Source organism: bacterium (assembly GCA_030649025.1).
Classification (GTDB): Bacteria; Patescibacteriota; Minisyncoccia; order JAUYLV01; family JAUYLV01; genus JAUSGO01.
The window spans coordinates 1-57,671 of record JAUSGO010000028.1 but is presented as its reverse complement, the minus strand read 5'-3'; the positions used below and the strand labels follow the sequence as shown (position 1 = coordinate 57,671).

51 protein-coding genes and 4 tRNA genes are annotated in these 57,671 nt (G+C 49.9%); 19 read left to right on the top strand and 36 right to left on the bottom strand.

Annotated elements, in window-relative coordinates; genetic code table 11:
• Nucleotides 1-280 precede the first annotated feature (280 nt).
• From Q7S09_04105 to Q7S09_04080, 6 genes are all read right to left on the bottom strand, one after another.
• On the bottom strand, nucleotides 281-1,786 hold the full coding sequence (locus tag Q7S09_04105) for a SpoVR family protein (protein MDO8558339.1): 1,506 nt from the start codon (nucleotides 1,784-1,786) through the stop codon (nucleotides 281-283).
• A complete protein-coding gene (locus tag Q7S09_04100) occupies nucleotides 1,783-2,991 on the bottom strand; it encodes a DUF444 family protein (GenBank protein ID MDO8558338.1) in 1,209 nt (402 codons plus the stop codon). The genes Q7S09_04105 and Q7S09_04100 overlap by 4 nt, the downstream gene beginning before the upstream one ends.
• Nucleotides 2,992-3,211: 220 nt before the next feature.
• Complete coding sequence (locus Q7S09_04095; protein MDO8558337.1) at nucleotides 3,212-5,290, bottom strand: serine protein kinase; 2,079 nt, start codon at nucleotides 5,288-5,290, stop codon at nucleotides 3,212-3,214.
• A gap of 32 nt (nucleotides 5,291-5,322) precedes the next feature.
• Nucleotides 5,323-5,478, bottom strand: a complete 156-nt coding sequence (locus Q7S09_04090; GenBank protein ID MDO8558336.1) for a hypothetical protein — start codon at nucleotides 5,476-5,478, stop codon at nucleotides 5,323-5,325.
• Nucleotides 5,479-5,516: 38 nt separating this feature from the next.
• Nucleotides 5,517-6,482, bottom strand: coding sequence for a proline dehydrogenase family protein (locus Q7S09_04085; GenBank protein ID MDO8558335.1), 966 nt, complete (start codon nucleotides 6,480-6,482; stop codon nucleotides 5,517-5,519).
• A 63-nt stretch (nucleotides 6,483-6,545) separates the two neighbouring features.
• Nucleotides 6,546-6,968 carry a hypothetical protein gene (locus Q7S09_04080; GenBank protein MDO8558334.1) on the bottom strand — a complete coding sequence of 141 codons (423 nt, stop codon included), beginning with the start codon at nucleotides 6,966-6,968 and terminating at the stop codon, nucleotides 6,546-6,548.
• A gap of 148 nt (nucleotides 6,969-7,116) precedes the next feature.
• Between Q7S09_04080 and Q7S09_04075 the strand changes: the two genes are divergently transcribed.
• Both Q7S09_04075 and Q7S09_04070 read left to right on the top strand, forming a co-directional pair.
• Nucleotides 7,117-9,195 (top strand): bifunctional (p)ppGpp synthetase/guanosine-3',5'-bis(diphosphate) 3'-pyrophosphohydrolase, encoded by a 2,079-nt coding sequence (locus Q7S09_04075; GenBank protein ID MDO8558333.1) that lies wholly within the window; start codon nucleotides 7,117-7,119, stop codon nucleotides 9,193-9,195.
• A 105-nt stretch (nucleotides 9,196-9,300) separates the two neighbouring features.
• On the top strand, nucleotides 9,301-9,468 hold the full coding sequence (locus Q7S09_04070; protein ID MDO8558332.1) for a hypothetical protein: 168 nt from the start codon (nucleotides 9,301-9,303) through the stop codon (nucleotides 9,466-9,468).
• 126 nt (nucleotides 9,469-9,594) lie between these two features.
• Here Q7S09_04070 and Q7S09_04065 read toward each other — a convergent pair whose 3' ends face one another.
• Complete coding sequence (locus Q7S09_04065) at nucleotides 9,595-10,620, bottom strand: ParB/RepB/Spo0J family partition protein (protein ID MDO8558331.1); 1,026 nt, start codon at nucleotides 10,618-10,620, stop codon at nucleotides 9,595-9,597.
• 9 nt (nucleotides 10,621-10,629) lie between these two features.
• Nucleotides 10,630-11,487 (bottom strand): AAA family ATPase, encoded by an 858-nt coding sequence (locus Q7S09_04060; GenBank protein MDO8558330.1) that lies wholly within the window; start codon nucleotides 11,485-11,487, stop codon nucleotides 10,630-10,632.
• A 79-nt stretch (nucleotides 11,488-11,566) separates the two neighbouring features.
• Here Q7S09_04060 and Q7S09_04055 point away from each other — a divergent pair.
• A tRNA-Leu gene (locus tag Q7S09_04055) sits at nucleotides 11,567-11,647 on the top strand.
• A 434-nt stretch (nucleotides 11,648-12,081) separates the two neighbouring features.
• On the opposite strand, the gene Q7S09_04050 is transcribed toward Q7S09_04055, so the two are convergent.
• A complete protein-coding gene (locus tag Q7S09_04050; GenBank protein MDO8558329.1) occupies nucleotides 12,082-12,459 on the bottom strand; it encodes a hypothetical protein in 378 nt (125 codons plus the stop codon).
• Between the two features lie 209 nt (nucleotides 12,460-12,668).
• Between Q7S09_04050 and Q7S09_04045 the strand changes: the two genes are divergently transcribed.
• The 3 genes from Q7S09_04045 to Q7S09_04035 all read left to right on the top strand — a co-directional run bounded on the left by Q7S09_04045 (nucleotide 12,669) and on the right by Q7S09_04035 (nucleotide 14,764).
• Nucleotides 12,669-13,154: a hypothetical protein gene (locus Q7S09_04045; GenBank protein ID MDO8558328.1), complete on the top strand. Its 486-nt coding sequence runs from the start codon at nucleotides 12,669-12,671 to the stop codon at nucleotides 13,152-13,154.
• A gap of 198 nt (nucleotides 13,155-13,352) precedes the next feature.
• Nucleotides 13,353-13,769, top strand: a complete 417-nt coding sequence (locus tag Q7S09_04040; protein ID MDO8558327.1) for an HIT domain-containing protein — start codon at nucleotides 13,353-13,355, stop codon at nucleotides 13,767-13,769.
• 425 nt (nucleotides 13,770-14,194) lie between these two features.
• The gene (locus tag Q7S09_04035; GenBank protein ID MDO8558326.1) at nucleotides 14,195-14,764 is read left to right on the top strand and encodes a hypothetical protein; all 570 of its coding nucleotides are present in this window, start codon (nucleotides 14,195-14,197) and stop codon (nucleotides 14,762-14,764) included.
• 62 nt (nucleotides 14,765-14,826) lie between these two features.
• On the opposite strand, the gene Q7S09_04030 is transcribed toward Q7S09_04035, so the two are convergent.
• From Q7S09_04030 to Q7S09_04010, 5 genes are all read right to left on the bottom strand, one after another.
• A complete protein-coding gene (locus tag Q7S09_04030) occupies nucleotides 14,827-16,182 on the bottom strand; it encodes an aminotransferase class III-fold pyridoxal phosphate-dependent enzyme (GenBank protein MDO8558325.1) in 1,356 nt (451 codons plus the stop codon).
• Nucleotides 16,183-16,307: 125 nt separating this feature from the next.
• Nucleotides 16,308-18,455: a type IV secretion system DNA-binding domain-containing protein gene (locus tag Q7S09_04025; GenBank protein ID MDO8558324.1), complete on the bottom strand. Its 2,148-nt coding sequence runs from the start codon at nucleotides 18,453-18,455 to the stop codon at nucleotides 16,308-16,310.
• Nucleotides 18,456-18,566: 111 nt separating this feature from the next.
• A tRNA-Gly gene (locus Q7S09_04020) sits at nucleotides 18,567-18,704 on the bottom strand.
• Nucleotides 18,705-18,707: 3 nt separating this feature from the next.
• Nucleotides 18,708-18,778, bottom strand: a tRNA-Gly gene (locus Q7S09_04015).
• Between the two features lie 4 nt (nucleotides 18,779-18,782).
• Nucleotides 18,783-19,175 (bottom strand): septum formation initiator family protein, encoded by a 393-nt coding sequence (locus tag Q7S09_04010; protein MDO8558323.1) that lies wholly within the window; start codon nucleotides 19,173-19,175, stop codon nucleotides 18,783-18,785.
• Nucleotides 19,176-19,455: 280 nt separating this feature from the next.
• Between Q7S09_04010 and recG the strand changes: the two genes are divergently transcribed.
• Entirely contained in the window at nucleotides 19,456-21,585 is a 2,130-nt protein-coding gene (gene recG, locus Q7S09_04005; protein MDO8558322.1) for an ATP-dependent DNA helicase RecG, read from the top strand.
• Nucleotides 21,586-21,597: 12 nt separating this feature from the next.
• Here the strand turns inward: recG and Q7S09_04000 are convergent, their stop codons facing one another.
• The 4 genes from Q7S09_04000 to Q7S09_03985 all read right to left on the bottom strand — a co-directional run bounded on the left by Q7S09_04000 (nucleotide 21,598) and on the right by Q7S09_03985 (nucleotide 27,656).
• Nucleotides 21,598-22,515, bottom strand: coding sequence for a ComEC/Rec2 family competence protein (locus tag Q7S09_04000; protein MDO8558321.1), 918 nt, complete (start codon nucleotides 22,513-22,515; stop codon nucleotides 21,598-21,600).
• 16 nt (nucleotides 22,516-22,531) lie between these two features.
• Nucleotides 22,532-24,058 carry a ComEC/Rec2 family competence protein gene (locus Q7S09_03995; GenBank protein MDO8558320.1) on the bottom strand — a complete coding sequence of 509 codons (1,527 nt, stop codon included), beginning with the start codon at nucleotides 24,056-24,058 and terminating at the stop codon, nucleotides 22,532-22,534.
• Nucleotides 24,059-24,249: 191 nt separating this feature from the next.
• Entirely contained in the window at nucleotides 24,250-26,202 is a 1,953-nt protein-coding gene (locus Q7S09_03990) for a hypothetical protein (protein MDO8558319.1), read from the bottom strand.
• A 311-nt stretch (nucleotides 26,203-26,513) separates the two neighbouring features.
• Nucleotides 26,514-27,656, bottom strand: a complete 1,143-nt coding sequence (locus tag Q7S09_03985) for a glycosyltransferase family 1 protein (GenBank protein MDO8558318.1) — start codon at nucleotides 27,654-27,656, stop codon at nucleotides 26,514-26,516.
• A gap of 419 nt (nucleotides 27,657-28,075) precedes the next feature.
• Between Q7S09_03985 and Q7S09_03980 the strand changes: the two genes are divergently transcribed.
• Both Q7S09_03980 and Q7S09_03975 read left to right on the top strand, forming a co-directional pair.
• Nucleotides 28,076-29,476, top strand: a complete 1,401-nt coding sequence (locus tag Q7S09_03980) for a hypothetical protein (GenBank protein ID MDO8558317.1) — start codon at nucleotides 28,076-28,078, stop codon at nucleotides 29,474-29,476.
• Between the two features lie 67 nt (nucleotides 29,477-29,543).
• Nucleotides 29,544-30,191, top strand: a complete 648-nt coding sequence (locus Q7S09_03975; protein ID MDO8558316.1) for a hypothetical protein — start codon at nucleotides 29,544-29,546, stop codon at nucleotides 30,189-30,191.
• A gap of 64 nt (nucleotides 30,192-30,255) precedes the next feature.
• Here Q7S09_03975 and Q7S09_03970 read toward each other — a convergent pair whose 3' ends face one another.
• From Q7S09_03970 to Q7S09_03960, 3 genes are all read right to left on the bottom strand, one after another.
• Nucleotides 30,256-32,343, bottom strand: coding sequence for a CarD family transcriptional regulator (locus tag Q7S09_03970; GenBank protein ID MDO8558315.1), 2,088 nt, complete (start codon nucleotides 32,341-32,343; stop codon nucleotides 30,256-30,258).
• A 114-nt stretch (nucleotides 32,344-32,457) separates the two neighbouring features.
• Nucleotides 32,458-33,042 (bottom strand): aminoacyl-tRNA hydrolase, encoded by a 585-nt coding sequence (gene pth / locus Q7S09_03965; protein MDO8558314.1) that lies wholly within the window; start codon nucleotides 33,040-33,042, stop codon nucleotides 32,458-32,460.
• A 3-nt stretch (nucleotides 33,043-33,045) separates the two neighbouring features.
• Nucleotides 33,046-34,116: an LCP family protein gene (locus Q7S09_03960; GenBank protein MDO8558313.1), complete on the bottom strand. Its 1,071-nt coding sequence runs from the start codon at nucleotides 34,114-34,116 to the stop codon at nucleotides 33,046-33,048.
• Between the two features lie 92 nt (nucleotides 34,117-34,208).
• Here Q7S09_03960 and Q7S09_03955 point away from each other — a divergent pair, with 92 nt between their 5' ends.
• From Q7S09_03955 to Q7S09_03935, 5 genes are all read left to right on the top strand, one after another.
• A complete protein-coding gene (locus Q7S09_03955) occupies nucleotides 34,209-34,790 on the top strand; it encodes a hypothetical protein (protein ID MDO8558312.1) in 582 nt (193 codons plus the stop codon).
• A 320-nt stretch (nucleotides 34,791-35,110) separates the two neighbouring features.
• Nucleotides 35,111-35,200: transfer RNA gene (locus Q7S09_03950), tRNA-Ser, on the top strand.
• Nucleotides 35,201-35,433: 233 nt separating this feature from the next.
• Nucleotides 35,434-36,774, top strand: a complete 1,341-nt coding sequence (locus Q7S09_03945) for a sodium:solute symporter family protein (protein ID MDO8558311.1) — start codon at nucleotides 35,434-35,436, stop codon at nucleotides 36,772-36,774.
• Between the two features lie 352 nt (nucleotides 36,775-37,126).
• Nucleotides 37,127-37,543, top strand: coding sequence for a hypothetical protein (locus tag Q7S09_03940; GenBank protein ID MDO8558310.1), 417 nt, complete (start codon nucleotides 37,127-37,129; stop codon nucleotides 37,541-37,543).
• A gap of 383 nt (nucleotides 37,544-37,926) precedes the next feature.
• On the top strand, nucleotides 37,927-38,622 hold the full coding sequence (locus Q7S09_03935; protein MDO8558309.1) for a VIT1/CCC1 transporter family protein: 696 nt from the start codon (nucleotides 37,927-37,929) through the stop codon (nucleotides 38,620-38,622).
• 121 nt (nucleotides 38,623-38,743) lie between these two features.
• On the opposite strand, the gene Q7S09_03930 is transcribed toward Q7S09_03935, so the two are convergent.
• From Q7S09_03930 to Q7S09_03875, 12 genes are all read right to left on the bottom strand, one after another.
• Complete coding sequence (locus Q7S09_03930) at nucleotides 38,744-39,088, bottom strand: hypothetical protein (protein MDO8558308.1); 345 nt, start codon at nucleotides 39,086-39,088, stop codon at nucleotides 38,744-38,746.
• A 125-nt stretch (nucleotides 39,089-39,213) separates the two neighbouring features.
• Nucleotides 39,214-39,600 (bottom strand): hypothetical protein, encoded by a 387-nt coding sequence (locus Q7S09_03925; protein MDO8558307.1) that lies wholly within the window; start codon nucleotides 39,598-39,600, stop codon nucleotides 39,214-39,216.
• An 8-nt stretch (nucleotides 39,601-39,608) separates the two neighbouring features.
• Nucleotides 39,609-40,145 (bottom strand): adenine phosphoribosyltransferase, encoded by a 537-nt coding sequence (locus tag Q7S09_03920; protein MDO8558306.1) that lies wholly within the window; start codon nucleotides 40,143-40,145, stop codon nucleotides 39,609-39,611.
• A gap of 25 nt (nucleotides 40,146-40,170) precedes the next feature.
• Nucleotides 40,171-41,310: a replication-associated recombination protein A gene (locus Q7S09_03915; protein MDO8558305.1), complete on the bottom strand. Its 1,140-nt coding sequence runs from the start codon at nucleotides 41,308-41,310 to the stop codon at nucleotides 40,171-40,173.
• A 10-nt stretch (nucleotides 41,311-41,320) separates the two neighbouring features.
• Nucleotides 41,321-42,274, bottom strand: a complete 954-nt coding sequence (locus Q7S09_03910) for a hypothetical protein (protein MDO8558304.1) — start codon at nucleotides 42,272-42,274, stop codon at nucleotides 41,321-41,323.
• Nucleotides 42,275-42,368: 94 nt separating this feature from the next.
• On the bottom strand, nucleotides 42,369-42,734 hold the full coding sequence (locus Q7S09_03905) for a YbaN family protein (GenBank protein MDO8558303.1): 366 nt from the start codon (nucleotides 42,732-42,734) through the stop codon (nucleotides 42,369-42,371).
• Nucleotides 42,735-43,026: 292 nt separating this feature from the next.
• Nucleotides 43,027-44,115 (bottom strand): hypothetical protein, encoded by a 1,089-nt coding sequence (locus Q7S09_03900; protein MDO8558302.1) that lies wholly within the window; start codon nucleotides 44,113-44,115, stop codon nucleotides 43,027-43,029.
• A 15-nt stretch (nucleotides 44,116-44,130) separates the two neighbouring features.
• Nucleotides 44,131-44,619 carry a hypothetical protein gene (locus Q7S09_03895; GenBank protein MDO8558301.1) on the bottom strand — a complete coding sequence of 163 codons (489 nt, stop codon included), beginning with the start codon at nucleotides 44,617-44,619 and terminating at the stop codon, nucleotides 44,131-44,133.
• On the bottom strand, nucleotides 44,616-45,140 hold the full coding sequence (locus Q7S09_03890; GenBank protein ID MDO8558300.1) for a type II secretion system protein: 525 nt from the start codon (nucleotides 45,138-45,140) through the stop codon (nucleotides 44,616-44,618). Before Q7S09_03890 ends, Q7S09_03895 begins: the two co-directional genes overlap by 4 nt.
• A gap of 41 nt (nucleotides 45,141-45,181) precedes the next feature.
• The gene (locus Q7S09_03885; GenBank protein ID MDO8558299.1) at nucleotides 45,182-45,643 is read right to left on the bottom strand and encodes a type II secretion system protein; all 462 of its coding nucleotides are present in this window, start codon (nucleotides 45,641-45,643) and stop codon (nucleotides 45,182-45,184) included.
• A gap of 10 nt (nucleotides 45,644-45,653) precedes the next feature.
• A complete protein-coding gene (locus tag Q7S09_03880) occupies nucleotides 45,654-46,865 on the bottom strand; it encodes a type II secretion system F family protein (GenBank protein MDO8558298.1) in 1,212 nt (403 codons plus the stop codon).
• Nucleotides 46,866-46,884: 19 nt separating this feature from the next.
• Nucleotides 46,885-48,441: a GspE/PulE family protein gene (locus Q7S09_03875; GenBank protein ID MDO8558297.1), complete on the bottom strand. Its 1,557-nt coding sequence runs from the start codon at nucleotides 48,439-48,441 to the stop codon at nucleotides 46,885-46,887.
• Nucleotides 48,442-48,665: 224 nt separating this feature from the next.
• Between Q7S09_03875 and Q7S09_03870 the strand changes: the two genes are divergently transcribed.
• The 5 genes from Q7S09_03870 to Q7S09_03850 all read left to right on the top strand — a co-directional run bounded on the left by Q7S09_03870 (nucleotide 48,666) and on the right by Q7S09_03850 (nucleotide 55,301).
• Nucleotides 48,666-49,544, top strand: a complete 879-nt coding sequence (locus Q7S09_03870; protein ID MDO8558296.1) for a class E sortase — start codon at nucleotides 48,666-48,668, stop codon at nucleotides 49,542-49,544.
• Between the two features lie 35 nt (nucleotides 49,545-49,579).
• Entirely contained in the window at nucleotides 49,580-51,355 is a 1,776-nt protein-coding gene (locus tag Q7S09_03865) for a hypothetical protein (GenBank protein MDO8558295.1), read from the top strand.
• Nucleotides 51,356-51,548: 193 nt separating this feature from the next.
• Nucleotides 51,549-53,405 carry a DUF11 domain-containing protein gene (locus tag Q7S09_03860; GenBank protein ID MDO8558294.1) on the top strand — a complete coding sequence of 619 codons (1,857 nt, stop codon included), beginning with the start codon at nucleotides 51,549-51,551 and terminating at the stop codon, nucleotides 53,403-53,405.
• 90 nt (nucleotides 53,406-53,495) lie between these two features.
• On the top strand, nucleotides 53,496-54,140 hold the full coding sequence (locus Q7S09_03855; GenBank protein MDO8558293.1) for a class D sortase: 645 nt from the start codon (nucleotides 53,496-53,498) through the stop codon (nucleotides 54,138-54,140).
• A gap of 66 nt (nucleotides 54,141-54,206) precedes the next feature.
• On the top strand, nucleotides 54,207-55,301 hold the full coding sequence (locus tag Q7S09_03850) for a CAP domain-containing protein (protein ID MDO8558292.1): 1,095 nt from the start codon (nucleotides 54,207-54,209) through the stop codon (nucleotides 55,299-55,301).
• Between the two features lie 92 nt (nucleotides 55,302-55,393).
• Here the strand turns inward: Q7S09_03850 and Q7S09_03845 are convergent, their stop codons facing one another.
• From Q7S09_03845 to Q7S09_03835, 3 genes are all read right to left on the bottom strand, one after another.
• Complete coding sequence (locus Q7S09_03845) at nucleotides 55,394-56,635, bottom strand: DUF5667 domain-containing protein (GenBank protein ID MDO8558291.1); 1,242 nt, start codon at nucleotides 56,633-56,635, stop codon at nucleotides 55,394-55,396.
• A gap of 145 nt (nucleotides 56,636-56,780) precedes the next feature.
• Nucleotides 56,781-57,293: an RNA polymerase sigma factor gene (locus tag Q7S09_03840; protein ID MDO8558290.1), complete on the bottom strand. Its 513-nt coding sequence runs from the start codon at nucleotides 57,291-57,293 to the stop codon at nucleotides 56,781-56,783.
• Nucleotides 57,294-57,391: 98 nt separating this feature from the next.
• Nucleotides 57,392-57,671: hypothetical protein (locus Q7S09_03835; protein MDO8558289.1), on the bottom strand; the 280-nt coding region annotated here is incomplete at its 5' end.

Sequence of the window (57,671 nt, the reverse complement as noted above, 5' to 3'; positions counted from 1 at the left end):
GGCGCCGAGACGCCCGTTTTTTCTTTACCAGGAAACCCCGGACGCAGCGAAGCGGAGTCCGGGGAGGATGTCATTTTGGAAAAGACCCCACGCCAAATTCCGACATATACGCGCGTAGCGGCTATAACCAGATTCCTCGGTATCGTCTGCTATTCTCTTCTTGTTGTGCAAAAGTCATTGCAAAGAATTGGTGCGGGGTTTATTGTTCGTTGCTCCGACGACACCGTCGGAGACGAAGCAATAAAAAAGCCCGGACGATTCCGGGCTCGAAGCAAGCGCACTACAATATCAAGTGCTCCTGCCCACGCTCTTTCAGCCATTTTCGCAATGGGCAATCGGGAGATTCGCAATGTTTATGCTGGGTTATCTTATCGGACGGATCCGTGGTGTAGAGCCAGCATGCTTTTTCCCGGAGATTCCAGGTTAAAAGATGTACCCGCCTGCGCCAAAGCGTCTGAAAGTGACGCAGCGTATGGGCGGCGTATTCGGGGTGGAGCTCGCGCCCGTCAAAGCAGTGCAGGGCAAGTAGCGTTTGGGCGTTTTTGAAGTTACTGTCGTATACCCGAATATCGGGAATGGAGTTTGATCCAGTGTTTTGCACGATCTGGCCGCGAAAATCTTGCCAGTTATGCTCATCCACCGTGTCGGTGATCATAATTTCTTCTTCATCTTCGGCGTACTCGACGAAAAAGAAGCGGCGTAGGAACTCCTCCGTCAGATACTGATGCAGAAAGGAAATATCGCGCTCGGCTGCGCGCACGGAAAATATTTTCGATTTTCCCTCGCCGCCGGACAGACCATATTTCTCCTTCTCTTCCGGCGTGGGATTCTCCCACCGCCGGTAAATATCCTTGAAAAGCTCAAATCCCAGACGATAGGGATTGATTGAGCCGATGTGCGGCGCGATAACCTGATTGTGCAGTTTAAGGAATTCCAGGTGCAATTCTGGAGGAAGTTTCAGGCTGTTCAGAATCTTATAGTGCCAGTAGGTTGCCCACCCTTCGTTCATGATCTTGGTTTCTATCTGCGGCCAGAAGTAATCGGATTCCTCGGCAACGATAGTAAGCAAGTCTTTTTCCCAAGATTCAAGGGACGGATTAAAGTCCCTGATAAAAAGCAGGATGTCCTCCTCCGGCTCAAGCGGGACACGTGATAGATCCGGGGTCTTATAGTCGGGCCGAGAGTGGATGTCGGTCCACTCGTCTTTTCGCGGCTGAGCAGATTCAAATAGTCGTTTGCGCTGTTCGGCTTGATTCAGGCGCGGCGCTTCAATGTTTCGCCTCCGATGCAGCGATAAGGCGTGCGCCGCGGTCAGCACCTGCTCTACGCGTCGGCGTCCGATGCTTGGGTCTTTGGTGTATTCGCGCACCCGGTCCGCATGTGTCTTGAAGCGCTGCATCGTATACTCGGGTCGGGTGTGCCTGAAGCATCGATTATTCTTGAAGAAATCATTATGACCACATCCCGCATGCGCTATGGTCACAATGTGCAATGCAAGAGAATTGGAGCGCATGAGGTAGGCAAGAGATGGGTCGGCGTTGATCACCATCTCGTAGGGCAGGCCCTGCACGCCGTAGCGGTACAGAGTCTCACTGCGCTCGAATGATTTCCCAAAAGACCAGTGCGGGTAGTGGGCGGGCATACCGTTGTAGGCCATATAGCCGATCATCTCCGCATGGTCGCATATCTCGTACTCCTGTTCAAAGCAGTTCAGCCCCTCTTCTTTGGCGATCTTGGAAATGGCCTCTTCATAACGTTCCAAGTCTTTTATGGTCCAGTCGGTCATGATGTTTTCCTCCGATCCAGCTGCTCCTTGGAGAGAAGTTCTTTGAATGCCTTCCAGAGATCTTTCCGATCTCGGATTTTTACTACGGCAAAGTTATCCGCGCGAATTTCTTTTTCAAGGATTGGCGTGATGCTTCCCCAGTCAAATCCCGTTTCCGGCTTGATCTCTCCATAGCCAACGAGATTGGCAATATCGGTCAGCTGGCGAAACGCTTTGATCGCTGCCGGGTTATCATGCTCGAAATTTTCGCCATCGGAGCAGTGGAAGTAGTGAATATTCCATACCGTGGGGTCAAAGCGCTCATCGACGATCTCAAGCGCCTTTATGGCGCCGCTGGAAATATGGGTGCCGCCGGATTCCACGTGGTGGAAGAATTCCTGTTCGGTGGCTTCCCGGGCCACGGTGTGGTGTACGATGAACACCACTTCTACTCGCGCGTATTTCGTTTTTAGGAATCGATAGAGCAGGAAGTAGAACATGCGCGCAAGATATTTTTTGGTAATATCCATGGAACCGGAAACATCCATGACGCAAAACACCACGGCGTTCGATTCACGGCGCTTCGTTTTCTTTACGTAGTGATACCGAAGGTCCTGATTGTGGAAGGGAAAATGTTCTTCCTGGCCGTCCAGGGGTGTGGCGGGAGACAAGGCTTGGTCTTCTGCCCGTTCCAGCGTTGCGCGTTCGGTTGCCTTCTTGCGCTTCAGCCGTTCTCTCGCTGTGCGCTTTTTTGATCGGCGCGGCGGGGGTCCGGCCTTTCGGTAGCCATAGCGTTTGGCATGCTGTTCTACTTCGATCTCCCGAAGCCTCTTTTTCGCTTCTTCCGGCAACATGAGGTCCTCGAAGGCAATATCAAGAAGCTCGTCGAGAAAGATCTCGGTCTCATATATTTCCTCGCCGGGATCGTCTCCGCCGGGTCCCGGCATACGGCCCTTCCCTCCTTGCTTAGAGAAGGTGTCACCGGGCTCCATGCCTTCTTTGCCCTCGCCAACGCCCCCACCGTTTTCTCCGTAAACGAAACGGTACTCCTTGATACCACGGATGGGAACTCTGATTTTCTTATTTCCGGATACGCCGATGATATCTTCTTCCCCGATGATATCCCCGATGTTTTCCTGAACCGATTCTCGTACGAGCTCTCGGTGCCTGGCGCGGTCTTCTGCGCCCCGGTCGCTTTCTCTGGAAGAATCTCGGAATATAGCCATATGGCCTCCTGTCAAACTTGTCTTAAATTGGCAATGAACAATATCCTATTAAGGGTAGGGGATTTCCTGCCCGCCGTCAACGGCGGACGGAAAAATAAAGGAAATTAAGCTCTCGGGCTCCTGCGCTCTCTAGACGTCAAAACGGAGATTATTATGCGCTGCCCGATCGCTTGGAAATAAAAAAGAGCCAAGCGGTCTTGGCTCCGAACTTCAGGAAAGATTAGTCTTTCCAGACGTTATTGTACGCATATCGGAGAATCACTTCCGAGCAGTGCGGATGGTATCCGATTGTTCGCATACGTTCGATCATGGCGTCGTACCGCTTACCCTGTTCATCGTCGCGCGCGGTTGCCCCGGTAATAATACGGGCTTCCTTGCGGAGAGATGCGGTAAGCACGCCCTCAATGGCTTCCTTAAGCGGCTCATAGCTCTTGTATGAAAGCTTTCCTCCTCCGCGAAGTACTTCCTGCGCGTAGGCAATGAAATCGTGCCGGAATCCTTCGGTAGCTCCTCCGGAAAGGCCAAGCTGCCCCTCGACTGCCGACATGCTGGCGATATCCGGATCGCGCTCTTCCTTGGTAGCGCGGTCCTTGACCTTTTTGTGAAGGCACCAGGCCGCTACGTTATCCCAGTAATTCTGGAAGAATGTTTCGGCACGATCCTCGTATGCATGCACGTAGGCGCGAGTGATTTCTTTTTCCAGGATCTTCAGATATTCCTTGTGTACGATCCCGCGCAGAATTTCTTCCACGTATCGCATACGCATATCATCGGCAAGGTGCTCTTTTTTGAGCATTTCCATGATAGCCTCGCGGATAGTAAGCGGATTGATGCAATCATGATCGCTCATGGAGATGGCATAATCGATGGCTTTGAAGATGGTGCGCGTGGAAATGCCAGACATGCCCTCGTTCGTTGCTTCCTCTTTCAATTCCGAAATATCAATGCGCTTGGCCTGTCCCTTCTCGATGACTGCGCGGCCGTCATACAGATACAACTTTGTCAAGAGATCGCACTTCTGCGACGGCTTCAAACGCGTCAGCACCGAAAACATCGCCGCGACCTCCAGAGTGTGTGGCGCGACGCTTCCTTTGAAATCGGTGCTTTTCAGATACTTCTCGTATATCGCGGTCTCCTCGGAAATTTCGATCGCATAAGGAACGCGGATGGGGTAGACGCGATTTTGGATGGCGACGTTGGAATTGTCGGAAATGAACTTGTTATAGTCGGGTTCGTTGGAGTGGGCGATGATAACGCCGTCAAAATAGATCATTGCGGTTTTGCCCGGCGAAGGAATGGCCTTCTCCTGCGTAGCGGTAATGACCGGATGTAAAAACTCCGGCGGGTTCTTAAAGATCTCGATGAATTCCACAATGCCACGGTTTCCGCGGTTACAGGCGCCGTTCAGACGCAATACCAGCGGATGATCTTCCGGATATCGGTCGATCTTGGAAATATCGATATCGCCGAAAATGACGCTGGTATCCTGATTATTCGGGTCGGTCGGCGGGACCGAAGCGATACCGCGCCGAGCACGGATGGAGAAGGAAACCATTTCCACGGGATACTTTTCCCAAAGCACATTCCCCGCCTCGTCACGATAATCGAACTCTTGATGATACATTTTCCAGAACGCCGGCCAGTCGACTCCTTTTTTCTTGTCGTTGTCGATGAGACACTTCTCGTTCGCGAAACAATCCTTGGTTAGCCGTTCGATCTTGTCGGTTTCGGTGAGGCGATAGCGGCAGACGGGACAAATATCTCCCTCAATTCTCACGCCGAGCAGCCCCTCCATCTTTTTTCTCAGGTGCTTGGGGATAAGAAGGAGCGGGGCGTCTTGCTGCGGACAATCCTTGACGGCATAGACGGGCGGCGCACTCTCCATACCCTTCTTTAATTCTTCAACCAAAGAAGTTTTTCCAGATCCGACGGGCCCCACGAAGTAGAGGATCTGTCGAGACTCCTCGCCACGATTTTTGGCTCCCTGGAAGTAGCGTCCGATAGCATCCACCGTATCGCGAATTCCGAAAAATTTATCTTTGAAAAAATTAAGTTCCCGCAAGGTTTCCGCGCTGTAAAGCCGACGCAGGCGCGGGTCCTTTTCAACGTCGACGGTGGTTACGCCGGCCGCCATGATAACGTGATCGTAGACGGTAGCGTGGGCAAGTCGCACGATCCCAGGATTAGCCCGCACAATATCCAGGTATTCGCGGCAAGTTCCGCGAAAGACCTTCTTTCCCTGTTCGCTTCGGTCATGTTCCAAAAGTCCGTTAATGTCGTTCGGGATTTCGTTTTTCATGGAGACCCTCCTTTACGATTTTTTCTGAGTATTCACTTGGAAAATAACATCTGCACTCTAGCATAATCCTGCATAACAAGTAAAGCCCAGGGATGTTCAAGCCCCGTTGGGGATTGTTCGTCAAGGGTGGGGCGGGCACCGATGCCCATAGTATCGGTTTTTTGCGGAATAAATAAAAATCGGCGCATGGGTACGCCGAGATGAGGGTTTATGGCCCGTCAGTTATTTAGAGATTGCGGAGAAGAAAGAAAAGATTCGCGGGGCGTTCGGCCAGCCGCCGCATGAAGTACGGAAACCACTCCGTTCCGTAGGGAACGTATGCGCGTACGCGATAGCCGTCGTGCACTAGTTTTTTTTGAATATCTCCTCGAATACCGTAGAGCATCTGGAACTCGAATGCATCTTTTTTGATTCCGCGTGTCTCAACAAAGTCTTTTGTCGCCTCGATCATGTTTTCATCGTGCGTGGCGATGCCATGATAGACGCCGCTTGCAAGAAGCGTTTTCATAAGTTTCAAAAAATTTGCATCCACATCTCGTTTTTTGGGAAACGCGATATTCGGCTTCTCCCGGTACGCGCCCTTACAAAGCCGTATCCGGCAGCCGCGCTTTAAAAGTTCTTCAATGTCGTGCTCGCTGCGGTACAGATACGCCTGGATGACGATACCGATTGATGGCATTCTCTGTAGAACATTTTTTACGACATTAATCGTTCGCTGGGTGTAAGCGGAACCCTCCATGTCGACGCGCACTATTTGGGAAGAATCACGCAGATGGACACAGAGCGAGGTGATAAGCTCTTCGCACAGATCGTCGTTCACCTCGAGTCCAAGCTGGGTGAGTTTTACGGAAATGTTCGCGTCAAGCCCCTCATTTGCGATGCGCTCAAGAATCCGGAGATAGGTAAGTCCAGCGCAATGGGCGGCCTCGCGACCTTGCGCGTGCTCCCCGAGGTAGTCGAGGCTCACGGCAAGTCCTTCGGAATTGAGACGTCTTGCCGTCCCAATAGCATCCTCGAGGGTCTCGCCCGCAACGAATCTGCGCGCCATACGGCAAGCCCATCCATTTTTCGTGACCCGGCGGGCTATCCATTTATTTCTCGAAAGTTCTATCAATAGGGCACGCATCATCTCGTCTCCCTTCTTTTGCCCCTGTTTGCCTGCAAAATTGTCAAACAACGGAAGAATTATCATGGCGCATTTTTAGGAAAAACGCAAGCGTAGTGACGAAATACAAAAAGCCCCCGGAAAAAGGAGCTATGAGCGGATAGAGGCGACGAAAAACATAAGGCCGGTGGTGATTGTTGCAATCCACGCATACCAAAAGTATTTTGCAAGAAACCGATGCGTGCGCGCGGGCAGGGGCCGGTCATGTTCTTCGCGTTTTGTACGGAACGTTGTGCGATAGGTTGCAATACCGGTTGCCGTAATGACGCCAAGTGCGATGAGCGTTGGAATGGCAAAAAACAAATGCAGCACAAGAAGCGGCAGATACTTGAAAAGTATCACAATGTTGTTCCACAGCGCGTATTCAATAGAGAAGAGCGCGGCGGTGGCAAGTAGGGTTATGGTAATTCCGCGTTTGGCGTGGAATGCGTCTCCGGGCTTTCTGTGATATTGCAGCCATAAAAACCGGGACGCCGCTCCAAGCGCGATTGCCGCAAAAATAATGTAGAGCATTGTCCCTCCGTTCCGATGACAAGACGATAATAAGATTTTCAAAAAACATCCGAGCGCTCATTATATGATAAACGCCATACTTGTCAACGTGTCCCCATCGGGGATACAGTAGAAGAGAAAGGCGTGTTCGGCACCAGAACTTTGCGCCATGCCCTGCGGCGTAGCACGGGGTTTCGTCGCTTCGCTTCTCATCATTGAAGCCCGGTGGGGGCATGCGTTCTTGCATTGGGCTCTAGTATTTGGTATGACCAAGGATCAACTCATTGTTGTTATAAAAAAAAATCCGCATCTTGACGCGGAAACGATTGAGCGCGCGTATGACGTTGCCGCAAGAGCCCACCAAAGCCAGAAGCGCGATAGCGGCGAGCCTTACATTACGCATCCGACGGCGGTTGCCTCATTGCTTGCCGATGTGGGCATGGATACCTCGACGGTTGTAGCGGGACTTTTGCATGATGTTGCGGAAGACACTCCCGTCACGATTGATGAGATCCGAGAAATCTTCGGAGAAGAAGTCGCTTTTTTTGTGGAAGGCGTCACCAAGCTCGAAAAAATTCCCACCGGGGGTAGTGCGGCGCGCACCGAAACTTTGCGGAAAATGTTTCTTGCAACTGCCCAGGACATCCGTGTAGCGCTCATCAAGCTTGCCGACAGGCTTCATAACATGCAAACGCTGCGCACGTGTACGACCGAAAAATGCCAAAGAGTCGCGCAGGAGACCATGGATATTTATGCGCCGCTCGCGAGTCGTCTGGGCATGGGTGAATGGAAGGGGCAACTGGAGGACCTCGCCTTCCCGCATCTGCATCCGAAGGAATATGAATGGCTCCTACAGAGGATAGATAAGGTTTATGCGGAGCGCGAGGCGTATGCAGAAAAAGTAGTTCCTATTATAAAAGAACATCTTGCCGCCGACGATCTTGTGCCCCTGGAACTGCACGCGCGCCCGAAGCATTACTGGTCTCTCTACCAAAAACTGCTTGCACACGATATGGACCTGGGAAAGGTTCACGATTTGGTGGCGCTTCGTATTATTGTAAAAAGCGTCGAAGAATGCTATCGGGCGCTGGGAGTATTGCATAAACATTTCACGCCGCTCCCGGGACGCATCAAGGATTACATTGCGCTTCCCAAAGGCAGCGGATACCAAAGTTTGCATACCACGGTATTCTGTGTGGACGGGCGCATTACCGAGTTTCAGATCCGTACGCCCGCAATGCACGAGGAGGCCGAATACGGCATTGCCGCCCATTGGCATTATAAAAAACGCCAGGGAGAAAAAAGGACATCCAAAAAAGTTCTCAACGCAGGACTCGGAAGCAAACTTAAATGGATCGATCAGCTTCAAGAATGGCAGAAAGCCGCCAAGGGGTCTAAAGAATTCGTGGATGCGCTGAAGCTTGAGTTCCTTAAAAGGCGGATTTTCGTATTCACCCCGAGAGGCGATATCATTGACCTGCCGGTCGGCGCGACCGCTGTTGATTTTGCATATGCTATACATTCGGAGATCGGACACCGCTGCGCAGGAGCCAAAGCGGATGGGCGCATCATTCCCCTTTCTCAGGCGCTGGAGAGCGGCATGCTTGTGGAAATTATGACGCGCAAAGACCCCCAGCCAAGCCGCGACTGGCTGTTTTTCATAAAAACATCCGAAGCAAGAAAGAAAATTACCGCGTGGATCAAGAGACGCGATGTAATAGATCAAGAAGAGGAACGTGCTGAAAAGATTGAATTGATGCCCGAAGAGATGGCGGCGCAGTCAAAGGAGAAAAAGCCGACTTCTTCTCCAGATGGCATAGGAGTTGTTGTAAAAGGAATGCATGGGGTTCTGACGCGTCTTGCCAAATGCTGTTCTCCATTGCCCGGCGAAGCGATCGAAGGATACACGACGGTGCAGGGCGGCATCACCATTCACAAGGCGGCCTGCGCGAATCTAAAAAAAGCGAAAGCCCCACGGCATATACCCGTCTCCTGGCAGAAAGATGCGCTTGCTCTGCATCCGGCGACCATCAAGGTGCGTGGACAAACCCGCGTTGGCCTGTTAAGAGACGTAAGCGAAACTATTTCGAAATCCGGCTTCAATATTTTGTCTCTTACCGCCTACGATACGCCTGACGGCGAGGGGGTGCAGATTGTGACGGTGGAGGTGCGGAGCATGGATGAGTTGACGGAACTTATCGGCGATATTAGGTCGGTCAAGAACGTGTTTTCCGTTGAGCGCGTTTAATATATTGTTGAGACGCATCAGAAAATGTGCCAGACTTTAGAATGAAATTCGGAAAGGAGGTCGAAATTGGAGCTCATATTAAAAGGGAAGTGGAGAGATAAGCTTGTGAGGATGCCGGAATCCGGCATGGGGTATCAGATCGTTGACATCAGCCTGCAGGATGGCCGTGCGATGAGGCGCGTTACGATATTTGATGGCGAGATCGTCGAATTACCTGCGGGGTACGAGAATGTTTCCGAAAATGACATAACGGACGTTGTATTGTCCGGATGACCGCAAATGCCTTCTTTGTAAGAAGGCATTTTCTTTTTCTGAAGTTTTATTGCGCGCGAAGCGTACGGTGCCAATAATGCGCTATAGCGTATTATTGGCACCGACAGCTATGAGGTAGAAAAAAGCTTATTTTTCTCCGGCTATCTTCCCGATGATATTTTGCAGTTCCTCGCGGCTATAGAATTCCACCACAATCTTTCCGCGGCTCACTTTCCCTTTCACGTGTACTCGCGTGCCTAAGGCATCGGCAAGCTTTGTTTGGAATTCGCGCACTTCCGGGTCTGGTACGCGCGGTTCTTTTGCTTTTCGAGTCCCGACTTTTACCGCCTCCTCGCGCACCACGTCCTCAACCTCTCGCACGCTCAAGTTCTTCTCCACAACATCTTTATATAATGATAGTTGATGCATTACATCTTTCAGCCCCAATAATGCCCGTGCGTGCCCTTCGGTTATTTTTCCTTCCGAAAGACCTTTCTGCATCTCTTGAGGAAGGTCCAAAAGCCGCATTGCGTTGGCAACGGAGGGTCGCGATTTACCCACGCGCAGCGACACCTCCTGTTGCGTGAGACCGAACGTGTCCATAAGTTTTCGAAAGGCGCGTGCTTCTTCCAGCGCTCCCAGGTCGTGCCGTTGCAGATTCTCCACAAGGGCTACCTCGAGCTTTTGCTGTTCCTCGGTAACCCCGCGAATGATGACCGGTACATGTCTGAGGCCGGAGAGTTTGGACGCGCGAAGCCTTCGTTCTCCTGCGACAAGTTCATAAAATACTTCCTGCCCTCGCGGCGTCTGGTGTTCGTGTTTGGTAACTATGAGCGGCTGTATGATGCCGTGTCTTCGGATGGATTCGGCAAGGTCCTTAAGCGATTCTTCGTCAAAATCGCGCCTGGGTTGTTGGGAGTTCGGGTGTATTTTCTCCACTTCTATATAAAATACGCTTTCATCGGCTGTTTTTATTTTTGAATCTATTGTACCGGAGCGTCCAAAGGACGCCGAAAGAGCTTTTTCCGCAATTCGTCCGTCGGCTTTTGGAACGCCCGGAGCCTCATTTTTTGGTTGTTCCGTTTTCTCGTTTTCCTTGTTTGGAGAAGCGGCACCCGTATTTTTTTGTGGAATGAGGGACGAAAGCCCCCTTCCAAGAATTGATTTATTCATCGATGTGCATTAAATCATTAGATGAGTAGCCGGAGGTTGTATTTCGCGCCCAGCTTCAACGGGGATTTCGGAGACTTTCACCGTTTCGGGCGAAGGGGATGGCGCAACATCAATTCTCAAAAATTCCTCCGCCAGCTGGCGATACGAGCGCGCGCCGCGGCTTGCGGGCTCATACTGCAAGATGGTTTTACCGAAACTCGGCGCCTCCGCCAGCTCCACGTTGCGCGGAATGACCGTATCGAAAACATACCCCGGGAAATTGCGCCGAACCTCTTTTTCTACGAGACGCGCAAGGCGATTTCTGCGATCATACATGGTGAGCAGAACACCCATGACTTTAATATCTTTTTCAAGGTGTTCGCGCACAAGCTCAACGGTTTTAAGCAGTTGTCCAAGTCCTTCCAGGGCATAGTATTCGCATTGTACCGGAATGATGATCTCGTCTGCGGCGACAAGGCCGTTTACCGTAAGAAGACCGAGCGAGGGGGGGGAATCAATGAGAATGTAATCATAGGGGGTAACGATATTTTTGAGGGCTTCATGTAACTTGAATTCGCGATTGGGCATCGAAACCAACTCGATGGCCGCTCCGGCAAGATCCGGAGCCGATGGCAGGAGGTCGCAAGAAAAAAGCGACGTGTGCCGTATGACGCCTTCCGGATGCGCTTCGCCGATGAGTACGTGGTACATATGCGCTTCAAGCGATTCGTGGCGTATGCCGATGCCGCTTGAAGCGTTCGCCTGCGGATCAATATCAACAATAAGAACTCGCTTGCCAAGCGCCGCAAGGTATGCCGAAAGATTCACGCAGGACGTCGTTTTCCCGACGCCCCCTTTTTGATTTACCATTGATATGATTTTTGGCATACGACTCACCCAGTGTAACAAGAAAACCACGCTTTGACAATACGAAAAAATTCAGTAGAATAAACGTATCTGTTTGAGCGCCCGGGTGGTGGAATGGCAGACACGCACGACTCAAAATCGTGTGCCGCAAGGCATGGAGGTTCGACTCCTCTCCCGGGCACATTGGGTGCGCCAAGGTGGGAGAAATGGTCTGGGAGACCATTTCGCGGGCGACTACAATGCTTCTTGAAAATGGTCGGTCGCCCAGGAGAAAATGGCAGACGCACAGCACTCAAAATGCTGCGAGGGGCGACATCTGAACGATTTCAGATGTCGCGGGCGGCTACGATGTTTCTGAAAAATAATAATCCGCCCAGGATAACCTCATGAGAGTTCGACTCTCTCCCGCGGCACCAAAAAGGAAATTGTAAGTTTGAAAGGTTCGCCTTGCTTGGCGACTAATTTGTATTCAATTTTGGGGGTAAAAACGAATTCACGGTTTCCCGATTTGGGGGAAGAAAATTTTTTAATCATTTTATTTTTGAGATAATTAACACGTATGCTATTACCAACACACTTCATTGCGGGTCTAATTATAGGTAAGCTAACGGGTAATTATCCAGCTTCACTAATTGGTTCAATGGCAATTGATTTGGACCATGTAATATCATATTTCAAACATGGAATTTTATTCAAACCCAAAAAACTGGCAGTTGCCATGATGGAGCGACGCGATCCCAGGGGTGACCATCGTTTTTTACACAACGTATTCTCATGGGCGGCTATTTCCATACTAGTTCTCATATTAGATAAAGGGATTGGTTTAATATTTGGCTTTGCGTATCTAGCCCATTTAGTTTTAGATGCTCTCAATAATGCAGATCTTTTTCCACTTTTTCCAATCAACAAAATTAATCTGCGGAAGCCCATAATAAAGTATTTTTCGATACAGGAACTTATTTTTACAAGCTTTTTGCTTTTAGTTTTTTTCATCCTTTAAAATAATTTGCCGCCAAAGAAAAACTTGAAATTGTCAGCGGCGCAGCTCCGCCACCGTTCCGAATTTTCTCGAGGGGATTTTTTCGGAAAAATGCGTTCGGACTAATTCAAGAATACTGCACCAACAATTGATTTTAGTGAGGCAATCTAGTAGTTATAGTCTGATTTTTAGCGTGCGTACAAGAACATAACTATCAATAAACATGAAAGAAGAATTCTCACCTTGGGCGAAGCACCTCCCCGAAGAATTAAGGGAAGAATTGGAAAGAACGGCTGGGGCCGGGTTGCCAGACGAGTCTTCTGGCAAAAAGAAGCGGTCGGACAAAATGCCGCAAACCCTGCAGGAGGCGGTTGATCGACATAATGCAGAAACACCGGAAAAACTAAAAGAAGTCATGGGTTTATGGATAGAATCAAGAAAGTTAGAGCTTCCGCCTGTCGGGGTGCTTCCTTATTTTGTGGTTGACAAGCTCGTGGATAAAACCGTTAAGCGTGCGAAACAGCTAGGCATTACACACGTATCGAAAGAAAGCCCGAGGAGTTTGGAATTCCGCGCATTTTCGCAAGGCGAAAAACAAGATGACGCCGCTGTTTATTTTATTTTGGATAGTAAAGAGGGGAGGTCTTTAATTTCAAAATACTGGGACGACTGGGGCTGGAATAGGAATCGTCAGGCGGGCGCTAAATAGTTCGTTTTTGTTTTACATAGCGCTTCTCTGGTTCGGGCGATTCCAAGCCATTAAACCATTACGAGTGAATGGGGAGCTGCTCCGTCAGAGAAAATGACTGGAGCGAGCATCGTTCAAACATCTCTTCGACGAGCTCAGGACAAGCGCTCTCTCCCGCCGCACCAATCCATAACAAACTACGCATATTTACCATAATCTATGGAAGATTTTTCAAAATATAAAATTAAGGACTATACATACTGGTCAATTTTCCTTCATCAGAATCAAAGCTATCTTGGGCGTTGTGTCGTCTGGTGTAACCGAGAGGATGCTTTGGATTTGGCCGACGCAACTCCAGAAGAACAGCGAGAGCTGTTCGTTGTTCTAAGAGAACTCGGGGGCGCAATTCAAAAAGCATTTCAGCCGGATTGGCTGAACTATGCCTTCCTTGGTAACGAGACAAGGCATTTACATGGACACTTCATTCCGCGTTATGCCAAACCGAAAGAGTTTGAAGGAATCTTTTTCGAGGACGGGCTGTACGGCCATAACTACAAAACTGACCATGGCTTTTCTGCTCCGGCAGAGGTAGTAGGGGCAATTAAATTAAGAATTGAAGAAGTATTGAAAAATTGATGACTGGCCGTAGTGAGTCTTATTGAGCAAGCCTAGAGATGAAATAAAAAAGAGGCCGCTCTCATGGGAGCGGCGCTCGATTTTTTTAGTGCTCGGCGCCTAGCGCGCAAGCACGAAACCTAGGGCGGCAGCCATATAGGTTGCCATAATCAAAAAGAGTCCTAGGTTGATAAGTACAGGAGTTGCGTTGAATTCCTGTTGTTGGACATCCATAAACGTATTCTTAATGATAACGAACCATGTTTATAGTATAGCACGCCGCGAGCTTTTTGGATAGGCATTACTATCCCCAGCTCGCAATATGCCTAGCCATCAGCGAAGACAGAAAATCTTGGCCGTGCGACGATGGACGCTTCGGTTGTCTGCCCAACGGTATTGCCAAAAACGGAAGTTCGGATACAATAGGTGGGGTGTAATTTTCTTCTATGCTCGGAACAAACGATCTCAAATCGGGGGCATTATTCGTCTACGGCGGGGACCCGCATGTGGTGCTTTGGTCAAATCACCTAAAAATGCAACAGAGAAGGCCTGTTATGCAGACAAAGATCCGGAACCTCAAAACAGGACAGGTTTTTGAACAGAATTTCCAGCAAGGCGAAGTTTTTGAGGAGGCCGATATCAACCGCATGAAGGTGGTATTTCTGTTCGGCCACCGGGGACAATTTACATTCCATGAGAAGGGGAATCCAAAAAATCGCATCACCTTCAGCCAAGAGCAACTCGGCGACACAACCTCGTTCCTTAGACCGAACGGTGAGGCAGATGCTATCCGTTTCGGGGAAGAAATTTTGAATATCGAACTTCCTCCTAAAATGGACCTCAGGGTCATAGAGGCTCCGCCCTCCATTCGGGGGAATACCGCGCAAGGCGGGACCAAAGCAGTGAAATTGGAAACAGGATTTACTGTACAGGCGCCGCTCTTTATTGAAGAGGGTGACATTATTCGTGTGAACACCGCCTTAAAAGAATATGTGGAACGGGTTGAAAAAGCATAAATAATAGTAAAACTTGCAAAAAAGAAGCGCCGCATTCTCTGCGGCGTTTTTCGTAAAAACAATCATCTTATAAGATCTACCGTGGCATCGAAAGCTTCGTGAAGGATTTCGAACATTTCCTTTAGTTCCGCCTTCCGAATGATAAGCGGCGGCAAAAGACGGATCGTCGGGTTCTTCTCTTTGTGGCCGGCACCGATAAGGTTGAGGCCGCGAATAAGAGAGCGATGCAAAACTTCGTCACGAAATTTCGCATCACCGAACTCGATTCCATACATAAGCCCGAGTCCTCGCACGTCGCGGACGGCGCCATGCAGTTTTCTTTCGGCGTATGAAGCAAAACGGTCCGCAAGATCTTTCAAAACTCCCGACATTTCGTTTACATGCGCAAGAAGGCTTCCGTCTTCAAACGCCGCGATGACTTGCAGTGCCGCCCGGCACGCCATGGCATTTCCCTGGAATGTTCCCGAATGAACCCCCTCTTCCTTGAAATCATACTGCTCTCCGAATACCGTAGCGCCCCCCGGGACCAGTTGGGTGAAGCTCTTTGCCATGGTGACCACATGTGGCTCAAAATCATAACGCTCGAAGGCGAAAAGCTTCCCCGTTCTCCCGAAGCCCGTCTGGACCTCGTCAACCACGATGGGAATGTCATATTTTCTGGAGAGCTTTATTATGCGCCACAAACCTTCGGGCGATATGGGGCGGATTCCTCCCTCGCCCTGCACTATCTCGAGGAATATGCCGGCGATTTTCTTTGGGTCAACCACGCTGCCGAAGTATTCCCGCTCTATGAACGCATCAATGCAGCGCTCCCATTCAATAGCCCGGTTTCCATACCAGGAACTCTTTCCCTGTTCGGGGAATGGCACATGGAGCACCGTATAGGCTTTCGGAAAATCCCGCGTATGAATAGATTTGCTTCCCATGAGCGGAAGCGAGAAGCCGGTGCGTCCATGGAATGCGCCGACGAATGCGAGAAAGACATTTTTACCCGGCTGGGTATGTAAGAGGAGTTTCACTGCCGTTTCATTTGCGCCGGTGCCATCATTCGCGAAACAGGTTTTTGCAACGCCTCCGGACGGTTTTATCACATGAACGAACGTTGAGAGCTTCTCGGCAAGCAGTGAAGGCGTCTCCCCAGGAAAATCATTCGCGATAAACTGTGGAATGCGATTCATGAGCTCATCAATGACCGCGCGTATCAGTCCGACATTTCCGTAACCAAGACCGGAGACGCCAACGCCACTTGTTCCGTCCAGCACCAATTGATCGTCGACAGTTGTAAGCCAAACTCCATTTCCACGCTTCGCTACCAAAGGAGAATCCACCGTTGTTGTTGCCGTGTACTTTTTCTGTCGTTCAATGACTTCCCGGGCTTTTGGACCGGGAATCTCGAGGATTGGTCTTTTTGTCACCATTACTACCCCCTTCTATCAAGAATAATTTCAATGAACCAACGGCGTATCATAGCCGGCTATCTAGAAAAAGTCAAAAAAACAAAACATCCGAATGTCTTCGGATGTCTAGCTATGGGGCGTACGTGCTACTCCTCTGCTCTAAGCGTCACAATCTGGCCCGGACGGAGTGGGGCGCCTTTGTGTTGTGGCACGGAGCCCGTTTCATGTTTCGGCTCGCCCCGTCTGCCTTGCTGCGGGGCGAGGTAAGGTTCTGGTGAAGTTGGCGCATCGGGAAGCTCGCGCGATTCTAACGATGCACCCAGCGCTTCGCGCAAAGCCGTAAGATCCACTTCTTTTCGCTTCAGTCTTTTACCGGAAAATGTCAGTCCGTCCATTTGAAGGGCATCCTTGAGGGAAATAGCTTTTATCCCGACCTTCGGCCCGGTCCCGACTTCTTTGAGAATTCCTGACTTCTCTTGTTGAATTTTATTTGGGATTGAAAGATCCACGATGTTAGTTGGGACGGCGGGCGCAACCTTAAAAGAGGTTGGCCGAACGGTTGGAAAATCCGCGCCAGGGCCGGGGCGACGCCTTGCGGGCAGGGGAGCCGGCTCGCTTTGCTGGAGATTTGGCGGGGTGGGCCGGGGCGTGCCATATGCCCCGACAACATTTCGTTGAGATGCCGGTTTTTCTGCTACGGAACTTGCGAATGTTTCGGATTTTAGTTTTTTCACCTCCTCCGAGCGGATTATGGGCAGGCATAGCTTGCAATACACCGGCCGTCTGCCATCGGGCTGAAAATTCACTTCGGTCTGTTTTTTACATCGCGCACATACGGCGTTGAAAAGCTGCAAAGGAACGCTCGGAGCCTTATCGTTTTTTCTGTTTAAAAAAGATCCAGATTGCCGAGCGTCAGACGCTCCCCTTTGTCCGGAAGCGGCAGTTTTCGGTCCGAAAACAAACTCATCTTCCGGAGTGCTTTCGGTTTCCGAAAAATCCATGCCGCTCCACCGCATAATGCGCTCCTCAACCTCTTTGCGGGGCAGAGAATAACGCTCGCGCGATATTTTAATGATCTTTTCTACCGTTTGATCAGATTCTTCCACCGGTATGGGGGGGAGCGTTGTTGCGGAGAATGGCCTAGAAGTGACGCCGTCAACCATGAGTTTCGTGTAAATATGATAATTGGGGAGATTCACCAGGTCTTCCGGCAGGAATTCCGGAGTAAACTCTGTTTCCAGAAATTCTGCATCAACCGCTCCTACCCGGAATGTAATGATGGTCCCGGCGTTGCCGAATACGGCATCCCGCACCTTGGTGGACTGCTCGGTAACCAGCTGTCCGATGTATTGATGCGCAATGACAAGATTGAGTCGGTATTTTCTGGCTTCCGAAAGCACCGAAGCGAATGAATCCGTCGCGAAGTTCTGGAACTCGTCAACATAGAGATAAAAATCCTTGCGATCCTTCTCGGCAACGCGGACTCTTTCCATGGCGCCAAGCTGTAATTTTGTGATCATCATGGCGCCAAGCAATGCCGAATTATCTTCGCCAATCCGTCCCTTTGAGACGTTCACCAAGAGAATCTTTCCAGAATTCATAACATCCTGCACATTAAAACCGCTTTTGGGCTGGCCCATGATATTGCGCACCATGGAGGTGTTCAGGAACTGGCCTACTTTGTTCTGGATGGGCACGATGGCTTCCGAGCGCAAACGGTCGGTATAATTCTCATACTCCTGCGTCCAGAATGCCCTCACTACAGGATCCTTGATGTTTGCAATGATCTTCGTGCGGTATTCCCGGTCAACCAAAAGCCGCGGAATGCCAAGCAGGGTGGTTCCGGGCGTATCGAGTAAGGCCATTATGCAGTTTTGCATGATGTACTCCATGCGCGCCGACCAGACGTTTGCCCAAATTTTCGTGAAGATCCCCATGAGATCCGAAGCGACCACATGTTTGTATTTCGGGTCCGGAACCTCCAGCACGTTAAAGCCAATGGGGAATTCGGCATCGGCTGGGTTAAAATAAATCACATCGTTGATACGATGCGGGGGTATGGAGGCAAGGATTTCTTCTACGAGTTCCCCATGCGGGTCTACCACGGCAATACCCGAGCCGTTCTGAATATCCTGCACGGCGATGTTTTTAAGCATGACCGACTTGCCGCAGCCGGTCTTGCCGACCACGTACATGTGCTGTCTGCGGTCTTTGGTCTTAATGCCGAAAATCCTGTCTTCCCCGCGAAAGTTAGTGCGGGCGAAGTATACGCTTGCCTGATCGTTTATTTCCATGTTTAAAGCATACCATAATTTTCGTCATTATGCAAATATCCATCGGGAACGATTTACTTCTCCGCGCTCCTCAACAAGAAAACCGCACAACAGTGCGGTCTTCTCAACGTGAGCGGGATACGAGAATCGGACTCGTGCTTATTGCTTGGGAAGCAATCGTACTTCCTGGGAGACTTTTATTTTTCCGAAACACCGCAGTCTCCCGCTGAATGCTCCACTGGAGCATTCAGCCCACTCCACTAACCTCGCATGAGCGGGCGATGGGAATCGAACCCACACTTTGACCTTGGGAAGGTCACGTACTACCACTATACTACGCCCGCAAAATTATTCCTTAAGCGAATAGGTGAAAAAGGATTTAAAAAAATCTACAATTTGCGAGAAGGGGAATGTCGTGGTTTGCACGCTCATGCTCGGATTGCCGGAAGCGCTTGGAATATATGGGGGTTCGGATGAGAGCGCCAGCACTTCTTCGTCGGGCCTTTTAAGGTTAAGCCGGACCTTCGCTTCTTTTTCAAGTTGTTCGGGTTTGGAAAAATATTCAACCAAATGTACAAGTTCTTTGTTTTTTTCTTCGGCCTTCGCGATGCCCGACTCAAGCTTGGCAATGTCCCGCCGTAATGCGCGCTCCTGCATGAATGCCCTTGCGCCAAGAGCGCCAAACATAATGGTGAAACCCGATGCAACTACGATGGTTATTTTTGAACGGAGGATGGCCATACATGGCGCTACAATTTCAACGCCTTAAAGCTCGCGATGCAATTAAAAATCAAACGCCTTAGCCATGGCTAAGATTTTCTTTAAAAGTATGTCCGGAGGGCGGTCGAAATTATCGCACCGGGCATATTGTGTTCAGAGGGCCTTTCCACTATACTAATTATGATATGAGACGAAAAAAACAAATCATCAAATTCATTTGGGGTGCAGCGGTTGTTGTCGTATCTATCTCGATGGTGGCAGCGCTTATCCTACCGTTGTTCTAATCATATCATACCAAACTGTGGCGGCCTTTGTAAAAAATCAGGCGCTAACCAGGAAATTGAACGTCCTCGGCCTGCACAGCGTCGAGGATCTTTTGCATTACTTCCCATATCGATATGACGATTTCTCGCGGGTCTTGGCCACACGAGACTTGCGCGCGGGCGAGGTTGTTGCTGTGGAGGGGTATGTAAAAGATGTAAAAATCATCAGAGCATGGAATCGCGGAACGCAGCTTTTGGAAGCCGTCGTAGACGATGCTTCCGGGTCGGTCCGCGTGGTATGGTTCAACCAGCTCTATCTTGCGCGGATGTTCAAAAAAGGAACAAAAATTGCGCTTGCCGGAAAAGTGTATGATGGAAAGCGCGGTATCTACTTTGCAAATCCCGCATACGAAATAATCGGTACCGGCCAGGAGAGCTCTTTGCATACCCGGCGGCTTGTGCCGGTATATCGGGAAACAAAGGGGCTGACTTCCCGATGGATCCGCATGCTTGTGCACCGGTATCTCGATACCGCCTCGAGTCTTCGTGAAATATTTCCGCACGAAGTTCTTTTACGTGAAAAATTTTTACCCCCCGAACGGGCAGTGCGCTCTATCCATTTCCCTGAAACATCAAAAGATGCCAAAGAAGCGCGTAGGCGTTTTCAATTCGAAGAACTTTTTTTGCTCCAGACGCGATTTATCATGGAACAAAAAGGGCGAGAGCGCATACGGGCTCACGCGATCCCCTTTGACCAATCTCTCATTAAAACATTCGTAGACAAGCTTCCTTTCAATCTCACGGATGGCCAGCGCAGGGCTGCCTGGCAGATTTTGCAAGACATTGCGCATCCCTATCCCATGCAAAGACTTCTTGAGGGTGACGTAGGAAGCGGCAAAACCATCGTCGCATTCCTTGCGGTGCTGGAGGTGATAAAAGCCGGACATCAGGCCATTATTATGGCACCGACCGAGGTTCTTGCGCGCCAGCATTTTGCAAGCGCAAAAAAAATTCTTGGGCCGCACGGTATTACCATAGGATTCGTCACCTCTTCTCCTTATGCGCTTATTGCATCGCATGCGTCCGAGAAGAAGATCGCAAAAAAGACGTTTCGGGCACTGCTCAAAGAAGGAGGCGTGCACGTTGCAATTGGAACTCATGCGCTTCTTTCGCCGGAGATGCTTTGCAAAGACGTGGCCCTTGCCATCGTGGATGAGCAACATCGCTTCGGCGTTGACCAGCGTTCGAATATCCTCAAAAAGTCTGGCGATGCACAAGCGCCGCATTTTCTTTCCATGTCCGCAACGCCGATACCTCGAACACTGGCTCTTGCGGTATACGGGGATTTGGACATCTCGCGCATCACCGAAATGCCTTCCGATCGCAAGCCCATCGAGACGCGCCTCGTAGCTCCCGCGCATCGCAATGAAGCATACGCGTTCATCCGTTCGGAGATCAAAGAGGGGCGGCAAGCATTTGTTATTTGTCCTCGAATAGAGCTTTCGAATAATGCGGATCAGCGCGGGATGGGCCCAGCGCAGATAAGCGCGGAAAAAGATAGGAGGAAATTGGTATGGAACGACGTGAAGGCGGTGAAAGAAGAATACGAAAAACTGTCAAAAATCGTATTTCCAGACCTCAGCGTAGCCATGCTGCACGGAAAGCTTAAATCGAAAGAAAAAGAAAGCGTCATGAAGAAATTTACCGAAGGCCAGACCGATATCCTGGTCTCTACTTCCGTTATCGAGGTTGGCATAGATGTTCCTAATGCGACCGTTATGGCAATTGAAGGAGCTGACCGGTTTGGGCTTGCGACCCTCCATCAGTTTCGCGGAAGAGTAGGAAGGGGCGAACATAAATCATATTGTCTGCTTTTTTCGGATTCTTCAGGGGCAGAGACCCAAAGCCGCCTCCGGGCGCTTGTTGGCGCAAAAAACGGATTTGAGCTTGCACAGATCGATCTTGAATTGCGCGGACCGGGAGAATTCATGGGCGAGGCGCAGTCCGGCATGCCCGATATCGCCATGGAGGCCCTGCAAGATCCGGTGCTCATTGAAAGAGTCCGGGAAGATGCCAGGAAGGTTTGTGCAGAAGATCCAGATCTTGCACGCCATCCCGCTATTAGGGAAAGACTTAAGAGATCCGGGGGGCGCGTGCACGGAGAATAGACTGCCTTGCTCCTATTCCTCAAAAAGCGTTTGCGACTTTACGGAACGGAAGATGCCGTAGTCTTTCGCAAAGAGCCGTGATACCGTTTTTCCGTCCGTTTCAAGCGTTACGGTGGCGTCTTTATCGGTTCGAAATATTGTAGCGCCGATTGCGGCAAGGCGCGAGAGTGTTTCCGGAGTTGGGTGGCCGTAGGTATTTTTTGCGCCAACTTCAATGACGGCAACGCGTGGCGATACCGCCCGCAAGAACGTCTCTCCTGAGGCGTATTTTGAGCCATGGTGTCCCACTTTCAGCACATCCACATCAAGAAAGGCATCTCGGGAAACAAGATCTTCTTCCGTGGGAAATCCAGCGTCCCCGGTGAATAAAAAAGACGTCTTTCCGTAATCAAGGCGCACGATGATGGATGATTCGTTTATTTCCTTGAACAACTCCTCCGCAACGATTTCTTTCGGAGAAAGAATTTTGGCGGTGATGCCGCTATCGAACGTTATTTTTTCACCCGCGCGTGCCAAAACAACGGGAATGTTTTTTTGCCCAACAACGTTCAAAAGCGCCGCATATGCATCAAGCTTGTACGAAGCGGCATTGAGCATGATGCTTCCCACGTGGTAACGCTCCAGAACGGGAACAAGGCCGGAAAGATGGTCAAGCTGAGGATGGGTGAGGATGACAAGATCTATTGAATGGTCCCAGAACGGCATGGTCTGGGCAAGACGCCGTATCACGTCTTGCCGCGGCCCGCCGTCGATAAGCACCTGCTTGCCCCCCGGGGTTTCAAAAAATTCCGCGTCTCCCTGGCCAACATCAAAGAAGTGGACACGAAGGCCTGGAGAACCGACGAGAGCGTCCGTCTTCCACAAAAGCACAACCCCAAGAAAAAGGATGAATACAAGAAGAAAGCGATGTTTTCTGAAGAGGCGATACATAAATATTGCACGAACATTAAAAAGTTTCACGAAGTTTTTTCAGTTTCCATACAAGCAAGGCAGCTCCTATGGTGGAGGCAAGTCCTGCGGCATACCGCAAAGAAGCGGACGCCAGAGCAAGAGATGCGTGAGGAATTTTTGAAAACGTGGCAACGATGATAATCTCGTAATCAAGCAGAATGTATGCGGGAAACGCAACGATGTTTCCGATATGCTCGCCGAAAAACCCCGCGATACCGGCAAGGAAGCTGAAAAACATCGTGGGGGGAATGAATGGGAGAACGGCAACGTTAGAGATGAGAAATACGAAAGAAATAGAACCGAATGTAATGATGATGACAGGTAAGACAAATAACTGTGCGGAGACGGATTGCAGTGCGACATCCTTAATGCCGGAGAGTTTCTTATTTTCGCGCGCTCGCTCTTCAAGAAGCGGATAAAGCACCAAAAGTCCTGCGGTTGCCAGGAACGAAAGCACGAAGCCCAGATCGTATCGCAAAAGCATCGGGTTTTGAAAAAGCATGAGAGCCCCGGCGGAAGAAAGGGCAATCCTTGCCGAATACATGCGTGATTCTTTTTGCGCAAGAATAAGCAAGAATCCCATGAGGGCTGCGCGCACCACCGACGCTCCGGCTCCGGTGAGAAGCGTAAAAAGTATAATGAACAGTGTGACGGCCCAGAATGTTAAGGATCTGGGCAACATAAAAAATCCCATCAGGGTGGCAATGGCAAGGATAAGAATAGTGATGTTGTAGCCGGAAACTGCGACAATGTGGCTCATTCCCGTGCGCCTGAAATCGTCCTTCATTTCCTGCGACAGAGCGCTGCGCGTGCCCAGCAAAAGTCCGGCCGCGAGCGCGGCATGCGGTACGGGAAGCGCAAGACGGAGATTTTTTTCAAAAGATTCTTTCAGATGGGAGAGTTGCTCGGAAGCTCTATAGCGGGCGCATGAGGCATTCGCCAAAAACGTAGGACAGGAACTTCCGAGCGGAACGATTTTTTCAGGGAACCTCACGGCGCCGGCAATGCCGTCGCGCTTCAAAAAAGCTTCGCTCGTCGTTGAGGTATCGAAGTGCGGCCGTTGCAGAAGGATGCGGTCTCCGGGGTCGAATATTTCATATCCTGTATACGTAAGAAGCCAACGAGTCCGGGAGCGATCTTCCAGAGAAATGCGTTCGAGTTCGTATCGAGTAGAATTCTCGAGCCTCTCGCGCGACGCGACGGTTGCAGTTATGCCTGACGGCGCCTCCCTCGGGAATACTCGGGACAGGTTTTGTGCGGCAAGAAGAAATTCATTGCGCTCATGTTCCCACCGCTGCTCGACGTCTCCTAACCGAATAATACCGAGAGCAAAAGCTATAATGCCAAGCGCCGGCACAAGATATTTAATACGCACTTTTGTCAGAACGGCCACGGCCAGTGATGCCGTCGCAATGCCCAGCATGCCCAGGGTCATGCTCTCCGGAATGCGAAAGATAGCCGAGACGCATATGCCCACGCCGAACGCAGAACAGCTATAAAAGAATATACGCGATGGATGCATAGCAGATTATGGGGGTAATGTGGCACTATAACATGATTTGGGACTTCTGCGTCAACCCCGTTAGAAGTAGGACGCGGACTCGCTTCATGAAAAAAATTTTGTTTCTTACGCGTTAAACGCGTCCGCGACTTCTAGCGGGGTCAATAATACGGACAATTAAAAAAGCGCCGCAGGGTTTGCGGCGCAGTATTTCAGAAGAGCCAAAAGCGCTTCTTTTTTTTCGGGGGTTCCTGTTCTGTCACTGGAGGAGGCGGAGTCTTCACCACAAGCTCCAGTTCCTCCGAAAGATCCAGAACGCCGTAAAGCGGCGGGAGAATATACAGAATGACTTCCGGTTTTCCGTTCAAGCCGGCCTCCTGCGGAATTACGGAGGAATCGATTACCTGCCATCCCTGTACTGTTTTTTGAGGTTCGGAGGATTGGGGCGGTGGCTGTTCTTTCTTTTGTGCCTGGGAAGCTTTTTTTCGTTTCTCTTTTTGGCCATCGGATGCACGCGTCCCCCTTTTCTCAAGCGCTTCATAGTTTTGCGGCACGGGAACGCCCTCGATCCTGGGAGGGAGGATTATTTGCACATACGCCGCATCGGGCCGATATAATCCGTTTTCATTGATTTGCGCGATCACTTCTGTAAGCTCCCGCGGAGGTCTATAATTCGGGATCTTTTTCGTGAATTGCGATTTGCTCTGAACTAGAATTCCGATCGACGCAAAGGGCGTGAGGAGTTTTCGGGAAAGAATGTCCGCCGGAATGGCAATTGGAACATCAATTTTGCGGAACACGCCATCGTCCTGGAATTTTCGCAGAACAATGGATAGTATTACGGTTTCGCCGGGAAGCGCCTCGGCTTTGGAAAGAAAAACCCTCTCTTTCTGCCAAAGCGTCGAATCCGTGAGCAATTCCGTGTCAAGCTTCAAAGATTCGAGAGCGAAAGGAAACCCGCTTGCAGTCAGCTGTCCGATTACTCCAGCGAGCGCGGCAGTTAGCTTTTCAACCGGATTTTGTTTGAATGCCGCTCCGACGGTGTTCCTGATAAGTATTTCCGGTTGTCCTTGGAGGACGAGCCGTACCTGATACTTAAGCGAAAGATTTTTTGCGTCACCGGCTATCCGGCTTATCCAGAACGCCGGTAGTTGCGTCAGAAACGTATCGGTGTAGGGGGTATTCGGTGTTACATTCTCGTCCAGCGCAAAATTTTTGGCGTTTATTTGCAATGTCGCTCGAAACGGAATGCCCTGCATATTCTCGCCAATGATACCGGAAATTTCTGTTGCTCCGTCAAGCGTGATGACGCCCCGGTTGCCCAGAATCCTTCCCGGAGATTTATACGGCTCGAGGGGATTTTGGATCGTGGCGCTTACGCTGATCTGAGCAAAGGGATAACGGGCAATGCCTTTGCCGAAAAGATGATGTCCGAAGGCATAGATGCGATTTTCATCAACCCATGTGACAGTTCCCGATACGGCAATGGGTATGTCTCCGCTTGCAAGATACACGGAAATCATGGAGCCGGGCTTGAGCTTGGCTTGCGCGTCAGTTTCAAATTCAGATGTTTTTTCACTGCTGGGAGAAGCCGCGGTAATGCCTTTTGTTTGCAGATTTTCTGATAGACCCGGAGGTGCGGTCGTGAGAATGGGGTAGGACATGCCTTGAGGTAGATTGGTAGATGCAAAGAGGCTGTTGACGGCATCAAAACCCCCGGATGAAGAGCCTAGCATTTTTTCTGCCGGCGTTATTCCCGAATTCATGCCGCCGAGCGGAATTTTGCTTATTCCGAGACTTATCGCGCCGACAAGCACGCCGTGGTCCACGCACTCTTCATAGGTTGTGCAATCTATGAACACGGGACTTCCGCTCATGCCCGCAATGGCCCCCATTTGCTCAAGTTGCGTTTCCATGGGTCCGCCGGATATCCTGGCGTAAATATATGTCATGCCCACATTGTTAAATGTATTGCCGAGCAAGACATTAAATGGTTCTATCTTATTTTCCTTGAATACGGAGAATCCGATGGCATTGGCGCCGGGCTTAAGATCGGCAAGTGCCAGAATCTGGGGTCTTTTTGCAAATCCATCCGATGGCAGAAACGCCAAAAAACCAAGCAATAAAGCAAAAAAAAGCAAAAACGTACTTTTCGTTCGTTTCATGACAGGCCTCCTGAGTATTTGAGTTTCAAAGAAAGAAATCGTTAAAACCACCGTACGCCAATTTTACGCAAATTGCAACAAGGCGCCGCTCCATATGTTCTATAAAATTAGTAACGGCACCGCAGTCCCTGCGTATTCCCGCAGGGGCAAGCTCCATGTGTTCTATCGAACTGGTAACGGCGACCTGCGGCAAGCAATCCCTCCTTGTGTTCTATGGACTTCAGGGATTGTGCAGCACCCATAATGCAGTGGAGGACGTCCCGAGGCGTTTCATATCGAAAGACAAGCGGAGGGCACGGAGCGCAACGCTATCAGTGTTCGAGAATGCTCCGGTAATACTTAGCGGTTTTTTCGGCCATGGTCTCCCATCGATATTGCTCCATAAGATCGGGAACTTTTTCAAGGCATATTTTTTGTTCTTCTTTGTTTACAAGTATGCGATGCATGACCTCCGCCATGTTTTCGGAGTTATGGGGGTCAAAATATACCGCAGCATCTTTGAGAATTTCCGGCAAGGATGTTGTTTGAGAAGCGGCAACCGGTGTTTGGCACGCAAGCGACTCAAGTCCCGTGAATCCGAATCCTTCGGCGAATGAAGGAACCACGGTGAGCGAAGCCGCCCGATAAAAATGCTCAAGCTCCTTTTCTGGAATGAAGCCCGGACGCTTTACGCGGTCCTCAAGGCCGAGGCGCTCCCAAGCTCGGCGCGCATCGGGATACGAGGAGTGTTCCTTTCCGCAAAGCACCAGATCAAAATCTGCATGGTATTTTTTCAGCATCAGGGCATATGCCTCAATAAGTCCTGCCAAATTTTTATGCTCACGCCATACGCCGACATAGAGCAAGAAAGGTTTTGCGATGCCGTACGTTTTTTTCAGAAATTCCAGACTCTGCATTCTCGGTACTTTTTTTTTGAATCGCTCGTCCACGCCTTCGTATATTACTCCTATTTTTTCAGGCACCGTCCTAAAGCGTTCAATAATATCTTTTTTGGTATATTGCGATACGGCAATGATGCGCTCTGATCGTTCGAGGGCGCCGGAGAAAACAAGTCGAAACATCGACTTTCTCCACCATGAATGCGCCGCAGGACCCGAAAACGTATGGGGCGTGAGGTCGTGGATTGTTACGATAAACTTTCCCGGATAGAGCATCGGAACGTTGAAATGGGGAAAATGCATAAGGTCCGGGCGCGCCAGAAGGAATCCAATGGGCAGGATGAGTTGTTCTTTGTAGCCGTACCAATGCGCCTCCGCCCTTCGTTTTACCACGTTAGGATGGGCGCTCTTAAAATTCGAATACTCCGGTTCGCGCAAAAAGAGAACGAACCGTGTGTCGCTCATGAGCGGCGGTAGATATTCGCAAAGCCGTGCAATATATTTTCCGATGCCCGTCTGTTCCGCTCCAAGCATTCGGGCGTCAATACCGATAGTGTGCTGATATGGCCTTAACATAAGAAAAACCTCCCACGCGTCCGCTAACCGACGGATCCGGTCGAGGAGCACATATCTCCTTGAAGCCTAAGGATATACATCCAGTATCCCGCACTATAAGCTTCTTTCCAAGCGGGTCGAGTGAAATACAAAAGTTTGCTTTTGCATTTCCGAGCGAATACAGGAAACAAAGGATTTAATGACCTTTATTTTTAAGGGATTAGTGTGGTATATCGCTTTGTTTTTTCAGTGGGAGGGTTTTGAAAAATCTTGTCCCTCAGAATCCAAATATTGGCCTATATATGCCAAGAAAATATTTTTTTTCGAGGTTGAAATTTTAGAAATGTGTGGCATATTGTGTTTGACATAGATTTTCGTTTGTGCTACATTTACCTTTCTGTGGCAAGTTTCTTTGAAAACCCCAAAAGGAGCACATAAAGATGGTGACATTGATTTTGGCAACGATCATGATTACCGCCTTGGCGGGCCTTCTTATCAAATGGATTTTGGAAGCTCAAAACCGTGAGGCACGCATTACGTGGCGCGAATACGCCATCGGCATGGCTGTCTCGCCCATAGCCGCCGTATTGGTTGCTTGGGTGGGATGGACGATGGCCAGAGACAGCAAGTTGAAGTTTATGGAGTACTGGAACGGCTGGGAAGTTGCCGCGGTCAAGGAGTATGTAGAGTGCACTCGCGACGGCCCATGCCGGTACGAGTACGACTGCGATCCGTATATCGTGATGGTGGCATATGATTGCATGTGCACGACAGACAAAAACGGATATACGTCATGCAGCACCTGTTACCGCCCGGAAACCCGCTATCATTCCTGCCCCTATGTGGACCGCGAATATAACTTTTACGCGGATACGACGCTGGGGCGCTATACTATTGCGACGAATGTTTTTCCAGAAAACCCGCAAGCGCACCAATGGCGCGCAGGAACCCCTATTCCCCAGAACGTTATTTCGAGCGCCGGAACGGGAGAGCCCCCGTTCTGGGTTGCGGTGCGCGCCCGCTGCGAAGCAAATAGACCCGGTCCGGTCACTGCGCGGAGAAGCTACGTCAACTACATCTTGGCATCGGAGCATACGCTGATGAAAGAATCTTCCGGCGATATCCTTGATTATCAGTCGCGCAAGCTTTTACCGATGCTGTTCAGAACCGTTCAGTCGTTCTATCGCGCCGACAAAGTTTATTTCGTTGGCTGGCTTCCGCAAGACGGCCGCGCGTGGCAGGAAGCGCTGGAATATCTGAACGCGAACCTCGGAAGTCAAATGCAAGGAGACCTGCACCTGGTTGTCGTTAAAGACGAGGCGGTCTCCAGAAATCCGGATCGCTACGTGTTCGCGCTCAAAGCCCACTGGCAGGACAAAAGTATTTATGGCAGTGACGCATTGTCCAAAAACGGCATTGTCGTTCTTGTCGGCACCGCTGATGGCGCGACGGTATCCTGGAGCAGGGCGTTTACCGGGATGCCGCTGGGAAATGAGAAGTTTATTGTGATGATGCGTGATGGCCTTAAAGGTCTGCCGCTTACTGCCGCGACGCTTTTAGGTCCGCCAGCAAGCCGCAAAGACGCCAAGGGCATTCACTATCCACCCGACGGCGCATATGGCCCAATCCAGCGCGTGCTTTGGGGAGCGGATAATCCGGCAACGAAGTTCAAGCGGGTAAGCATGTCGGGTGACGACGGACAGGGTGGGTTTCTTTACTTGAAGAACGAAATCCGGCCAAGTACCGGCCAGATGTGGACAATTTTCATCTTTACACTATTTATATGCTGCGGGGCCTGGCTGTGGGCGGCTACGCACCATGATCCGTCCGAGAGGACGTAACGCTGGCGGCGAAGATAGATCCGCCAGGAAACTCAACCAATCAACAAAAAAAGAAGGGGGAAAATTCATGAAGAACAGATTTCATTCGGAAGCCGGGGTGGTGAAGGGTTTGTTTCTGATCCTGGCGATTGCTTTTACGGTGGGCGTTGCGGCCATAAGCTTATACAGCTATGCCGTGAGCGTTCGAAACGCCGCGCTTGCGTGGGAGACAGACCTGAACAAGATCGTTCGCGTAGAGGTTTCGGAACGCGCGACGTATGAACTGACATTCTACGAACAAACCGGTCTTGGCAATCTGAAGTCGGAGAAGATGGATGCCATTATTCGGAACGCCATCGAGGGGCGGTACGGCGACAACCCGAACCAGGGGACGGCGCTTCTGCAGGCCGTGTCCGAAGCGTATCCCGATACAACTCCGCTCAATATTTACGATAAGATCTTGCCGACTATCAGCGCCGGCCGTGAAGCGATTCGGAACAAGCAGAATCTGCGCATTGAAAAAGCACAGGCATACAACTACTGGCGCAAAGAGGGGATCGTCCGGGCGTGGATCTTAAGCGGCATCTACCCAAGCCGCGATCTTCATTTCCGCGTCGGCAGCACGGACTACTACGCGGTGGACGCCTTGGAAAAAATGGCTGAGCCGATTAGCACTGCCACGGTCAACAAGTCATTCGAGACGGGTATCGAGAAGCCTCTCGCACCCCCAAAGTGAGGTTGCTTCTTTTGCCTTCATGCAAAAACTGCCGGAAATACTTCCCGGCTTTTTTCTTTCTCGTTTATTTTTTTTCTTTTCCTCGAAGTTCTTCTACGGCTTCAGCAAGCATGGAAAGATACAGATTCAATCCGACGCGGTAGATGTTTCCTGATTGCTCCCTGCCAAGCATGTTGCCTGCGCCGCGTATTTCCAGGTCCCGTAAGGCCACGCGATAGCCGCTGCCAAGTTCCGCGAATTCCTCAAGCGCCTCTAGGCGCATTTTCGCATTTTCGGAAAGCTCGGCCTTTCCCGAGTTTGAGGAAGGATAGAAAAAATACGCGTAGGCCTGTCTGTCTCCTCTCCCAATGCGGCCGCGCAATTGGTAGGTTTGCGCAAGGCCCAGGCGCGTGGCATTCATCACCACAAGCGTATTGACGTTTTCAAAATCAAGGCCGTTTTCAATAATGGTCGTTGCCACCAGAATATCTATTTTGCGGTCGCGGAATTTTTCCATGATCTCAATAAGCGCGATCTCGCCCATCTTCCCGTGTGCCACTTCGATTTTTGCATTTCGTGGAGCAAGCTCGACGATCTTCTTTCTCGCAAGCGCCATTGTTTCCACCCGATTCCATAGCACATATACTTGTCCGTCCCGATGCAGTTCGTCCAAGAGTGCCTTGCGAATCATCTCGTCGCTGTCCGGAAGAACGAGTGTTTGGATCGGCATGCGGCCGGGGGGAGGCGTTGAAATAATAGACATTTCCCGCAGTCCGGCCAAGGCCAAATTGAGCGTTCGCGGAATGGGGGTTGCCGAAATAAGCAGTACGTCGAGGTTCGTCTTGAGCGTCTTGAGTTTTTCTTTTTGCTTGACCCCGAATTTTTGCTCTTCGTCGATGATGAGCAGTCCCAGATCCTTAAAACGCACGTCTTTGGACAGAAGACGGTGCGTGCCAATGATGATATCGATACTCCCGTTTTTAATATGTTGCAAAACCTCCCCCTCCGTCTCGCGTGCCGTTTCATAGAGTTTTAAACGCGAGAGCAATGCGATGCGCACGGGGTACGACTTCATGCGGTCGCTGAATGTCCGGAAATGTTGGTAGGCAAGCACGGTGGTCGGAGCAAGCAGGGCAACCTGCTTTCCTGCCATTACCGCCTTGAAAGCGGCGCGCATGGCAACCTCGGTCTTCCCAAAACCGACATCCCCGGCAAGCAGGCGCTCCATGGGCCGGCCGCCCTCCATGTCGGCTTTTATTTGGTCTGTTGCGACGCGCTGGTCCAGGGTTTCTTCGAAAGAACAGGATTCTTCAAATTCTTTTTGGTGGGCGTCGTCCGGCCCGAACGCATAGCCTTTTTCCAGTTCCCGGTGAGCGTAAAGCTGCAGCAATTCCTTGGCGAATATCAGAGCGCTTGCCCTTACCATTCGCCGCGTTTTTGACCAGGCGCTGCTTCCGAGCCTGTGCACCTCGGGAGTTTTAAGACCCACATAAAGCGAGAGCTTCTCTTTCTTGCTCTCCGGGACCATGAGGCGATCGCCCTTTGCGTACTCTAAGACATAATAGGTCTGGGCGCGTCCCGTTTCGCGTCCGGCAATCTCCTTTTTCTCAAGAAATACTCCTATGCCATGATCAAAATGGACCACGAAGTCACCGGGGCGCAGCGCATCAATGAGTTCGCTACCGAAGCGCCGAGAAAAAAGCTGCATGTGCTCCTTGTCCCGATATCGTTTTTCACTCAATGATTCTATGGATTCAATGCTGTTTCCATAGAACTCTATGTGATAGCGAGAGCCGCGGTTTATGGGCCAGAGTTCCACGTTCCCTCCCCGGTGGGCGTATTCGCCCGGTCGCGCGATGGTTTGCGCTTTTTCATATGCAAGGCTTTCCAATGTGCGCAAAAAATCGGACAAATTAAGAACCTGGCCGGTTTCTACGGCACAGAGATTCTTGTGCCAAAAAGGATTGGCGTTCACGGCCCGCACAACGTCTCCTTCGTGTTCACGAAGCCAGTTTACGGTTATCTTTTCGGATGCGGCAATTTTAGCAACAGAATCTTTCCGAGGCATTCCCCGGGCTTCCTCCAATGAAAGATCTCCAACTCGGTGTCCGAGCGGCCGCAATCCAATAATGAAAAGAGATTTTTCGGTTTTTGTCTTATTTTTCTTCTCCACGCTCATTCTGATCAGGAATAACACAATCTCGCCCGAAGGTAACGGGCGGCGTGTCGTATGTCTTAAGGAAATGTTACCAAATAAAAAACGCTATGTCAAGCCATCTGTTTTGCATCAATCCGATTGTTTTTGCGCTTCTTCTATTCCTTTTTCAAGAGCAAGCGTGAGCAAATAAGCCGTTCTTGAAATAATATTTTCCGTTGCTTTGGCGTCGATGACGCCCTTCTTAAGCACATACGCATCGAGGGGTATCTCCAGAGCTTTTTCCGGAGCGATGCCAATGCGAAATCTCCAGAAATGCGCTTCACCGAGCTTTTGGGAAATCGATTCCACGCCATGATGCCCGGCGGATCCTCCGCCGAATGCGACACGCACGCTTCCAAGAGGCAGGTCGATGTCGTCGTGCACGATCCATATATGCGTAGGGGAAATATTGTAAAAATGCGATATCGCCAATACAGCTTGGCCCGAGTTGTTCATGAATGTCTCGGGAAGCTGGGCCATGATCCGCTGTTCGTGCAAAAGGCCGCTGGATACAAGCGCGTTAAATTTTTTCTCCGCCGTAAAATCGGAGAATCCCAAAGCCTCCGCATACCGCGAAACACAAAAGCGTCCCAAGTTATGTGGCGTTTCTTCATATGCTTTGTCGGGATTTCCCAGGCCGACTATAAGAAGATGGTGTTTTTCATTCTGCGTCATGTGTCAGTATGGTAACACTCGTTGCACGTATTCCCTAATAGCCTCGTACTGTTCAATCCCTTCAAGGGGTTCCACAATGGACGCGCGAGCTTCTCCGAACCAAAAATCTCCGGTGGTAAAAAGATTTTTCTTGGCATCGGCATCAAGCGGGGCGATGACGATCTTGTCCTGCGGGAGCTTTTTCCCAAAATCGAACAGCCACAAAAGTTCGTCGGCGTTCAAATTGGTTTTTACGTGAGTGCTGACCGAATCTAAGACCTTGAGGAATGTTGGCATATCCCACACGAACGATAGTCCCGAGATCTTCTGTTTCAGGGCCTCGCCAAAAAGCTGTTGGCGGCGCATTCTTCCGAAATCGTCATCCATATCGTTCCGGGTGCGAATATAGCGGGTTGAGGCAATGCCGTCCAGAAATCGCCACCCGGCTTTAAGTGAAAAAGTTTCGTAGGAAAACCCGTTGCCCGGGAAACGCGGGTCATAAATATCCTTCTCCACATACACGTTAACTCCGCCGAGCGCATCAACAATTTCGCTCACAGCCTCCAGGTCAACAATAATATACCGGCTTATCTCAAGACCCGTAACATCTTCTGCTTTCAGATAAAGCGAGGTGATGCCGCCCCGCTCATAGAGCCCGTTGAGCCGCGTATAGTATGACGCATCCGGAGCCCGCACGAGAAGATCGCGCGGAAGCGAAAATAAATATACCATCTTTTGCCCGGGGTCTATGTGAATAACCATGATAGTGTCGGTAAGATTCGGTGCGGGATTTCCTTTTCCCGGAACGCCAGCGATAAGCAGGTTGAAGGGTGTATTCAGATGGCCGGCTTCTCCCGCGATTCTCGGTGGCAAACCTTTTGTTACGGGGTCGATAAGCGCGGCACGCAAAAGCGGAAAAAGCTTAACGCGTTCCTGGGTTTTCGAAGCCGTCTTCTCGTCATCTGTTGTGGTGATGCTTTTTTGGGTATTGCCGCCCGAACTGCCGGGAATAGACGTCTGCCAGAACACGAAGAAAGAAGCCCCGCAGATGAGCGCAATAAGAATGGCTATTCCGAAAAAAACCTTGCCTCCCATGCTTACACAATAAGATATTCGGCTCTTGACGACAATAGCAATTTTGACTAGAATGGCACAAAGATAATGTTTTTTGACAGGGAGGAAGAAGCATGAAGCAATTTGTGGTTTTTGCAGTAGCGGCTCTATTTTTTGCGGCGGGCCCATTTGGGCAGGCGGCCGCAAGCCCCGCCGGGGATAAGTCGGCCAAAGAACAGCGAGAGGTAGCCGAGGCTTTCAATGGATTTTTGCACGTCTGGCTCATTGAACAGGATATCGATAAAGCCATCGGGTTTTTTGAACAAGACGAGTCGTTTATATCCGGCACAAGAAGGATGTTTGAACTCACGGACAGCGAAGCGCTGAACACCGATGAATGGCTACGGAAAACGCTTGTCATGTGGCTCTTCAAAGATCACGGAGAGGTAAATGCACTTGGACACGGCGATCCTCGATCGGCAGAGTACGCTCAACTGCCCACGGATCCGAAAAACATCGTGGAGCGCATACAACCCAAGATGCTCGCAGATGCCGCTAAAGAAGTCCGGATACATCTTTCTGAGGATGATCAGGGGGCTGCCGTCTACGCTGCCATGGCACTCTTGGGGCACGTGTCTAGAGAGCCGATTTTCTTTATATTCAAAAAAGTCGGCAAGCAATGGAAAATCAATGGCCTTATCTGGGTAGCGGGCTAGATAATGCTTAGAGGGATTTTCTCGCGGAAACACTCCGCGAGTTTTTTTATGACTTAACATCCTTTGTCTTATGAGATTGCCTCACAAAGCCCCTTATATGCGATTATGAGCAAATTACTCAACATGGACTGCGGGTTCCGGAAACTCTTTTTTTAATGGCCGAGTAGTAGTAGAATAAAACAAGTTCGGCTTTCTTTATATTTCATTGGGAGGAGTGGGCAAAATCTGAATGTCTTCAGATTTTGCGGGCAAGTTTCCTTGTTTCTTAAAGATGATTGGCTGCCCAGGAAGAGCGAGTCAGTCTTGTCCCGTACTATGGCGGAGGGGTGGCTGAGTGGTCGAAGGCAACGGTCTTGAAAACCGTCAGGGTAGCAATACCCTCGTGGGTTCGAATCCCACCCCCTCCGCCATGAGACGGGATTGCGATTTGTTGCCAAATTTTTTCAAATTTGGACAAATCGGGAAAAAACCAGAGTCCTCGCAAGGGGGCAATATGCTTCAGTGAAGCATATTGCGGGTAGCTTCCTTGTTTCTCGAAAATAATTGGCTACCCAGGAACAAGAGGTTCGAATCCTCCCTCCTCCGCCAGAAGTCCGAGTTAGAACCCAAGAAAAATAAGGGTTTTTTGAGCTAAAATATACTTATGGCACTATCGATCATATTTTTTCTTATATACATAGCAATCGTTGTGATTATAGGTATCGTTTCTTCAAAAAAAGAAAGTGAGGACGATTTTATGATTGCCGAGCGCAAGGTTCAAGGCGTTCAAGTCGCCGCAACAATGAGCGCAGGTTTTTTTGACGGCTCAGTTTTGGCAATTTATCTGGCATATATTTACCAATATGGTTTTTCTGCCATTTGGCTTTTTGTTGGCTTAGCTTTGGGATTTTTACTACTGAAAAAATATGCTGGAAGAATCAAACAAAAAGCCGACGAACTGAAAGTGTATTCAATGCCTGAATATTTTTTCAGAATTTTAGGGAAGAAAAATGGCCTTATGTTTTCGTTTTTTTTGGTACTTCAGTTTTTCTTATTGCTCGTGGTAAATTTGATAATTAGTGGAAAAGTTTTAGCGGCCATTTTTCCAATACCATATTTTCTCGCTGTTGTAATTGGTGGACTGATAGTTTTGACATATCTTTTACTTGCTGGTTTCAAAGCGGTAATTCGTACAGACTTTTTCCAATTGATAATCATGTTCATAATGACTTTAACAGTTGGGATTTTCTTTCTTGGGAAAACTCATATTCCAATTTCGGAATTTTATCTCGGAACACTTGGAGCTGGCAACATCATCGGCTTTCTTATTCTTGCAGGCTTTGGAATTATGGTTGCTCCAGATCTGTGGCAAAGAATTTTTGCAACTAAAGACGAAAGGAATTTGAAACGAGGATTAAATTATTCTGTTATTATACTTTTAGTTCTTGGGGTTGTAATTAGTATTGTGGGCCTTGCTACAAAACAATTTTTCCCGAACATTGTCCCCGAAGACGCTTTAGTTGCGGGTTTCTCGCATTTGCTTCCTTTCGGACTAAAGGAGTTTGGTATGGTTTTGCTTTACGCGGTTGCTCTTTCATCTTCGGATACTGTTACTTTCGTTGTCTCTTCCATTTTTACACGCGACCTCAAAAACTACTCCGCAAAATATACCGATGAATCCATGAAAAAGCTTACTCGCTTTTTCATGGTGGTTTTCATTCTTCTTGGTGCTCTCGTCGCTATTTTCTACCAAAACATTTTAGCTCTTGGTTTTTCTCTCGCAAGTTTGAACCTTGCATTATTTCCAGTAGTTTTTGGATCACTCTATTGGAAACTGAAACAACGCGCAGTATTTTGGAGTTTGGTTTTAGGATTTTTGAGTATTGTTGTTTTGTTCTTTGCAAATCAACTCAACCCTCAAAATGCAATTCTCTCTTTGCCCGTTGTTCTGTTCTCACTACTCATACTCCAAAAGGCATTCAAGAAAGATCCGAGCTTTAACTAAATAGAGTATTCAACCACATTCTTACCTTTGTCAGATTTTTGCTTAGGCACCTCAAACCACTGAGGGTGTTGCTTGAACATCGCCCGCAGTTCGCGTATGATTTTATCAAGATCCTTGAATTTGAGCCATGTTTTTGGTTCAAACTTCCAGACATTGTCCCCGCCAGATTGACAACTTTGAACCGAAGTAGAATAAGGCTATTTCGACAAGTTGCGATCAAATTATGAAACTATATCGATTTAGTCCAATTCAGAACGAAGCAGAGTTATTGAAGGCTATAGAGCATATACATTTTGCTTGTTTTGAGCTGTGCAAACAATCGTTTGGTAAATACCTTCCTGTCGCTGGAAATATGGGGGTGTTCTGCCATTATGACGACGAGTACAAATCTTTGATCGAGATTCGTAAGCAATTAACCGAAGAATCCGACAATCTTAACCAAAAATATTTTCGTCTCCACAATCCAATAGTCATTCCGGTTCGCACGGATATACCAGAAACTACCTATACACATCTTTATATCCGCAAACCAGATCCGTATCGATCTCATGTCGGCGATGTTGATTTCGTTCTTGAAGAAGGTAAGTATCAAGAGTTCAAAAAGTCGTTACAAGACGGAAAGATCGTAAGGGGCACGCGGGTATTCGAACGGCCCGATCTAGATATGGTTGAACTCTACAATCCCGATGTGGATGCCCTTGGATATGTAAGCCCGCGGGAAATGACCGAGAAAGTGCGTATGAAGCAGTCTGAGGCAACTAAACTCTAATCCCTGAGATTATTTGCCAGTCAAAAGAGCTACGTCCTCCCTAAAAACAAATGACAAACAAATACTAGAAAAGCTCTTTCAGATGACAGGTTACGTCTTGAACTTTTCTGATAGAACTTTCGCGGAGTTTTTCCATGACAATCTTGGCATCGATATTTATACCGACAAGTACAATTACGCTTCAGGATCTAAGGCTAACAGAATGCGGGGATTTTGGATGGTGGCAGATGAGAGACGGCGTAAAGATAAACATACATGAACCCCGTTAGATATCTTCTACTGCTTTTCTAAAACTGGGATATCTTGGCGGGAAGTACATAATTACAATTATGCAAGAATTATCTAGCACATCTAACGGGGTGAATGAAATCCAGCAAAAACATATGCGTCACGAAAACTCCTCCACGAGCGGGGGATATTTGCGCGATGCAATTTATGGCGTCAACGACGGCATTATCACGACATTTGCGATAGTTGCCGGCGTTGCAGGAGCCTCGCTTTCACGGGAGATCGTGGTTATTCTCGGATTTGCCAACGTCATTGCCGATGGCATCTCTATGGGGATGTCGAGCTACCTTGGCATGAAGTCGCAGCGTGATTTCGAGGCGCGTCAGCGTGCGCGCGAAGAGATGGAAATACAACTCTTCCCGCAGGAAGAGCGGGAAGAGGTTCGTAATATGTATCAGGCCAAGGGGTTTTCTGGCGTGGAGCTTGAGCGTGCGGTGGAGATCATCACGGGCAACAAAAAGCGCTGGGTAGACGAAATGATGATAGGAGAGCATGGCGTGATAACCGGGAACGAAGAGACGCCATGGTCTCATGGCGTTGTGACTTTTGTCGCGTTTATCGTTGCGGGAACTCTTCCGCTCATCCCATTTGTGCTCTTTGGCGCAGGCGGCCATGATTTCTGGATCTCCGTTGCTTCAACTGCCACGACCTTATTTTTTGTAGGTTCCCTGCGGACACTTCTCACCAAACAAGGCTGGCTTAAAAGCGGCTTGGAAATGCTCGTTATCGGCCTTATTGCTGCCGGAGCCTCTTATGGCATTGGTGCACTCATTAGTTCGTTGGTGAAATAAAAGAAGGCCATGGCCTTACAGGAGCCGTGGTGTTCAAGGTCACCGTTACACTTTTGGCGCCTTTAATAAAAAAAGAAAAAGACTCGTGATTTCATCGAGTCATTAAATGCAGTTCTAAAGGCTAAAGAGCAAAGGCCATTTGTCCACGACGGTAGTAGACCGGCAGACCACCAAATGAGCGTGGAAACACAACCCACTGGTCTCGCGGAGGGATTTTTGTTTTATCCACACCAGCTTCTTTCGGGAGCTCTTCCGGTCCTGGTTTGGTAAACTGCATGCCCATCGGTATCCATTCAACAAGAAGAGCTTGTTCTCCGGGCTTGCAGCCAAATTTCTCGGCACGTTCTGTAATGCAATTCCAGGACGAGCTAAGCGAGGTTAATTGCACAGGCACATCGTCGCCGCCTTCAATGGTTCCAGTGACTCCAAGAAATTTATGGAACTGTTTTTGAACGTCGGTACTCAATATACACCTCCTGTAAAAGATCCTGATTCAGTATATATTTTTTGGACGTTCTGTCAAAGTTTCATCCGCCAGGTGTAGACAAAGAGTTTCTTGTCACGGGTTCAAGAGGGTACTATAAAAAGAACCTACGGTCCTGCCGATTCTGTCGTGGTCGACGGAGCACTTTCCTGGAACGTAGCGCCGGCAAGCAAACATTCGCCGATGATGCTGTTGTCCTCGGGCGCCGGGACAAAAGCCTGATTTGCGAGCATCTGGTTAAGTCGTTCCTGGCCGAATTTTTCTCGGAAGCATTCTTGCTTTGCGGGCTTTAGGTTGCCAAAAAGTGCCGCAAAATCAAGCGGCCCGCTTTGATTTTTCCCGTCTTTGCCCAAAAGCCCCGGCGGAGGCGTCACGGGCGGCGCGGGACGGCGCGCCTCAAGCTCCGGAAGACGCTTTTGCTGTTGCCAAACGGCAAGCCCCACGATGCCCAGGGTAGACATGATCACAATGCCAATGATGAGTTTTCCGCTCATTTTTAATTTCAGTAAACAATTAGTGAATGGATGGTATGGTCGGGAAATTTTTTTCTCCCCTCGAATTTCGTGATCTCCACCAGAAAATCAAGTCCAATGATATTACCGCCGAGGTTCTGCACCAGGCGCAATGCCGCGCCCGCAGTTCCGCCGGTTGCCAGAACATCATCAACAATAACCACGCGCTCTCCTTTTTTTATCGCGTCCGTATGTATCTCGAGCGATGATTTTCCATATTCCAGCTCGTGGTGCTCGCGGATAATTTCAGAGGGAAGTTTCCCCTTTTTCCGCACCAGCGCAAGGCCGGCTCCAAGAACGTAGGCAACGGGGCTTGCAACCAAAAATCCTCGCGCGTCAATTCCCACCACTTTGTCGACTCTTAGGTCTTTATAAAAACCCGCTATTGCGTCGATGGCTTTTCGGAAGGCCTTGGTGTCTTCGAAAAGAGGTGTTATATCATAAAACTCCACTCCGGGAGTGGGAAAATCTTTCACTAGGCGCAATTTGGCTTTGAGGTCCGGATAGTGTTCCACTGTCTCCAGCATAGCCAAGAATCGTTCAAACCGCAAACTACTTTATTTCCTTAAGATATTTTTTCTCCTTCAGTTTCTCCGGCAGTAGATCCTTGGAGGTATATTTCTCGTAACCCTTGCCGTAGCCGAGATTCTTCATAAGTTTTGTGGGAGCGTTCCGCAGATTCAGGGGGACGGGAAGGTTCCCATATTTTTTCACGTCCTCGAGCGCCGCATTGTAGGCGTCATATGACCCGCGGTCTTTTTTGGAAAGCGCCATGTAGCAGGTGCCGTGTGCAAGATTAATGGCGCATTCCGGAAGCCCTATCGTTTCAACCGCGCGGAACACCTCGTTTGCCACTACCACGGCGGTAGGCTGCGCAAGGCCGATGTCTTCGGAAGCGAATACCACCATGCGGCGCGCAATGAATTTCGGGTCTTCTCCCGCCTCCACCATCCGCGCAAGATAGTACAATGCCGCATCGGCGTTGCCGGCACGCATGCTTTTAATGTAAGCGCTGATGATGTTGTAATGTTCCTCTCCCTTTTTATCGTACCGCAAAAATTTGGACTGCAGAGTTTCTTTCAGCGTCTCTACGGTAATGTTGCCGTAGAGTTTTTGGGTATTTTCCAGCATCGTGATGGCGGCTCTTGCGTCCCCGTTCGCCATTTCAATAAGCCATTCTTTCGCTTTGGCGTTGAGCGAAATTTTTGTCCGGTCAATGATGCGCGACATCTCCGATGCCGAAAGTTCGTTGAGCACGAAGACGCGCAGACGCGACAGAAGGGGTGAGATGATCTCAAAACTGGGATTCTCGGTGGTTGCGCCGACAAGAACCAACTTTCCAGACTCCACAAATGGGAGAAGAAAATCCTGCTGGGCTTTGTTGAAACGGTGTATCTCGTCGAGAAACAACACCCTCGGCTTCTCTTCCTGCCCTCCCCGTTCCACTATCTTGCGAATCTCGTCCTTACCCGCAGACACTGCGGACAGGTCGAAAAATTCCGCATTGATGGCGCTGGCGTAGATGCGTGCAAGCGTGGTCTTGCCCACGCCGGGCGGGCCCCACAGCACGAACGAAAAAATATGGCGCTCTTGTATCGCCACGTAGAGGGGCTTTCCCTTTCCCGTCAGATGTTCCTGACCGACGAACTCTTTGAGGGTTTTTGGCCTTATCTTTGAAGCGAGCGGTTCCATGAAAATATCTTTAAGCTTCTTTGGAAAGCGAGGTCATTGTCTCAAGCGCTATCTTAATACATGCATCCATGCGCGTTTTGGCAACGTCGCTTAAAATTACCTCGTTCGTAAAAATGTTATCGACAACCAGGCATAGCGTTCCAACATTGTAGCCGAGTATTTCGTGAGCAATGCGGAAAAGAATGCTCGATTCCATTTCGGTATTGATGATCCTCGTTCCGTCATTGTCAAAAGTCCGCACGGTATCCAGGAATTCTTTTGAGTTCAGCGTCGTCTTAATCCTGCCGATGCTTCTTCCCTCGGGTCCGAAAAATCCAGGCGCGGAGGTGGTGATGCCCGTATATATCGCGTCTTCATGTTCTCCGAGACGATATGCTGTTTTCTTGAGAAGTTCGGCAACGTGCGGCGTTGCCCGGGAACAATAAGAAAGAGTGCTCACCTTGCCCACCGGCGTTCTCAAAAAACTCTCCTCAATAGACGCGCATTTTTTGTCTTTTTGTGGAGTCGGGTAATATGCTCCCAAATTGTCTAAACCCAAGCTGTATTCGGAAATGGCAATGGAGCCGGTGGGCATCTTCTCTTGAAAGGCGCCGCAGGTGCCGACTCGGATGATATTCACTTTGGCGTCTTGCATATCCCATGCGTCTTTTACATGGTCGTATTCGAAAAGCGCATGAAGCTCATTGAGAACAATTTCGGTATTGTCGCACCCGATGCCGATGGACATGGCGGCCATGGGCACGCCGTTATACATGCCGCACACGACGTAAAACTCGGGCCGCGCGCTGTTGCGATGAGAAAAATAAACCTCATCAAAATGTTTCGAGATGGCGTCCACGCGCTCGGAGGCCCCCACTAAAAAAAGATTTGGAGGAATGTTGTCCTTTCGTCCTATGTCTATGTGGTAGAGCGTTCCATCATCAAAAATGATGAGCTCCGACCCTTTTGCCTTGCCTTCGTGCATACGCGCATTCTATACCAGAAGGCCCAAAAAAGAAAAGCGGCAGACTTTGGACAGTCTGCCGAAGAGATGTAGTGCTTTGGACCGGATGTCGCTCTTATTTATCGTGTCTGGTGGGGCGGGTGAGAATGTAGATGCCCGCAAGCACCACAAAACTTCCGTGCAGCAGTTTTACTGCAAGATGCAGTTTGGGCAAGAGCACCGAATACCCCACGCTCAAGGCGATGAGCGCAACTGCAAGCGCCTTAGACCTTGCAGAGATGCCGCGGCCATCGCGCCACTCGCGGATATACCTGCCGAACCACCGATTCTGCATGAGCCAATTGTAAAGTCTCGGCGAACCTCGTGCCCAGCAGTAAGCCGTAAGAAGAAGAAACGGTATTGTGGGAAGCAGAGGAAGGAACACGCCGACGATGCCGAGTAGCAGAAATACAGTGCCGAAAAAAGTCCATATATAGCTCATTCATTTCCTCTTTCAACGTATATTTTCAAAAGAACACAGATAAAGTATGCCATGGTTTGTTCTTGGCGTGCAACACAGTACAGTTCTTTGGCTCTTTTTATTTTGTTTCAGTTGTTATTGTCTAATTTGAGCCCGCTTCGCCGGAGCTTCAGCGAGGCGAGTAAATTAGACAATAGTAGGTGGGCTTGCAGAAAAACAAGAATTTTTTGATAGGTTCTTGTAATTTGCGCACTTGCCTATTGAAACAAAACCACGGCCTTGCAGGCCGTGGCGTTTTTGAAAGCAAGAAAAATTATTCTTCTCCCCATGAAATCACTTCCGGCGTTGAGGTGGTAGAGGTATCAAGTCCCGGCAGCAAGTCCCAATCCGCAACGTACTGTGGATCAAAGTTTATTACGGCATTGCCCGTTACGTCCACGCTCGCGCCCCCGACAGAAATGAGCGAGCCATTTATGGTATTTGTTCCCGAACCGAACGTAGTTGAACCCTCCACATACACAATGCCGTTTATGGTGGTGCCGCCAGCGATTTTTAGGTTTCCATAGACAATAATAGCGGGCCGTCCACCTGCGGCGGTGTAGGTTCCGCCCGTAAGTTCCAGGTCGTGCAACGTAACAAGGCTTCCCGTGGAGCTGGTAGAATTTTGGAGTTTAAGTTCTGGGATATCTTCAACCACTACGGCAATATTGTGCGTTATATTGTTATTAAGAAAGCTTCTTGCCAGAGGGGTGCTTGTGAAATGGGTTCCTGCGGCTATGGCCATGTCTCGGTAAGGCTCAATAAAAATACGTGGAGGCTCAATAACATCAACGCCGGTAACCGAGAAACCGTTTACATTATCCGTTTCAACATCCCCCGGTGAGAACGCGTTGCCGTTCACTTCGGCGCTCGCACCCGTAAAATCGATTTCGTCGGTTGCATACACATCGCCGTTCACGGTAGCATTGCCGCCGAAATTCATTTCTTCATTAGAATATACTGCGTAGTCAAAAGCCTGTCCCTCGGGAAAAACGGTGATAATGCGCGACACGATGCGGCGCGTTGTGCCGTTTCCGGCGTGACCCCTAGCCCGAACATACGGCCATGCCAAGGGAACGATTACAACGGAGCCGGTAGAGGTGTCGTTGAGCAGAGTCGGCGCGACGCTTGCATACGACGAGGTGGAGAGGTATTGATAGGCTCCCTCTCCCGCATTTGATTCGCCTGTATAAAAAACCTGGTCTCCCGCAACAGTGTCCTGGTTTGTCGCAAGTTCCGAAAGGACCCCCGTTGCCATGGTGAGGGCGGCACCCAGAGCAAACAAGCCCACGCCAAGCACCGCCATGAGCGTGATGACTCCGCGTTCGGGGTTCCTGTTTGAAAATTTGAGTTTCTTGCTCATATATATAATGAAGCGCTAAAAAGAATTTCTTTGAGCTACGGTAGAGGTTACGGAAAGCGTCTCTGGGGCATTCCGGGCTTTGAGCGAAAGTCCGAAGCGGACCGAGCGTCCAAAGCGCGCAAAGGTAAGATTGGTCACTTGGGCATCATCGGTGGTTATGGCGTTGCCGTCCAGTGTAACACGATTATTGGATTTCTCAATATATTTTATGGAAGAATCCGGAAGGATTATTCTCAAAGCGGTCGTGGAAGTTACGGTGAGCAAATCCCCCTGTTTTATCCAGTAGGTGAGGGCATTTGTGGTGAAAACGGCGTTTGCATGAAGCCGCTCAAGGCGTTTTGCAGATCGGATATTTTTAAGGCCCGCGGACGTAACAAGCGTCACCATCGTAGCAACAGCCACACCGATAGTCAGGACAAGAATAACTTCAAGCAGGGTTACCCCTGACTGGAATCCAAGCTTGCGCGGATTTTTTTGCTGTTTGGTGTTAAGGGGTAGGGTCATGGCATGTTATATATATATGCCTCAAGCGTTCCGGTGCGCACGACATACCCGGTATCCCACCTCACCGCTGCCGTCACTTTTTTTGTATTCGGGTCAAGCGCGCCCGTTGGCGGATCGGCAAGATCGATAGCGTTTGTTACAGGATCTCGATATACGGACGAGACGGAAAGAGTCCGCGCAAACATGCCATCGTCGAGCAGCTCTTCTGCTCCGGCAAGGGTCCACGTGCTTCCGGCCGCCTGCGGATGGCAATATGGCGTCGAGACGCAGAGCGGGTTTGCAAAGCTTGCCCAGTTCGTCTGTTCCAGGTCTTTGGCTACTTCTATAGCTTCGCGAAGATACAGCGCTGCCTTAAAGTTGCGCATATTTGCCCGGCTTACCTTTTTACTCTGCAGGGCAATTGACGAGAATGTGGTGAGAAGAAATGCGGCAATACCCATGCCGATAATAACTTCCACAAGCGCAAAGCCTTTGGAGCTTTTAGCTTTTAGCTTATAGCTAATAGGTTTGGAAAATTTCATGAATTGATTTCGTGATGAGTCTAAACCCTAAAAGCTATCAGCTATAAGCTAGGGATGATCGCGCCGTCCAATGTTACCGCAACTGTTGATGTTGCGCCCGAAACATTAGAAAGCATTATGGTGGGGTTTGCGCTTGATTGCCCAACCAGTCTTTTGAATATCACAATGGCATTTGCCTGGTCTGTCGAGACACCCGGAGGCAGAAATGACTCTACGCCGCTACCGGGAATGTATACGGAGCCCTCGAACGTTTCTATCTTTCCCGGCTCGATGTGGACGCCATGGTCCGATGTTCCCGCGCCCGTTACGGCGCGGTTGCGCGCTTCCTCCAGGGCCCGGACAATGAGTATTTGTCCGTCGCTTAGTGCCGCGCGCGAGCGCACGCCGCGAAGCGATCCCAGCGCAAAAACCGCGATGATGCTTAAAATGCCCACAACAACGAGGGTTTCAATAAGGGAGAATCCCCGTTGCGGAGTAAAAATTTTTAAATGTGTTCTGGCCATGCCAAAATTCTTAAAACACGCTCGTTGCCTGGTAAATGGGAAGAAAAACAGACAGCGCGAGTCCCCCAACGACTACGCCGATAAATACAATAAGAACCGGTTCAATGAGCGAGGCGAGCATTTGGGTTTTATGATGCAGGGCGCGTTCGTAATACGAGGTGACACGCCTGAAAATTTCCTCCAGCTTTCCCGTGCGTTCCCCGACTTCTATAATGCGCCGTGTTTGCGTAGGAAAAAGAAACGGATGAAGCTTCAACGCGTCCGAAAGCGGCGCGCCGTGTATAAGAATGGGATGCGCGCCATCGAGAGCCTGCCGGTATACGTCATTTTTAAGGATTTTTTTGGCGATTTCTACGGAACGTACGAGCGAAATGCCGCTTGCAAAAAGCGATTCAAGAGCCCTGAAAAATCTTGCCAAATTAAATTCCCTTAGCATGTCGCCGAAGACCGGGATTTTTAAAAACGCATAATGGATGAAATATCTTCCCTTTTTATTTTTCCAGAGCAAGAACAGTCCTACGGCCAGCGCCGCAAAGACGCCTATAACCGCAAAGGGACTGGAGCGGATGAATCCGCTTCCCCCAAGAAGAATTCGTGTCGGCATTGGGAGCGGCGCATTGAGCTCCTTGAAAAGGTCCGCAATCTTCGGCAGAACAAAACCCGTAAGCGTGATTACTACGCCCGTCATAACCGTGAGCACCACCAATGGATACGCCATGGCCCCCTGAACCTTTCGACGCAAATCGTGGTCGTGCTCGAGGTCCGTGGATATGCGATCGAGCGTATCGGCAAGCTGCCCCGTGAGTTCTCCCACGTGTATCGCCTCAATAAGAAAATCCGAGAAAAAATTCGGGAATTTCCGCATGGCGTCCGAAAACCGTCTCCCGTTCTCAACGTCATGGATGATCGTTACGATGGCTTTTTTGACTCCGCTGCTTCTGGCCTGCTCTTCCAATACGCGCATGGCATCTGCCAAGGAAAGGCCTGCGCCGAGCATGGTGGCAAGGTTCCTGAAAAAAAATATGCGCTCGGTGATGGGAAAACCGAATGAGGGCATGGACAGTTCTTTCGCGAACAAGGATGTTTTTTTCGGAGATACGAAAAGCACCGTTGAACCCTCCTGCCTGAACTTTTCTTCGGCTTTTATTTTTGACGGCGCATCCACTTCTCCTTCAAGGACCTTGTTTTCCTTTGTGACGATTTTATATGCGAAAGACGACATGTGGTTTCAAAAAATAATATTACACGTTGCGGGTTGTGCGCAGAACTTCATCGAACGTGGTCACGCCAGAAAAAACTTTCTCCAGGCCGTCGGCAATCATGTCTTTGAATCCTGCTTTTATTGCTACCTCTTTGATGCGCTCCGATGGCGCGTGTTCCAGAATAAGGTCGTGTATGGTTTTATTAAGCTCCAGTAATTCAAAAATTCCGGCGCGTCCAACATATCCCGTTCCGAGGCACGCATCGCAGCCCTTGCCGACGCGGAATGTACGCTCGCGAATTTGGTCCATGCTCTGCCCCATGCTTTCCAGGGCCTCTTTGACATCTCCGCGCTCCGTAATTTTTTTAAAAAGAATTTCGTCGAGTTTCCGTTCTTCGGCGCAGGATTCGCAAATTTTCCGCACGAGCCGTTGCGCGATGACCAGGTTGACGATGGAACTTACCACGAAATCCTCCACCTTCATTTCTAGAAGCCTTGTTACGGCCGATGGCGCATCGTTGGTATGAAGCGTGGTAAGCACCATATGTCCCGTGAGCGCGGCATTTGCCGCCATCACCGCGGTTTCCGAATCGCGGATCTCTCCTACCATAATGATATCCGGGTCTTGGCGCAGAAGTGCCTTGAGTCCGGAAGCGAAGGTAAGGTCCACCCGGGGATTTATTTGGATCTGGTTGACGCCGTCGAGAGCGTACTCAATGGGGTCCTCGAGCGTGGAGATGTTTATGCCGTCTTTCGGCAGAAGGCTCAACAGGCCGTAAAGCGTTGTGGTTTTTCCCGACCCCGTGGGGCCTGAAGTCACCATCATGCCAAATGGCTTTTCAATGTTGCGTAAAAGTATTTCTTGGTGGCTTTTTGAGAAACCGAGATTCTCCATCGAGAGATTTTTGTTCGAGTCGTCCAGAATACGCATGGCTATTTTTTCTCCATGAAGCGTAGGTACGATGGAAATGCGTAGCGAAGTATTGGGAGGAGTTTCCAGCTCGATTCTGCCGTCTTGCGGGCGGCGGTATTCGTCTATTTTCAAATTTGCCAGAATTTTACAGCGCGCGATCATGGCTTGATGCACGTCTTGAGGCATGGTAAGCACTTTGTGAAGCAAGCCGTCCACGCGGAAGCGCACCAGGGTCTGGCCGCGCATCGACTCAATGTGCACATCGCTTGCTTTTTCGGCAATGGCGTAAGCAATGATGCGGTCGACAATTTCCACGATGTTGCCGTTAACATTGGGATTTTCGGTAAGCCGGGAAATTTCGTCTTTGAAGTCCCGTGGATAATGCTTGATGATGAATTGGACATCCTCTTCGGATGCGCCAAACCATTTCGCTTTTTCTCCAAAGCGTTCCAACACGAATTTTTGCAGGACCGGTTGGCTTGGATCTTGAGCGGCGATCTTTATTTCTTTTTCTGACGCGTCAAAAACAAACGCACCGAATTCTTTCACCAAGGACACGGGTATCAGTTCCAAAACTTCCTTTTTGGGAACGACGTTCTTCGCGCTAGCAGGAAGGCTCGGGAGTGCCGCATCCTTCCCGGACACGGAAGCGGATTTATTGATTTTTATCTGAACCTTTTCCATATGTAATTTGATGTTTTTACAAGATTTTCGGCCACCCCTGGGTACCGAATGAGATGAAATGCCATGTTAACACGCTCATAAAAAAATGTCAAGTTTTAATTACTTTGCAATCCTGTTGAATAATGTGTTTACTCGAGGAAACTTGACAAAGAATTAAGACTATTATAGAATGTACTTTCGGACTCTTGTACCATTATAGTCATAAAATCAGAGCCCCACATAGCATGACCCCAGCAATCTCGGTCTTTAAATTTGGAACGCGCCGCATCTATCTTAGAGACGGCATCATTAGCGACGAATTGACTCGGCATCAACATTCGCTTATGAACCGGAAAAACTTTCTGAAGATCCTTTTGGCATCCGGCTTTTTGATGTTGGCGCTATCCTTTTACGCTTCGGGCCGTTCTTACGCCGCTCGCGCTTCCTATTATTTACACGAAAATTGGCCCGCACTTACCGCGCTGGTGTCCAGAGATGAATTTGAAATTAAAAAAACACCTACACTTCTGCCGCTTGCGGCGAATATTGAAGAATCGTTGATGGGTCTTGCTACGGCAGGAGAAAACTATGAGGTTCAAAGTGTGCCGCCAGCCTTATCTTCCCATGCATCCGCCCCATTGGGCGCTTCCGAAACGTCTCCTGTTGAAAAGAAACTCATTGAGGCCGCGGCAATTCCAAAAACTCCGCGTATACGGATACCGAGCTTACGAGTTTCCGCTCCCATTGTGGAGACTGCTTTTAATTTGAAAACCATCAACAAAGATCTGGGAGGGGGGGTTATTCGCTGGCCGGGAAGCGCGGAGATCGGAAGCGGTGGAACATCGGTCCTCTTGGGCCACAGCTCAGCTCCAATGACCTATCGTGGAAAATATGGGTCGGTTTTCGCCCTGCTTGATAAACTTAAGGCGGGAGATCCGATAGCCATAGAAATGTCCGGCAAGATACTGCACTACCGGGTGCGTGACCATTTTATCATAGATCCAAAAAATGCGAAGGAGGACGTTCTCCAAAGTCTCGACGGAGAGGGTATTGTTCTGGTATCCTGCTGGCCGGTGGGCACGAACTGGCAGAGGATAGCCGTGCGGGCAGATCGCGTTGAATAATTCCAAAAAACCCATAGAATTTTTTTCTTACATATATGAATGTCTTCACAGGCTTTCACAAAAACAATAACTTCTTAAGACGCGTATTGGCCGGCGTCTTTGTTGTCCTGTTTTCGTTCGTTTCTTTCTTTGCGGCAATGGCAGAGCGGGAAATGCAGCTTAATTTGAGCCACGTTGAGTGCACCGGGGAAAGCACCTCCGCTGAAGTGCACTTTGTGGTTGTGCATCTGCCAGATTCCGTATCAGACTACGGCTTCGTTTCTTACGGACTAAACGGCACCGTGCGCACGGCTTTGTTCAGCAAGCACACGGGTGATACTGCGCATTATCTGGATTACCCGCCATATGGCGCAACGATATACGACGTAAGCGACGGCACCGTGACCATTGATGGGACAACCCTTTCTTTACATAATCCCCAGGCAGTAGACCTACAAAACTGCGGTATCACCCCGACACCAACGCCTTCGCCAACTCCGACCCCGACTCCATCAGAGTCTCCAACTCCATCGCCTACACCGGAGCCTACTCCCACGCCGACTCCTACACCCGAACCTACTCCTACTCCTACTCCTACTCCCACACCTACTCCATCACCTACTCCATCACCTACCCCAACACCGTCCGAGTCTCCAACGCCAGAGCCGACACCTACTCCGACGCCTTCACCCACGCCTTCACCCACGCCTACACCAACCCAGACTCCAACCCCGAGCGAATCCCCAACTCCGACCCCGACTCCATCAGAGTCTCCAACTCCATCGCCTACACCGGAGCCTACTCCCACGCCGACTCCTACTCCGACGCCTACACCGACCCCAACGCCGACACCGTCACCGACGCCTACTCCTGAGCCCACTCCAACGCCAACATCTACTCCAGCCCCAACACCGCCTCCTGGCGGAGGAGGTGGAGGTGGGGGTGGGGGCGGTGGTGGAGGCGGAGGAGGTGGGGGAACTGCATCACCGGCAAGAATTGGCAATGCTCTACGTAATATATCCTGCAATCAGGCTGATTACGGAGAAGTTGTCGCGGCTTCTCCCGGCGAGACCGTAGAATTCCTTCTCACCGCCATCCAGGCAAATCCGAACGTCCTCAACGGCGTAACACTCCAAGATGTTCTTCCGTCTCCCCTTATTGTCGTTCCGGGTTCAACCATGCTGAATGGCGCCTCATCGTCCGACCCGATGGAAGACGGTTCGCTCGCGCTTCCTTTGCTTACTCCGGGCTCTTCATTTACGGTTTCGTTTTCCGTAGTAATACCCGCCGGCCTCACCGCGGACACCGCTCCGTTGGTGAACACCGCGTCTCTCCTTTTCGGCAATGCCTACCCTCCCGCATCCGATACATCCATTCTTCGCATCTCTTCCGCTCCATGCGTGCCTGCTCCGCAAGTGCTTGGCGCGTCAACCGCGGCAATCCCAAATCCTCCAAAAACCAATCCAACTCCGCAAGTGCTTGGCGTCTTTGACATAAGCACGGGTACTGCTGCTGCGGCAATTCCGGCGGGAGTTGCGTTTTCCGGGCTTGCGGTTTTTGCGGGACTTTTTGTCGCCAACGCGCGAAGTCGCATGCAAAGACTTTTGGCCCGCACGAGCTTTTTTATCCGCAAGTATCGCATTGACGAAATACCGGCAGAATACCGGTACCACAAAGCCGTCATGCGCATTCGCGCTCAAGAATGGCTGAAAGCCAAACAGCTTGGCCTGTATAATTTGCGTGCCGAGTTCCGGCTTTTTGCGAAAGTAAGCATCATTAGATTTCGCGAAAGACGTTTCCGTCGGCATTTCCAATCCGGCCGCTTGGCATAAATGAGACATCAACTCCTTTTCCACATACGGCTTTTTCTGTTAAAAACGCTATCTGTGATATACTTTAAGGCGCTTACGACTTGATTCAGTATTTACCGTTTTCCCTTTGGAGAACTTGACAGAATTTGATATCGATGCTAAACTGAATCCTTAATTAAAATTATCATTATTTAAGGCAAAAAGCCTTACATATATGTACTATTTCACGACAAAAAAGAGGGCCAGGATTATCCGCCCGTTCGTAGCGTTCTACACGGCGGTTTTCACCATGTCTATGGTGTTTCAGTCGGTGCCGTTGGCGGCCCAAGCGGCTCCAATTTGGCCGACATCTTGGACGTCGCCGGCGCAATGTTCAACTGACCTTGCGGAGCCCCCAACCGACCACAGAGATTTAATTGGTGATACCAGCAATCCTGCGGTCGGTTTTGCTGAAGACGCAAGTTATTTTTACTTCCGAGAGAGAGTTAATGGCAATCCTATCGATAATGGCAATCCTATCGATAATGGAGGCGGTTGGAAAAATCATTCCTGGGTTGTTTTGATGCAAACCACTTTACCCGCCTACCAATACCTCCTTGCTCTTAACGGCAAGGATGACAAGGTTGAAATATGGCAGAATAGCCCCGCGGTAACTGCCGTAGACTTTAGCCCATCGATATTCAATGATCCGGCGGATACTCTGCTTTGGAGCGATGTGGCCTCAACACACGCACAGGCAACTTCGGCGGGTGGAGGTCTATACTTTGTTGATTGGGCAATTCCCAAAGCCCAGCTTACGGGGTCAGGAATTTCACTGAACACCGCAAAATTCTTCGCAACCTCGGCAAATTCAAACAATTACAACCAAGATTATCTCAAATGTTATGAGTCGATCTCGGATCTTGCAACCGACAAAACGGTTGACGACGCAACGCCAGATGAGGGCCAAACTATAACGTATACCGTTACAGTCACCAACAGTGGTCCGGACAACTCCACCAATGTTGTGGTCACCGACATTTTGCCAACCGGCGTGACGTACGTTTCTTCAAGCGCCAGCCAGGGAAGCTACAACGGCGCTACTGGTATATGGACGGTGGGTTCTCTGGCAAGCACCGTGTTTGCAACTCTAACCATCACCGTTACGGTCAACAGCGGAACTGGTGGCCAAGCCATAACCAATACCGCTTCGGCAGATGCAACAGAATTTGATAATAATAACAGCAACGACAACGACGGTGTTGATATTTCAGTAAATACTCTTCCTACGCCTGAGCCAACCCCAGAACCTACTCCGGAACCCACTCCAGAGCCAACCCCAACCCCCGAACCTACACCCACGCCTACTCCCGGTTGTCAGTCGAATTGTGGCGGCGGTGGAGGAGGCGGTAGTGCGGTCATTCTCAATCTCTCGCTTTCGGCAAATCCTTCAACGGTGAATGCCGGAGGACAGTCCCAGGGTACGGTGACCGTGAACAATACCGGAAACCTTTCTGACAGCAACGTGATAATTACGGTTACGCTTCCTGCGGGCTTCAGCTTCCCGGAGGGCGGCACCGCAAAGACGTTTGTCCTGCCATTCGTGCGTATGGCAATGGCCGACAGCTCCGGCTCCCAAACCTTCCCCACAATATCTTCTCTTGCTCCGAGCGCTTCGCAATCATTCAACTTCAACATGAATGTGGGCAGCGGCGTCTCATCGGGGACCTATCCCATAAACGCCCAGGTGACCAGCTCCTTCTATAGCTCGGCCATTCTTGCGCAAGCAAATGTTACGGTAACCAACGGAGGCGGCGGCGGACCAACCGCAACCCCGACGCCAGCTCCCACGCCTACGCCGACCGTTGCGGGCGCTTCTACTGAAGGCCAGGTGCTTGGTGCAGCCGATACGCAACTTCCGCAGGCGGGCTTCCTCATGTTCGACCGCATCTATCTCTCGTTCATGATAGCACTTGCTGCAACAGGGCTTCTGCTTATCACGCTTGGCGCACGCATCATGCCGTCGCGCATTGAAGAGCTTTTCATCTCGCCGGAACTTGCAAATAAATTTTTCGGCAACACAGGCGTGTAACGCTCATCGGCAAAAACCAAAATCAAAACCCCGCCTTTCCGGCGGGGTTTTGTATAGTTAATCGCGGACCCGTCGTGTTATAATGCGCACATGGTAAGAAAGCGGTCCATTGCGCTTATAGGAGCAGGATGCACCCTGATATTTATAGCTCTTTTGGGAGCGCTTTTTCCATTCGTGCCGATACTTTTTTCAGATGCCAAACAGCTTTCCGAATATGTGGAGGATGCCGATGACTTGCTTGCCAAAGACGCCATCCTTGAAGAGATCGCGCCGGGCGCGACGGGCTCTGACTCAACCGTTCCCGCGCCGACCCCGACTCCGCGGTCAAAGCCAGCAGACGATAATCGTCTTTTTATTGAAAAAATAGGCGTGTCGGTGCCTATCGTGGAAGGGAAAGATGCGGGCGCATTGCTGTATGGCGCATGGCGCTACCCCGGAACGTCTACGCCAAAGAAGGGTTCCAACACCGTAGTATTCGGTCATCGCTTCCGCTACCTACCGCCGAACAACACGACGTTTTACAGTTTGGACAAGTTGAAACTGGGGGATACGCTGTCCGCTCGCTGGCAGGGGAAGGTCTATACATATAAAGTTGCCCAAACAAAGATCATTGAACCTAACGATTTTTCGGTCGTCGCCCCATCGGAAAAATCCATCATTACCCTCATCACCTGCTCACCGCTTTTCTCTACAAAACAGCGTCTCGTGGTGGTTGCGGAGCAGATTATAGAATGATGTGTAATATTGACAAATCAGTTATTAGAATGTATAATAGAGTTAGATAAAACTCGATATCCTTTTATGAATTTTTTGTCTAAAATAAGCCATAATTTGAAGCTGTTTTTCATCCCGTGCGACGAGAATCATTTCAGGCCGAGAAGCTTGGAGAGTTATTCTTTCGGAGCCTATATCGCGGTTGCTTTGGTATTGAAGCTCGGGGTCATTTCCATTCTCACGTTTTTACCACGGGCGTACTTTTTTGCCGATGTGACCAGCGCAACCCTGGTGGCGCTTACGAACGAATCGCGCAAAGCCCAGGGGCTTGGCGAACTCAACACAAATTCTCTGCTTGCAAAGGCCGCGCAAGAGAAGGCGCAGGACATGGTTGCGAAGAATTATTTCGCGCACGAAAGCCCCGATGGTAAAAGTCCCTGGTACTGGTTCCGAAACGCAGGATACCGGTATCTCTACGCCGGAGAGAATCTTGCAAAAGATTTTGTGGATAGTCGTGCCGTTGTTGAAGCCTGGCTTGCTTCTCCCTTACACCGGGCGAATATTCTGAACGGAAACTACCAGGAGATAGGCATCGCGGTTGCCTCCGCTCCATCCGGAGACCCCGAAAGACCTTCTATTGTGGTTGTGCAAATGTTCGGCAAAAGCTCTGCTCCTGTTCCCGTGGCAACTCCCGTGGTCTCGCCAAAGGTGTCTCCGATAAAAACGCCACTACCGAGTGCCGCGCCTTCTCCTTCGCAAACTCCCCAAGCAACTCCGTCCGCAACCCCATTTCCTGAAGCAAGCGACGTAGCGACCGTTGCGGTGGAGGAGGCGCCGTTACCCGCTTCGCTGGTTCAGGCAGAAACAGCGCCGACAGCTTCTTTTGTGCCGGAAAGTGCAGTCGCAGGAACTGCCGCCGAACAGGAGGTCATCAAACAGGCGCCGCCGAGGCATCTTGTTTTTGTCGTGAACCTCATGACGGCTTCCGAGCGCGTGATTGAAAGCTCGTTCCTGGCGTTTCTTGCCTTTGTTATTCTTGCTTCGATCCTGAATATCTTCATTCGCATAGATATTCAGCATAAAGACCTCATCGCCCGCGCACTTATCCTTGTGGCCTTCTTCTCCCTTCTTGCTTCGCTGAATGGACAAGCGTTCCTGGATTATATTCCTCAGGTGCTATAACAGAATGAAACAATTAAAAAACTCCCCCACGTCTTGACGCGGGGGAGTTTTGATCATGTATGCGCTAACAATTAAGCGATACCAATGAGAGTTTAAAATTCAAGCTCCGTGCTGAATTCTGTTCCCGAAGTTGCCGATAGCAATATCGCGTTGGCTTCCATAAGATCTTCATCATTTGCGTCAATGTAGGCTGTCTTCTCTTGTTCTTTCTTGCGTTCGTTTTGAGAGGATGTAGATGAGCCCGCTTTATCGTCATCATCATTTTTTTCTTCGTGCCTGACTTCCTGTTCGTCTTCATCCTCGTCCTTGTCTTCAGTCCCCGCCCCTCCGTTGAATTCAATTTCAAGCCGGAGAGCCCTCCTTGCCTCAATGAGCAGTTTTGCTTCTTGGGCAATGCGATGGGCTTTTTTGAATAGCGCGAACGCCTCTCCATGCGCTTCTGCAACAAGTTTCACCTTCCCTTCCGCGATAGCGTTTTCTGCCACGAGGAGGCGTGCTTCTGCCTGTGCGGTCGCCCGGTCTCCCAACGCATCCTTTACAATCTGGATGAGCCGGCGAACCTCGGCTACTTTATTGACGGCGGCTTGCAGGGCTCCGTTGGCGGCAGTTTCAACTTGCGGGCCTTTTTTCTCGGAGAACTTTAATTCAACGTTTCCTCGGGATCTTGATGTATTTTCTATTTCTACCCGGACCGAGGTTGCAAGGACCATTATTCCGGTTTTACTCTCTTCTTCGTCTTCGTTTTCGGCGAGTCTTTTAAGTATCCGCTCGTGTGCCCGGAGAGAGGTTTCAAAATCGGAGCTTATATCGGCAGCCGCTTCAAGGTCCAGGCGCGATTCGAATGCGGCAATGCGCTTATTTACGCGGTCGGCATGATTTTCGAAGTTTGTTTCTATATTCGACTTAACTTCCCCAATGAGATCCCCATTATGTGCAAGCTCCTCGGCTTCTTCAAGACGACGTTCAACTCGGCGAACTTCCCAGCCCGCTTCTCCCTCGGCAGAAAAAGCAACGAGACCTCTGACCTCCTCGTTGACATGCACTTTTATGGGATACAGAAGACTTCCCGGTAACGCTCGTTCTGCGGCAAATGAGGTACCTCCGCCCAAAAGCAGCGTGAGAATAAGAATAAGTGACATAGGTTTAAGCAGTGTGTGCGATGAAAATAATAATAAAATTTGATCCGACCAACTGTGATGACGCTCTTCCGGCACAACTCTTACGGGATGCGCCTTCATGAACGCAAAAACGTGTTCGCGGGACTGCGATTTTTCTTTAGACACCAGGGAAACGCTACGCGCATCCTCGGTAAATTTTTTTAGGGAATCGGACATAGGCTATTTACCCCCACACTAATTCTCGGCTCATGCCGCCTTGCGGCATGTTGAGAAGTAAGAATTTTAGATACTCTATTTAAAACTAAGCATTTCAATATCAGCGCCCCTCCGTCTTTATCTGCCGAGAATTAGTGTATGGGGGTTATAGTTCAAACTTTTGCCGCAATTGCTCCATGCCGCGATGGATGTGCACGGATACGATGTTTTCGCTCTCGCCAAGGATTTGGGCGATCTCTTTTGGCGTCAGATCGTCAATGTAGCGCATGGATATGGGGGTGCGGTACTTCGGGTCGAGCAGCCGGAGCTTTTCAATCGCATACTTTCCGTCCGTTATGTTCTGCAGACCTTCCTTGCGCCGGGGTGTGGCCGGATCAAATCCCTTTTCCTGCAGAACATCCAAAGATACCTCTTTGTGTTTTCTTGATCCGTCTATAATAAGGTTGTTGGCCACCCGGTAAATAAATGCCCGAAGATTCTCCACGGTTTTGCCGTCCGCTAGGTACGCCCAAGTACGCGTGAACGATTCTTGCATGAGGTCCATGGCCAGTTCGCGGCTGAACACTCGGAAGTAGCAATGCCGGAAAATCGCATCGGCGTATGCATCGTATGCTTGTAAGAACTGCTCTTCTATTGAACGATTCGTATCCGATGCCATAGATGACGCTTAAGATGACTTTAGCTTACAACATCTTATAGGATTCTGACAAAGAAACGCGGCCTTAACGCCGCGTTTCTTGTAGAGATCTTATTGCATTAAGGCGTCGGGGTTGGTGTCGGCGTTGCCGAAGGAGTAGGAGTTGGCGTAGGGGTCTCTGATGGTGTGGGAGTTGGGGTAGGCGTAGGCGTCGGAGAGACGCTCGGAGAAGGGCTCACCGAAGGAGAGGGAGATATACTGGGAGACGGCTTTGGCTTCTGGGACATGCCTTTAAGGCCGTTGATGATGTCTACGAGCAGGCGGTGTATTTTCTTCACGCGGTCCATGAAGCTCTTGGTGTGTACCTGCAGCTTCTTGAAGGCTTCTTTGGGACTTGCC

Coding starts and splice junctions, on each gene's coding strand:
- Q7S09_04105 (MDO8558339.1), bottom strand. CDS start 1,786: ATGACCGACTGGACCATAAAAGACTTGGAACGTTATGAAGAGGCCATT.
- Q7S09_04100 (MDO8558338.1), bottom strand. CDS start 2,991: ATGGCTATATTCCGAGATTCTTCCAGAGAAAGCGACCGGGGCGCAGAA.
- Q7S09_04095 (MDO8558337.1), bottom strand. CDS start 5,290: ATGAAAAACGAAATCCCGAACGACATTAACGGACTTTTGGAACATGAC.
- Q7S09_04090 (MDO8558336.1), bottom strand. CDS start 5,478: ATGCGCCGATTTTTATTTATTCCGCAAAAAACCGATACTATGGGCATC.
- Q7S09_04085 (MDO8558335.1), bottom strand. CDS start 6,482: ATGATAATTCTTCCGTTGTTTGACAATTTTGCAGGCAAACAGGGGCAA.
- Q7S09_04080 (MDO8558334.1), bottom strand. CDS start 6,968: ATGCTCTACATTATTTTTGCGGCAATCGCGCTTGGAGCGGCGTCCCGG.
- Q7S09_04075 (MDO8558333.1), top strand. CDS start 7,117: ATGCCCTGCGGCGTAGCACGGGGTTTCGTCGCTTCGCTTCTCATCATT.
- Q7S09_04065 (MDO8558331.1), bottom strand. CDS start 10,620: ATGAATAAATCAATTCTTGGAAGGGGGCTTTCGTCCCTCATTCCACAA.
- Q7S09_04060 (MDO8558330.1), bottom strand. CDS start 11,487: ATGCCAAAAATCATATCAATGGTAAATCAAAAAGGGGGCGTCGGGAAA.
- Q7S09_04050 (MDO8558329.1), bottom strand. CDS start 12,459: ATGAAAAAAACTAAAAGCAAAAAGCTTGTAAAAATAAGTTCCTGTATC.
- Q7S09_04045 (MDO8558328.1), top strand. CDS start 12,669: ATGAAAGAAGAATTCTCACCTTGGGCGAAGCACCTCCCCGAAGAATTA.
- Q7S09_04040 (MDO8558327.1), top strand. CDS start 13,353: ATGGAAGATTTTTCAAAATATAAAATTAAGGACTATACATACTGGTCA.
- Q7S09_04035 (MDO8558326.1), top strand. CDS start 14,195: ATGCTCGGAACAAACGATCTCAAATCGGGGGCATTATTCGTCTACGGC.
- Q7S09_04030 (MDO8558325.1), bottom strand. CDS start 16,182: ATGGTGACAAAAAGACCAATCCTCGAGATTCCCGGTCCAAAAGCCCGG.
- Q7S09_04025 (MDO8558324.1), bottom strand. CDS start 18,455: ATGGAAATAAACGATCAGGCAAGCGTATACTTCGCCCGCACTAACTTT.
- Q7S09_04010 (MDO8558323.1), bottom strand. CDS start 19,175: ATGGCCATCCTCCGTTCAAAAATAACCATCGTAGTTGCATCGGGTTTC.
- Q7S09_04000 (MDO8558321.1), bottom strand. CDS start 22,515: ATGTATCGCCTCTTCAGAAAACATCGCTTTCTTCTTGTATTCATCCTT.
- Q7S09_03995 (MDO8558320.1), bottom strand. CDS start 24,058: ATGCATCCATCGCGTATATTCTTTTATAGCTGTTCTGCGTTCGGCGTG.
- Q7S09_03990 (MDO8558319.1), bottom strand. CDS start 26,202: ATGAAACGAACGAAAAGTACGTTTTTGCTTTTTTTTGCTTTATTGCTT.
- Q7S09_03985 (MDO8558318.1), bottom strand. CDS start 27,656: ATGTTAAGGCCATATCAGCACACTATCGGTATTGACGCCCGAATGCTT.
- Q7S09_03980 (MDO8558317.1), top strand. CDS start 28,076: ATGGTGACATTGATTTTGGCAACGATCATGATTACCGCCTTGGCGGGC.
- Q7S09_03975 (MDO8558316.1), top strand. CDS start 29,544: ATGAAGAACAGATTTCATTCGGAAGCCGGGGTGGTGAAGGGTTTGTTT.
- pth (MDO8558314.1), bottom strand. CDS start 33,042: ATGACGCAGAATGAAAAACACCATCTTCTTATAGTCGGCCTGGGAAAT.
- Q7S09_03960 (MDO8558313.1), bottom strand. CDS start 34,116: ATGGGAGGCAAGGTTTTTTTCGGAATAGCCATTCTTATTGCGCTCATC.
- Q7S09_03955 (MDO8558312.1), top strand. CDS start 34,209: ATGAAGCAATTTGTGGTTTTTGCAGTAGCGGCTCTATTTTTTGCGGCG.
- Q7S09_03945 (MDO8558311.1), top strand. CDS start 35,434: ATGGCACTATCGATCATATTTTTTCTTATATACATAGCAATCGTTGTG.
- Q7S09_03940 (MDO8558310.1), top strand. CDS start 37,127: ATGGGGGTGTTCTGCCATTATGACGACGAGTACAAATCTTTGATCGAG.
- Q7S09_03935 (MDO8558309.1), top strand. CDS start 37,927: ATGCGTCACGAAAACTCCTCCACGAGCGGGGGATATTTGCGCGATGCA.
- Q7S09_03925 (MDO8558307.1), bottom strand. CDS start 39,600: ATGAGCGGAAAACTCATCATTGGCATTGTGATCATGTCTACCCTGGGC.
- Q7S09_03920 (MDO8558306.1), bottom strand. CDS start 40,145: ATGCTGGAGACAGTGGAACACTATCCGGACCTCAAAGCCAAATTGCGC.
- Q7S09_03915 (MDO8558305.1), bottom strand. CDS start 41,310: ATGGAACCGCTCGCTTCAAAGATAAGGCCAAAAACCCTCAAAGAGTTC.
- Q7S09_03910 (MDO8558304.1), bottom strand. CDS start 42,274: ATGCACGAAGGCAAGGCAAAAGGGTCGGAGCTCATCATTTTTGATGAT.
- Q7S09_03905 (MDO8558303.1), bottom strand. CDS start 42,734: ATGAGCTATATATGGACTTTTTTCGGCACTGTATTTCTGCTACTCGGC.
- Q7S09_03900 (MDO8558302.1), bottom strand. CDS start 44,115: ATGAGCAAGAAACTCAAATTTTCAAACAGGAACCCCGAACGCGGAGTC.
- Q7S09_03895 (MDO8558301.1), bottom strand. CDS start 44,619: ATGACCCTACCCCTTAACACCAAACAGCAAAAAAATCCGCGCAAGCTT.
- Q7S09_03890 (MDO8558300.1), bottom strand. CDS start 45,140: ATGAAATTTTCCAAACCTATTAGCTATAAGCTAAAAGCTAAAAGCTCC.
- Q7S09_03885 (MDO8558299.1), bottom strand. CDS start 45,643: ATGGCCAGAACACATTTAAAAATTTTTACTCCGCAACGGGGATTCTCC.
- Q7S09_03880 (MDO8558298.1), bottom strand. CDS start 46,865: ATGTCGTCTTTCGCATATAAAATCGTCACAAAGGAAAACAAGGTCCTT.
- Q7S09_03875 (MDO8558297.1), bottom strand. CDS start 48,441: ATGGAAAAGGTTCAGATAAAAATCAATAAATCCGCTTCCGTGTCCGGG.
- Q7S09_03870 (MDO8558296.1), top strand. CDS start 48,666: ATGACCCCAGCAATCTCGGTCTTTAAATTTGGAACGCGCCGCATCTAT.
- Q7S09_03865 (MDO8558295.1), top strand. CDS start 49,580: ATGAATGTCTTCACAGGCTTTCACAAAAACAATAACTTCTTAAGACGC.
- Q7S09_03860 (MDO8558294.1), top strand. CDS start 51,549: ATGTACTATTTCACGACAAAAAAGAGGGCCAGGATTATCCGCCCGTTC.
- Q7S09_03855 (MDO8558293.1), top strand. CDS start 53,496: ATGGTAAGAAAGCGGTCCATTGCGCTTATAGGAGCAGGATGCACCCTG.
- Q7S09_03850 (MDO8558292.1), top strand. CDS start 54,207: ATGAATTTTTTGTCTAAAATAAGCCATAATTTGAAGCTGTTTTTCATC.
- Q7S09_03845 (MDO8558291.1), bottom strand. CDS start 56,635: ATGTCCGATTCCCTAAAAAAATTTACCGAGGATGCGCGTAGCGTTTCC.
- Q7S09_03840 (MDO8558290.1), bottom strand. CDS start 57,293: ATGGCATCGGATACGAATCGTTCAATAGAAGAGCAGTTCTTACAAGCA.